Annotated in this window: 44 protein-coding genes (1 of these 44 running past the window's edge); 28 read left to right on the top strand and 16 right to left on the bottom strand. The window is 34.2% G+C overall.

The features are described 5' to 3' along the window. Positions 1 to 279: 279 nt before the first annotated feature. Positions 280 to 1410: a DNA polymerase III subunit beta gene (dnaN, locus tag HHU12_RS19835; RefSeq protein WP_169658480.1), complete on the bottom strand. Its 1131-nt coding sequence runs from the start codon at positions 1408 to 1410 to the stop codon at positions 280 to 282. Positions 1411 to 1427: 17 nt separating this feature from the next. Then, a complete protein-coding gene (trpS, locus tag HHU12_RS19840) occupies positions 1428 to 2396 on the bottom strand; it encodes a tryptophan--tRNA ligase (protein WP_169658481.1) in 969 nt (322 codons plus the stop codon). Positions 2397 to 2717: 321 nt separating this feature from the next. Here trpS and HHU12_RS19845 point away from each other — a divergent pair, with 321 nt between their 5' ends. Beyond that, on the top strand, positions 2718 to 3245 hold the full coding sequence (locus HHU12_RS19845; protein ID WP_169658482.1) for a gamma carbonic anhydrase family protein: 528 nt from the start codon (positions 2718 to 2720) through the stop codon (positions 3243 to 3245). Positions 3246 to 3318: 73 nt separating this feature from the next. Here the strand turns inward: HHU12_RS19845 and HHU12_RS19850 are convergent, their stop codons facing one another. After that, complete coding sequence (locus tag HHU12_RS19850; protein ID WP_169658483.1) at positions 3319 to 3666, bottom strand: 4Fe-4S dicluster domain-containing protein; 348 nt, start codon at positions 3664 to 3666, stop codon at positions 3319 to 3321. Between the two features lie 417 nt (positions 3667 to 4083). Here HHU12_RS19850 and HHU12_RS19855 point away from each other — a divergent pair, with 417 nt between their 5' ends. Then, positions 4084 to 4989 carry a hypothetical protein gene (locus HHU12_RS19855; protein ID WP_169658484.1) on the top strand — a complete coding sequence of 302 codons (906 nt, stop codon included), beginning with the start codon at positions 4084 to 4086 and terminating at the stop codon, positions 4987 to 4989. A gap of 74 nt (positions 4990 to 5063) precedes the next feature. After that, positions 5064 to 5198 (top strand): hypothetical protein, encoded by a 135-nt coding sequence (locus HHU12_RS35675; protein ID WP_262889409.1) that lies wholly within the window; start codon positions 5064 to 5066, stop codon positions 5196 to 5198. A 160-nt stretch (positions 5199 to 5358) separates the two neighbouring features. Here the strand turns inward: HHU12_RS35675 and HHU12_RS19860 are convergent, their stop codons facing one another. Continuing rightward, the gene (locus tag HHU12_RS19860) at positions 5359 to 6285 is read right to left on the bottom strand and encodes a DUF3078 domain-containing protein (protein WP_169658485.1); all 927 of its coding nucleotides are present in this window, start codon (positions 6283 to 6285) and stop codon (positions 5359 to 5361) included. Positions 6286 to 6426: 141 nt separating this feature from the next. On the opposite strand from HHU12_RS19860, the gene HHU12_RS19865 reads away from it, so the two are divergent. From HHU12_RS19865 to HHU12_RS19875, 3 genes are all read left to right on the top strand, one after another. Further along, positions 6427 to 6882 (top strand): thioredoxin family protein, encoded by a 456-nt coding sequence (locus HHU12_RS19865; protein WP_169658486.1) that lies wholly within the window; start codon positions 6427 to 6429, stop codon positions 6880 to 6882. A 60-nt stretch (positions 6883 to 6942) separates the two neighbouring features. Then, positions 6943 to 9069 (top strand): carboxy terminal-processing peptidase, encoded by a 2127-nt coding sequence (locus HHU12_RS19870; protein WP_169658487.1) that lies wholly within the window; start codon positions 6943 to 6945, stop codon positions 9067 to 9069. Between the two features lie 208 nt (positions 9070 to 9277). Further along, complete coding sequence (locus tag HHU12_RS19875; protein ID WP_169658488.1) at positions 9278 to 10399, top strand: GNAT family N-acetyltransferase; 1122 nt, start codon at positions 9278 to 9280, stop codon at positions 10397 to 10399. Positions 10400 to 10447: 48 nt separating this feature from the next. On the opposite strand, the gene HHU12_RS19880 is transcribed toward HHU12_RS19875, so the two are convergent. The 12 genes from HHU12_RS19880 to HHU12_RS19935 form a co-directional block, all read right to left on the bottom strand. Then, a complete protein-coding gene (locus HHU12_RS19880) occupies positions 10448 to 11059 on the bottom strand; it encodes a PH domain-containing protein (protein ID WP_169658489.1) in 612 nt (203 codons plus the stop codon). Between the two features lie 138 nt (positions 11060 to 11197). Continuing rightward, positions 11198 to 11869, bottom strand: coding sequence for a M15 family metallopeptidase (locus HHU12_RS19885; protein WP_169658490.1), 672 nt, complete (start codon positions 11867 to 11869; stop codon positions 11198 to 11200). A 103-nt stretch (positions 11870 to 11972) separates the two neighbouring features. Next, positions 11973 to 12974, bottom strand: coding sequence for a type I glyceraldehyde-3-phosphate dehydrogenase (gene gap, locus HHU12_RS19890; RefSeq protein WP_317170514.1), 1002 nt, complete (start codon positions 12972 to 12974; stop codon positions 11973 to 11975). Between the two features lie 374 nt (positions 12975 to 13348). Then, the gene (locus HHU12_RS19895) at positions 13349 to 13951 is read right to left on the bottom strand and encodes a sigma-70 family RNA polymerase sigma factor (RefSeq protein ID WP_169658492.1); all 603 of its coding nucleotides are present in this window, start codon (positions 13949 to 13951) and stop codon (positions 13349 to 13351) included. A 1592-nt stretch (positions 13952 to 15543) separates the two neighbouring features. Next, the gene (locus HHU12_RS19900) at positions 15544 to 16068 is read right to left on the bottom strand and encodes a DUF7935 family protein (RefSeq protein WP_169658493.1); all 525 of its coding nucleotides are present in this window, start codon (positions 16066 to 16068) and stop codon (positions 15544 to 15546) included. A 146-nt stretch (positions 16069 to 16214) separates the two neighbouring features. Beyond that, positions 16215 to 17339 (bottom strand): ABC transporter permease, encoded by a 1125-nt coding sequence (locus HHU12_RS19905; RefSeq protein WP_169658494.1) that lies wholly within the window; start codon positions 17337 to 17339, stop codon positions 16215 to 16217. Between the two features lie 76 nt (positions 17340 to 17415). After that, on the bottom strand, positions 17416 to 18534 hold the full coding sequence (locus HHU12_RS19910) for an ABC transporter permease (protein WP_169658495.1): 1119 nt from the start codon (positions 18532 to 18534) through the stop codon (positions 17416 to 17418). Between the two features lie 2 nt (positions 18535 to 18536). Then, complete coding sequence (locus tag HHU12_RS19915; RefSeq protein WP_169658496.1) at positions 18537 to 19283, bottom strand: ABC transporter ATP-binding protein; 747 nt, start codon at positions 19281 to 19283, stop codon at positions 18537 to 18539. Positions 19284 to 19285: 2 nt separating this feature from the next. Further along, positions 19286 to 20209, bottom strand: a complete 924-nt coding sequence (locus HHU12_RS19920) for an ABC transporter ATP-binding protein (protein WP_317170513.1) — start codon at positions 20207 to 20209, stop codon at positions 19286 to 19288. Positions 20210 to 20213: 4 nt separating this feature from the next. Further along, entirely contained in the window at positions 20214 to 21131 is a 918-nt protein-coding gene (locus HHU12_RS19925) for an HlyD family secretion protein (protein WP_169658497.1), read from the bottom strand. 28 nt (positions 21132 to 21159) lie between these two features. Next, positions 21160 to 22434: a TolC family protein gene (locus tag HHU12_RS19930; RefSeq protein ID WP_169658498.1), complete on the bottom strand. Its 1275-nt coding sequence runs from the start codon at positions 22432 to 22434 to the stop codon at positions 21160 to 21162. A 3-nt stretch (positions 22435 to 22437) separates the two neighbouring features. Continuing rightward, positions 22438 to 23022 (bottom strand): TetR/AcrR family transcriptional regulator, encoded by a 585-nt coding sequence (locus HHU12_RS19935; protein ID WP_169658499.1) that lies wholly within the window; start codon positions 23020 to 23022, stop codon positions 22438 to 22440. A gap of 1107 nt (positions 23023 to 24129) precedes the next feature. Between HHU12_RS19935 and HHU12_RS19940 the strand changes: the two genes are divergently transcribed. The 22 genes from HHU12_RS19940 to HHU12_RS20045 form a co-directional block, all read left to right on the top strand. Next, on the top strand, positions 24130 to 24648 hold the full coding sequence (locus tag HHU12_RS19940; RefSeq protein ID WP_169658500.1) for a Pvc16 family protein: 519 nt from the start codon (positions 24130 to 24132) through the stop codon (positions 24646 to 24648). A 14-nt stretch (positions 24649 to 24662) separates the two neighbouring features. Further along, positions 24663 to 25520 (top strand): hypothetical protein, encoded by an 858-nt coding sequence (locus HHU12_RS19945; RefSeq protein WP_169658501.1) that lies wholly within the window; start codon positions 24663 to 24665, stop codon positions 25518 to 25520. A 48-nt stretch (positions 25521 to 25568) separates the two neighbouring features. Further along, entirely contained in the window at positions 25569 to 27131 is a 1563-nt protein-coding gene (locus HHU12_RS19950) for a phage tail sheath family protein (RefSeq protein ID WP_240971036.1), read from the top strand. A gap of 20 nt (positions 27132 to 27151) precedes the next feature. Then, entirely contained in the window at positions 27152 to 27616 is a 465-nt protein-coding gene (locus tag HHU12_RS19955) for a phage tail protein (protein WP_169658502.1), read from the top strand. A 228-nt stretch (positions 27617 to 27844) separates the two neighbouring features. Next, positions 27845 to 28024, top strand: coding sequence for a hypothetical protein (locus HHU12_RS19960; protein ID WP_169658503.1), 180 nt, complete (start codon positions 27845 to 27847; stop codon positions 28022 to 28024). Next, positions 28024 to 30687 carry a hypothetical protein gene (locus HHU12_RS19965; RefSeq protein WP_169658504.1) on the top strand — a complete coding sequence of 888 codons (2664 nt, stop codon included), beginning with the start codon at positions 28024 to 28026 and terminating at the stop codon, positions 30685 to 30687. The genes HHU12_RS19960 and HHU12_RS19965 overlap by 1 nt, the downstream gene beginning before the upstream one ends. 12 nt (positions 30688 to 30699) lie before the next feature. Beyond that, entirely contained in the window at positions 30700 to 33717 is a 3018-nt protein-coding gene (locus tag HHU12_RS19970; protein ID WP_169658505.1) for an nSTAND1 domain-containing NTPase, read from the top strand. A gap of 15 nt (positions 33718 to 33732) precedes the next feature. After that, positions 33733 to 34863 carry a hypothetical protein gene (locus tag HHU12_RS19975; RefSeq protein ID WP_169658506.1) on the top strand — a complete coding sequence of 377 codons (1131 nt, stop codon included), beginning with the start codon at positions 33733 to 33735 and terminating at the stop codon, positions 34861 to 34863. A 1-nt stretch (position 34864) separates the two neighbouring features. Beyond that, positions 34865 to 39658 carry a contractile injection system tape measure protein gene (locus HHU12_RS19980; protein ID WP_169658507.1) on the top strand — a complete coding sequence of 1598 codons (4794 nt, stop codon included), beginning with the start codon at positions 34865 to 34867 and terminating at the stop codon, positions 39656 to 39658. 11 nt (positions 39659 to 39669) lie between these two features. Further along, entirely contained in the window at positions 39670 to 43212 is a 3543-nt protein-coding gene (locus HHU12_RS19985; protein WP_169658508.1) for a baseplate J/gp47 family protein, read from the top strand. 14 nt (positions 43213 to 43226) lie between these two features. Beyond that, positions 43227 to 45077 (top strand): glycosyl hydrolase family 18 protein, encoded by a 1851-nt coding sequence (locus HHU12_RS19990; RefSeq protein ID WP_169658509.1) that lies wholly within the window; start codon positions 43227 to 43229, stop codon positions 45075 to 45077. Between the two features lie 2 nt (positions 45078 to 45079). Beyond that, positions 45080 to 45283: a hypothetical protein gene (locus HHU12_RS19995; protein WP_169658510.1), complete on the top strand. Its 204-nt coding sequence runs from the start codon at positions 45080 to 45082 to the stop codon at positions 45281 to 45283. Positions 45284 to 45294: 11 nt separating this feature from the next. Continuing rightward, on the top strand, positions 45295 to 47076 hold the full coding sequence (locus HHU12_RS20000) for a phage baseplate assembly protein V (RefSeq protein WP_169658511.1): 1782 nt from the start codon (positions 45295 to 45297) through the stop codon (positions 47074 to 47076). A gap of 6 nt (positions 47077 to 47082) precedes the next feature. Further along, positions 47083 to 47349: a PAAR domain-containing protein gene (locus HHU12_RS20005; protein WP_169658512.1), complete on the top strand. Its 267-nt coding sequence runs from the start codon at positions 47083 to 47085 to the stop codon at positions 47347 to 47349. A 5-nt stretch (positions 47350 to 47354) separates the two neighbouring features. After that, positions 47355 to 47897, top strand: coding sequence for a CIS tube protein (locus tag HHU12_RS20010; RefSeq protein WP_169658513.1), 543 nt, complete (start codon positions 47355 to 47357; stop codon positions 47895 to 47897). Position 47898: 1 nt separating this feature from the next. Further along, a complete protein-coding gene (locus tag HHU12_RS20015) occupies positions 47899 to 48501 on the top strand; it encodes a hypothetical protein (RefSeq protein ID WP_169658514.1) in 603 nt (200 codons plus the stop codon). A gap of 11 nt (positions 48502 to 48512) precedes the next feature. Further along, the gene (locus HHU12_RS20020; RefSeq protein WP_169658515.1) at positions 48513 to 49598 is read left to right on the top strand and encodes a hypothetical protein; all 1086 of its coding nucleotides are present in this window, start codon (positions 48513 to 48515) and stop codon (positions 49596 to 49598) included. A gap of 2 nt (positions 49599 to 49600) precedes the next feature. Beyond that, entirely contained in the window at positions 49601 to 50335 is a 735-nt protein-coding gene (locus HHU12_RS20025) for an adhesin (protein ID WP_169658516.1), read from the top strand. An 11-nt stretch (positions 50336 to 50346) separates the two neighbouring features. Next, complete coding sequence (locus tag HHU12_RS20030; RefSeq protein WP_169658517.1) at positions 50347 to 50730, top strand: GPW/gp25 family protein; 384 nt, start codon at positions 50347 to 50349, stop codon at positions 50728 to 50730. Between the two features lie 2 nt (positions 50731 to 50732). After that, positions 50733 to 51293: a phage tail protein gene (locus HHU12_RS20035; RefSeq protein ID WP_169658518.1), complete on the top strand. Its 561-nt coding sequence runs from the start codon at positions 50733 to 50735 to the stop codon at positions 51291 to 51293. 55 nt (positions 51294 to 51348) lie between these two features. Then, on the top strand, positions 51349 to 54507 hold the full coding sequence (locus HHU12_RS20040) for an MFS transporter (RefSeq protein ID WP_169658519.1): 3159 nt from the start codon (positions 51349 to 51351) through the stop codon (positions 54505 to 54507). A gap of 12 nt (positions 54508 to 54519) precedes the next feature. Further along, the coding region annotated (locus tag HHU12_RS20045) for a LysM peptidoglycan-binding domain-containing protein (RefSeq protein ID WP_169658520.1) crosses the window boundary (this coding region is incomplete at its 3' end): on the top strand, positions 54520 to 57671 show 3152 of its 3692 nt. 540 nt of the annotated region lie beyond the right edge of the window.

Genomic DNA, 57671 nt, shown 5'->3' on the forward strand with positions numbered 1-57671 from the left:
ATTCATCACCATGTCAGTGATCAATATATCCAACGATATTTAGATGAATTTCATTTTCGATTTAATAGAAGAGTATATCGGAAAACGATTTTCAAAAAATTATTGGCACGGATGGTTTCTTCAATTCATATCACCCAAAAACAGCTTTGTGATTGGGCGACATAAGTTTATATACCTAAAAATATAACCGTAAGGACTTTTAATTATAAAAAAATCCTCTTCCCGTAATGGAAAGAGGATTTTTTGTTTTCAAGCAGTTGCTTAATGCATTCTTACAAATTAGTAAGAGAAATTGTGAAGCATGATTGGCATCACAAGCATTAAAATATTTTCATCTTCACCTTGATCTTCAGGAACAATCAATCCTGCCATACCTGGCTCAGACAATTGTAAAGTGATACGATCAGAAGCGATGTTGTTTAAGATCTCAATTAAGAATTTAGCATTAAAACCAATTTCTAAATCTTCACCATCGTGCTCACAGAATAAACGCTCTTTTGCTTCATTAGAGAAATCTAAGTCTTCAGCAGAAACGAATAATTCATTGTCTTGGATTTTGAAACGTACTTGGTTGGTAGTTTTGTTAGCATAAATAACAATACGCTTTAAACAACCTAATAACGCTTGGCGATCCAAAGTGATATGGTTAGAGTTGTTTAATGGAATCACGTTTTCATAATCTGGGAAACGCTCATCAATTAAACGAGCAATCAACTTCATGCTACCGAAAGTAAACACAGCATATTGCTCATTGAACTCTAAAGTGATATCTAAAGATTCTGAAGGAAGGATATTTTTCAATTGTGTCAATGCCTTTTTACCCATAATAATAGGAGACATCACACCATTTACTTGAATATCGTTTCTTCTGTATCTTACTAATCTATGAGAATCTGTAGCCACAAAATCAGAGTGTTCTTCAGTTAAGTTGAAGAATACACCGTTCATGTTAGGCTTCATGTCATCATTACTTGTCGCGAATAAAGTATACCCAATTGCATCGGCTAATGCTTCACTTGTCATTGACAAAGTATTTGACATTTGAAGATCAGGATTAGTAGGGTAGTCCTCCGCATTTTCACCTGCTAATTTATAACGACCGTTGTCTGAACTGATCTCAATTGTATACGTTTCGAAATCAATTGTAAACGTAACAGGTTGCTCTGGTAAGTTCTTTAATGTATCCGTAAGCATTTTTGCAGGGATAGCAACGTTACCATCAGAGTTAGCCTCAACGTTCACCTCAGAAATAATTGTCGTCTGCATATCTGATGCAGTAATTCTTAATACACCACCTTGAATTTCAAATAAGAAATTTTCAAGAATTGGCATAGATGGGTTATTAGGAATAACACCATTCAACATCTGAATTTGCTTCAGAATTGTAGATGTGGATGCAATAAATTTCATTATCTTTTTTTCTATTTTTAGAAACCAACTTTTTGACGAACTTCCTCCAGCTTCTTCAAAGCAATTGCTTTTGCTTTTTCTTCTCCAATGCTAAGTTCTTTTTCCAACTCATCAAGATTTGACATATAGTAGTCAAACTTCTCTCTTGCTTCAGCGTATTTGTCTAAGATAAGATTCAATAAAGCAGTTTTTGCATGACCGTAGCCATAGTTACCACCTGTATAGTTATTTCTCATCTCTTCAATTTGCTCTTCAGAAGCAATCAATTTATACAAAGCAAATACATTACAAGTATCAGGATCTTTTGGATCTTCTAATGGTAATGAATCTGTTTGGATTTTCATCACTTGCTTTTTCAACTGTCCTTTTGGTAAGAAAATATCAATGACGTTGCCATAAGACTTACTCATTTTACTTCCATCAGTACCAGGGATTGTCATAATCTCTTCATCGATTACAGCTTCTGGCATTACGAAAGTTTCACCATATTGACGGTTGAAAGCAGAACAGATATCTCTTGTAATTTCAATATGTTGTTTCTGATCTTTACCTACAGGTACTTTCTCAGCATCATACAACACAATGTCAGAAGCCATTAATACAGGGTAAGTGAAAAGTCCTGCATTGACATCTGATAACTTGTCAGATTTATCCTTAAATGAATGCGCATTAGCTAACATCGGGAAAGGTGTTAAACAGCTCAAGTACCACGTTAACTCACAAACCTGAGGAATCTTCGATTGTCTATAGAAAACGTTCTTTTTAGTGTCATAACCCAAAGCCAGCCATGCAGCTGCAGTAGCATACACGTTGTTCTTTCTTTCTTCTGCATCTTTGATGGTTGTCATCGAGTGCAAATCAGCAATAAAAAGGAACGCCTCGTTATCGTCTGACTTTGAAAGTTCAATTGCAGGTTGGATTGCACCTAAAACATTTCCTAAATGTTGTCTTCCAGAGCTTTGTACTCCTGTTAGAATTCTTGCCATGTTTAATCTCTGACTAGTCTAAATTTTTGTCTTTAATTTAATGTGCGAAATTAACAAAAAAATACTCCAACAAAAACTAAATACTTCACAACATTTCGGTTTCTTTTTGAAAATCCTGAGAGTGAATCATTATTCTTGCTATCTCTGCTGAAATCAAGAACACTTTATTGAATAAAAAGTATTTTAATAAGGGAGTTAGAGGTGAAATAGTAATTATTATTAAATAATGCTAAGAATATATGTCTGTTTCTATGAATGACTTTAAACATTGTTCTACTAAAACTTGTGGTATTACCTTTAAGTACTTAAAAAAGAAATAATATGGCGTTAATAAAAAAAGTAAAAGGAGTAGCTCCTGTAATACCGGAGAGCTGTTTTTTAGCAGAAAATTCAACAGTTGTTGGTGAAGTGATCATGGGTGAGGAGTGCAGCGTTTGGTTTAGTGCTGTTGTGAGAGGTGATGTAAATAAGATCACTATCGGCGATAAATGTAATATTCAAGACGGTGCTGTAATTCATGCTACCTATCAAACTTCAGCAACTACTATAGGTAATAATGTATCGATTGGCCACAATGCTTTAGTACATGGCTGTACTATTCATGACAATGTTTTAGTTGGAATGGGCGCTATTGTGATGGATAATGCCGTAGTAGAAGAAAATGTTCTAATTGCAGCAGGTGCAGTAGTATTGCAAAATGCCCGTTTAGAATCTGGCTATCTTTATGCAGGTATTCCAGCTAAGAAAGTTAAGCCATTAGATGATAAATTGAAAGCTGTGTTTGGTAGAACTGCCAACAATTATGTGATGTATAGCAGTTGGTTTGACGAAGAAGAAGTTGAAGGATAAGAAATCAAAAAAAAGGGTTTCATAGTTTAAATTATGAAACCCTTAATTTATAGAGATAAATTAGAACGAATTCTTATTCATCATGAAGCCATTCTTTTTTAGCTAATAACTCATCCTCAGATTCTCTGTAGTCTGGGTCATCAACACAACAGTCTACAGGACAAACAGCGGCACATTGAGGCTCCTCATGGAAACCAATACATTCTGTACACTTGTCAGGAACGATGTAGTAAAACTCATCCGATACAGGTTCTTGTTCTTCTTCTCCGTCAATTGCTGATCCGTCTTCCATCTCAACAGAAGTAAGAGCAGTACCTTCTCCCCAAGACCAATTCACACCGCCTTCATAAATTGCTGTATTTGGACATTCTGGTTCACACGCCCCACAGTTGATACACTCGTCTGTGATAATAATCGCCATATTGTTTTTCTATTTTAAAAAAGAGTCAATCGGTTAGTGGTTCGCTAACATCAAAGCTGATTTGACATCTTCGTTTGTTTACTATTTCAAACATATCAACTTTCTAAGCCGTGATATGTTTTACAAATTTGCATCTTGTATTTACAAAAAACAATAGTAATGCGATTTCAAACATGAAAATCTCTATAAAAATGGGTGTGTTATTATCAAAAATTATAATTAAATAACAAAAAGTTATAACGAATAGGATTTAACGGATCTTAGTCAAGTACAAATGTAAATAGTACTTTTTTAAGGGTCTTTTGTGAAAAAAATCGGTTTTGGAACTTTTTCCGTAACATTTATTTACAATTTAATTTTAAAATCGTTAATATTAGTTAGCATAAATTTTACTGATTAATTAAACTTAGTACTACTATGATTAAATTAAGAACCTTATTCCTATTAGTCCCATTTCTAGCTATGCTGTCATGTTCAAGTGACGACGGCGAAATTCCATACTTTTCTAAGCCCGTTGAGGCAGAGTGTTCACTTTCATCATTAGTGACAACACTGCAATACACAGAAAATGGATCACAAAGAAAGCAAATCATTACAAGTAAAGAGGAATATACTTATACTGATACACAAATGAACTCTTACGTTTACACGAATAGAGATGTTTTTACAGATTCTGCTGGTGTTGATACGGTACTTACAGATATCAGTTATGAGTTTGAATTTGCTTATAGCAATGATGGTTTATTACAAAGTGTATCTAATGTTGGTAATGAACTTCTTAGAGTCAAACCTGTTGATGGCAGAGTTTATTCTATGAGTGTTGTATTCTCAAACAGTGAAGAAATTGAATATTTCTTTACATATGATGGAGCTGGGAAGATTGCATCGATTTCAAATGAGGAAAGTAATCTAGATTCAGCATTAACTGTGACATTTGCTTATCAGGATGGTCTTATGACCAAAATGGAGTTTTATTTTGGTGATGAAAATGAAGCTTATCAGGAGTATACTTATTTTGATGGTGTAAAAAATCCAAATTCAGGTATTAACTTCTTTGCAATTACATTAATAGAAGCAAATGGTTTCTTTTACAGCACAAATGTTGATTATGAAGTATTCTCAACTCACCTAGTAAAAGATATTGTTTTAGGATTGTCAAACGGTGACGGAGGCTTTCAAAAGGACTTTATCTACGATGATACTTTCACATATACCACGAATTCAAAAGGATATCCAACAGCAGGAGCAGTACCTGACGAAGTTGATGGGGATATTAAGCTGTCTGCAAACCAACAGTTTAGTTATGTGAATTGCGATAATTAATATTCTGTCAATTTGTAATACTATTGATTAAGTGTTATAATTACGATATACACTTGAACTTTCGTATTACTACTATGGAATTATTCATCGGCATTATTCTCATCTCGATGCCAATTTTATTTGCAATGGGATTATTGGCTTTTATGATGACTGGACCAAAAGAAAAGCAGGAAATTGTCTCAGAATATACTGAAGCAAGCAACGAATAGCTTTTTTGCTGAACATATCAATAATCCAAAAAGGGATGCCACTACAAATGGTATCCCTTTTTTAGTATTATTCAATGTCAAATTCAATTCTACTAATATTTTATGTTGAACTGCTGTATTAAACTGCATTGAATGTGTGGTACTGATTTATGATTAAGAACTACTCCTTAAATGCTCCAAGCCTGTAGACCAAACCAACATTTAATGCATGCTTGAACTGTACTGCTTGCCCTTCCGTACCATCATTTCTTGCAACAATTACATCAGGATCATAAATCAATTGACTAGTGAAGTTCACATTTAAGAATTTATTCACTTTCATATCTAGCGTTAAATCCCAGTTGACGACCCATTCTGTCAATCTGCTGTATTCAGCAAACATATTATAAACGGTCTTCAGAGTGACATTTTTTACAACCTCCTTATCAAAACCGGCTTTGAAGTTCATGCCTAATTGATCTCTGAACTGTTGACCAGCATCCAATCCGTATCTTTCTGAGAAAATAGTATCTCTCACAAAAGTCATACGATTTGCAAGCGGTGAAAAAGTGAAATAGGCATATTTTGCAGGGTTGTAAGTCAAACCAATATTGAGGTTTAAATAGCCTGGCGCTAGAAAGTCAGAAATTTGAACTTCTTGTTCAACACCTAGATCATCATTGACATATTCATAACCTTTTGCAAATTGTGTTCTGAAGTCCGCTGCAGCAGTAAACAACACTTTCTTATGCCATTTATAACTGTAATCTGCACCAAGGTTTAATTGATCATCCGTTTTCTTAAACGGGAATCTACTGTTAGCTTGATTAATAAGGCCGAATGCTAAATCAGTATACAATCTTGTAATAGCTCGATCTGTCTCTCTTACTGCTTTGTAGTTTAGGATACCACCAAATGAATAAGAACTTTCACCACCGCCAGACCAATTGACAAGACCTACATTAGAGAAGTTGATTCCAACTTGACCAGTATGTTTCCATTTCTTAGGTGGTTGGTTGACCGAAGTGGAATCTTGTGCAAAAAGAGTAGATGAAGTGAAAATGAACAGAAAACAAACTAGAAATTGCGTATAATTTTTGGTTTTCATTACAAAAAAAATGATTGAATTTTTAAAATAGACTTGAAGATGAAATGTTCTTTTAAAGAAAAACAATATAAAGAAATAAATAAAAAATAACGTTGATTATAATTTTCTTCATATATTTAATCATCATCTCCGTTAATTAATATGAACAAGATATCAATTTATTTTATAATAGTCTTTACTGCAACTCTATGTTTTTCATTCAATGCTTTGAAAGTCAATGATGAAATCAAATGGAAAACAGCAGACGAAGCTATTTCTTCTTCAATCAAGGATGGAAAACCAATTTTTATTGATGTTTACACTGATTGGTGTGGTTGGTGTAAAATTCTGGATAAAAAAACATTTCAGAACAGTGACGTTGTAGATTATGTATCTGAAAACTACCATGCTGTAAAACTCAACCCTGAAAAGGATGGTTCATTTGAATTTAAAGGAGAAAAATACACCAATGAGTCCTTTGCCTTATCACATGATGTAAACAGTTACCCTGCTATAATAGTTATACATCCTGAAGGGAAAGATAAAGTTTTTGTTGGATACAGAGATTCTGAAAGTTTTTTAGAAATTTTAAAGAAATATAAACGCCAAGTTGATTAGATTTATAGTTTGAAAATTATACCCATTTTAAAGAAATAATATAACGAGAATAATTTTAGGATGATAAACAGAAAAAAAGCACTCATATTACCTGTACTTTTAGTAGGGTTGGGATTATTTGGGTTTTCATTATTAGCACGGATAGATGCTCCAGAGGATAGCAATAAAAACGCAATAAAAAGAAGTCTATTATTTACAGCTTTAAAACAAATGCACTACAATAGTGTAGAAATTGATGACGATTTTAGTGATAAGGCTTACGATCAATATTTGAAAAATTTGGACCCGAACAAAAGATATTTCCTGAAAAGCGATATCAATAAGTTCAACAAATCGAAGGATAAACTAGACGACGAAATAAAAAATAATTACAATACTGAATTGTATGAGCTTTCTGTTTCTATCTTCAACCAAAGAAGAGAAGAAGTAGAAAAAATCACTGCTGAAATTTTATCGAAACCGTTTGATTTCAACAAAAAAGAAGAAATTCTTTTTGATAGAGATGAAATGAACTTTCCTAAGAACGAAAAGGAAAGATATGACCGCTGGAGAAAATCTTTAAAATATGCAGCGCTTTTGAGAATGAACTCTAAACTGAAAACAGAGGAGTCGAAAAAGAAAAATGCTGAGGAAAAAGGAGAGGATTATACTCCAATTACTTATGAAGAAATAGAGGCTGATATAAGAGAAAAAGTCTTAACGAATTACAAAGATGTTTTTGATTATATGAAAAAGCAGGATGAAGAAGATCATTATGCTTTATATATCAATTCTATGATCTCAATTTACGGCCCTCACACAGAGTATTTCCCGCCAGAAAGAAAAGAGCAATTTGATACAGAAATTTCTGGTCACTTTGAAGGTATTGGTGCTAGACTTCAACAAACAGGTGGTGAAGTGAAAGTGGTTAGCATTATCACAGGTAGTGCGTCTTGGAAACAAGGCGATCTAGAAGCGAATGACTTTATTTTAAAAGTAGCGCAAGGCGAGGATGACCCAGTAGATATTTCTGGTATGTCATTGAAAAACTCGATCAAACTTATCAAAGGACCAAAAGGTACTGAAGTGAGATTGACAGTAAGAAAGCCTGATGGTAGAATTGTTGTAATTCCTATTATTAGAGATGTAGTAGTAATTGAAGAGTCGTATGCTAAATCAGCTGTAATTGAAGATAAACAATCAGGTAAGAAAATTGGTTTGATTCATCTTCCAAGTTTCTATGTTGACTTCCAAGATAGAAATGGTAGATCAAGTGGTAAAGACGTTTATCAGGAAATTAAGAAATTAAAAGCTCAGAATGTTGATGGTATTGTACTTGACTTGAGAAATAACGGTGGAGGTTCTTTAGGTGACGCTGTAGAAATGGTGGGTCACTTTGTAGGAAGAAGCCCAGTTGTACAAGTGAAGAGTAAAATTTCAGGATCTAAAACATTAAAACCTGAAACGAATAACATTGAGTATGATGGTCCACTTGTAGTGATGATCAATAGAATGTCAGCATCTGCATCGGAAATTGTTTCAGCAGCTTTACAGGATCATGGAAGAGCCGTAATTGTTGGTTCTAACTCATTCGGTAAGGGTACTGTACAACGTTTTATTGATTTAGATAGAATGTCTCGTTTGGATGATTATAAACCATTAGGATCATTGAAACTTACAATTCAGAAATTCTATAGAATTAACGGAGGTGCTACTCAAGTAAGAGGCGTTGCGCCAGATATCAAGCTTCCTGATACTTATGCTTATTTGGAAGTAGGTGAAGAAGATCTTCCTTATGTTTTACCTTGGGATGAGGTAGAACCTTCAAAATACTCAATGTGGCCTCAGCAGTTGCCAATTGCTGACTTGAAAGCAAAATCAGAGCAAAGAGTAGCAAACAATGATGTATTTAAAATGGTAGAGGAAAATGCTCTTCGCTTGAAAAAACAAGATGAAAAGAAATACTATACATTGAATCTTGAGCAGTTCAAGGTAGAACAAAAAAGATTGGATGAAGAATCAAAGAAACTAAGAGAGGCAACAACCACTCATGAGGAGTTTGAAGTGACTGTGATGAAAGATCATTACCCAACTTCAAAACCAGATTCAGTGATTGCCAAATCTGCTGAGAAGTGGGAGGAAGCAATCAAGAAAGATGAGTACTTAAAAGAAGTAACATTGATTATTTCTGATATGATGGTGCAGTAGTTGATTTGATTTCCATTAAGGCCATATTTCCATTTGAGAAGTATGGCCTTTTTTATATTGTTACTTCCTCCAGATTTGTAAATTTTAACCTTAAATTTGTTCAAGAAAATGACTTTTCTATCATATTTTTAACCGTTTCAAAAAAATGGTTTTTATATTGCGTCTCTATTATAAAATCAAAAAAGAACGATAGGAATAAATATAGATCATGAGTATTGAGATACGTCCGGTAGTAACTAAAAAAGATCAAAAGCAATTTGTAGATATTCAATTTAAGCTTTACAAAGGAAGTGAATTTTGGGTACCTCCAATCAAAAAAGATGAACTTTCAATTTTCGACGCAAATAACCCATTTGAAAAATTTTGTGACACTCAATATTGGTTAGCCTATAAAAACGGAGAATGTGTTGGTAGAATAGGAGCAATTATCAATTCAAAATATAACGAAAAGGCAAATGAGTCTAACGTTCGTTTTACAAGATTAGAGTTTGCCAACGATAGAGAAGTTGTTCAAAAGCTATTAGAAACAGCTGAACAATGGGGTAAAGCAAAAGGAATGACAGGAATTGTTGGTCCTCTTGGCTTTACAAACTTAGATCATCAGGGGATGATGATTGAAGGGCATGATCATTTACCTTCTGTAGCTTCAGAATATCACCTTCCTTATTATAAAGAGCATTTAGAGGCTTTAGGTTATGATAAATTAGTGGATTGGATTGAGTTTAGATTAACAATGGATGATGCAGTGGTTGAGAAAGGAATCAAAGCATCAACTTTATTGATGAAAAGAACTAAAACAGTCGTCAAGTCATTTAAAACATCTGATGAATTAGTGGCTTATGCTGATCAAATCTTTAATTTACTCGGAGAGGCTTTTAAAGAACTTTACAGTGTGATCTCTTTTGATGAAGAAATGGTAGAGTACTATAAAAATAAGTTCTTGAAGTTTCTTGATCCTAAATATGTAAAAATATTGGTAACTGAGGAAGATGGAGAGCTAATGGGGTTTGTAATAGGTATGCCATCTCTTTCTAAAGCATTACAGAAAGCAAAAGGTAGTATTTTACCATTCGGTTTGTATCATATTTATAAAGCAAGGAAAAAAAATGATACTTGCGATATGTTATTGACTGCAGTTCATCCAAAATTGCAACGTCTTGGCGGTGGTGCAATGTTAGTTGGACAGTTACAAAAGACAATGAGTGAAAATGGTATTAAGTACCTTGAAACAACAGGTATGTTTGAGACCAATCAGAAAGCTATCCAAAACTGGAAAAATTACGATCATATTCAACATAAGAGAAAAAGATGCTTTACAAAAGCACTTTAATATAAAAAGAAAACGGCTAATGATTGATCATTGGCCGTTTTTGTATGTTTAGTTATTGATATATAAATCAAAAACTTCAGCATAATCTTCCCTGTGGAACTCTTTGTATTTACTTGTTTTCCAAGAGAAAATATAATCATTCAATTTTTCAAACTCTTCCGCGCTAGTATTACTGCCCAAAGTCCCCTTCAATGTTTCCATTGTAAGCGAAACACTTTCTTGTGATTGTGCAAATTGATTAAAAGCACTGTCTTGCAGAGAAGCGATCTTGATCAAACTTTTATACAGATCTTTCAATTTCTCAATCTGTTTTCGATCTACGTCAATGCTAAAGTTACTTTCCCCAAGGTTGAATTTTATTTCAACATCCAAATCAATATTACCAGCAGTTTCTAGTTTTACATCTGAGAAAAAATACTTTTTGTAGGGGTATCTGTAAAGTGTTCTTCTAGTGTTGATAGCAGAAGTGCCATCAAGGTGAATCAGTGCAGTGTTTGTAAAACAATACTCATCTGTTTTTGATTTGATCAAGAAGAAGATCTGTTCTCCATCTTCATGCATGATATAGTCATCAGAGTCTACTTTATCATAATCGACAGGGTCGATGATTTTACCGATGTCACTAAGGCCCATGACATCAGAAGCTAGTTTTTTAAACATAGAATTCGTTATTGAATTGTTATTGAGTACTAAGTCAAAGATAAATCATAGTTAATTTTGAATTAGTACTTAAGTGTATTTAAGTAGATTGAAAGTAATACAATAAACCTTTTGGAGAAAGAATATTCACATTGTTAACTAAATTTTACCGAAAGTATGGCTTAATCTATTAATCTCATTGTTGATCTCATTTCTCCATGCACATCTAAACCATTGAGCGGCTTCTTCTCCTACATACCTCCAATGCCAAGATTCCTGTCTGATGTTTTTTTCAATTCTAAAATAGTAAGTGGGTACAAATCCATAATCAAAGGCATGATTAAGGAGCCAAAGAAAAAGCTTTGTATTCTCACCCGCATATCTTATGTCTATTGTAGTGAGAAGGTGATGCTCTGAATAGCCAGGTTTTTCCGCTCTGCTTGCTCCATGTTTATTGAAAACAATTTGCTGTGTCCTTAAATTTCTGTAAGAAGATCTGATATTGATATGGATATTTTTCCGAAAAGCATCCTGTTTCATTTTAGCATATGCTTCATAGGCAGGGTAGAGGAGCTGATTATTTTCAATCTCTTTGTATTTATACTCTTTGATTTGGATAAAGTCAATGTAGTTGAAAGGAACACCAATAGGCATTCTCATAAAATCGTAGTAAATTTTATTGGGGTTGATATCAATACCTTCCTTTTGGCTGATGAAGGTGCTAAGATTTACTCGGTATTTCCAGTTTTTCTGTGTGATTTCAGTATCGCATTCCTGAGCTGTAAGAGAATGAGTCAGAAGGGTTAGAAAAATAAAAAAATATTTATGCATTAGTGTGAAATATTGAATCAAAAAATCACTACAAATTTGACAATAAAAAAGGGCAAATCCGAAGATTTGCCCTTTAATATTAAGACTTGTGTCTATCTACAAACTATGCGTTGTAGATGTGAGCTACAAGGTCAAGAACTTTGTTAGAGTATCCGATTTCGTTGTCATACCAAGAAACCACTTTTACGAAAGTATCAGTTAAAGCGATACCAGCGTTAGCGTCGAATACTGAAGTTTGTACTTCACCGATGAAGTCGTTAGAAACAACCATATCCTCAGTGTAACCAAGAACACCTGCTAAGTCACCTTCTGAAGCTTCTTTCATAGCTGCACAGATTTCTTCGTAAGTAGCTGGCTTCTCTAAGTTAACTGTTAAGTCAACTACAGAAACGTCTGGAGTTGGAACACGGAATGCCATACCAGTAAGTTTTCCGTTTAATTCAGGAATAACTTTACCTACTGCTTTCGCTGCACCTGTAGAAGAAGGGATGATGTTTTGACCAGCACCACGGCCACCTCTCCAGTCTTTCATTGAAGGACCGTCAACAGTTTTTTGAGTAGCAGTTGTAGCGTGAACTGTAGTCATTAAACCGTCTTTGATACCCCACTTGTCGTTAAGAACTTTAGCGATAGGAGCTAAACAGTTAGTAGTACAAGAAGCGTTAGATACGATATCTTGACCAGCATATTCTTTGTTGTTCACACCCATAACGAACATTGGAGTTGCGTCTTTAGATGGAGCTGACATAACAACTTTCTTAGCACCAGCAGTGATGTGCTTACGTGCAGTTTCGTCAGTTAAGAATAAACCAGTTGATTCAACAACAACCTCAGCACCTACTGCGTCCCACTTCAAATCTTCAGGGTTTCTTTCAGCAGTTACACGTACAGTTTTACCGTTAACAACTAAGTTACCGTCAACGATTTCTACAGTACCGTTAAAACGTCCGTGAGTTGAATCATACTTTAACATGTAAGCCATGTACTCAACGTCGATAAGGTCATTAATTCCTACTACTTCGATATCTTCTCTTTCTACTGAAGCACGAAATACGAAACGTCCGATACGGCCAAAACCGTTGATACCTACTTTAATTGCCATAATTTTATTTAAATATTAAATTGAATAAATAATTCTTCAAAAATTGGAGAGTTATGACGGCAATTCAACTTGTTTGCCCTTGTCAATAACTACATTGCAAACGTACTTACATAGTTTGTCTTGTGGAATGATAAATATCATTATTTGTTGGCAATTTTACCCAAATTGACGCAAAATTTAAGTGTACTAAAAACCTTTATTTCAGTAGTTTATCTAAAAAAATAAGGAGACTACAGTTGTAAAATTCTGTAATCTCCTTATTATGAATGTGATGCTTTTGTTGAGCTGCTAAAAATACTTTTAATGTTTGGGTTTTAACAACCAAATTCTGAATTGGACCTGCTAAAACTTATTAACTATATTTTTTTCAACTTTTCTTACTTTTTCTTATTTCCGAAAATAAAATCAACAAGATTTCTCACTTCGCCATCTTTATTGGCTTGTTGAAACTTTTTGTAAATCTGAAAATGTCTTTCAGGATCTACACTGAATTTATCTTTTCCTTCCTCTAATTTTTGTTTTGACCTATGGAAAAGCTGTCTGCAGTGATCGGCTTTTTTTCTAGCGATCTCAGTGATTTCATTATAGTTTAAATTAAATGCTTCTTTCATAAGGTAAACCCCCAATTCAGCATCATTTAATTTTTTCATCATATTTTTCAAACCTTCAGAAATTTCTGTGGCTTTGTCTGATGACCAACTTTCGATAGGATCAAAATGGAAATTATGGGTAATGTTAGCCCAGTTATCTACTAAGTGCTCTTTTTTTCTCTTTAATGCTTCAAGATGATTTAGGCACGTATTAGTGATAGTCTTAATTAAGTAATTCTTAATGTCCGCAATCTTTGACAGATCGACTTTAAGAATCTTGATGAATGTGTCTTGCACCATATCCTCAGCATCGCTGGCTACTCCAAGTATCCTATAGGCTACGGCATACAATAATGGACGATATTCTGTTATTGCTTGTTCAGCTGACATAGTGGTGGTTACAAATGATAGTTTAAAATTGATTTCATAATCAAGAAATCTTCATTATATCTTATTTTCCGCAAATTAATAAAATAAATCTACCTAGTAGCTATAAAATTCAATATAAATACTATTTCTAAGATTTATTAAAAAATGAATATTTGTTCATTATATTTTTATAATGTTCTAACATTAAACAGTAGGAGGGAGTTAAAGGCTGGATATTTCAAAATAAGCCTCAAATACAAAAATGGAGTATTATTTACTTCTATTTACATAAGTACTTTGACAGAAGAAAAGGGATGATTTTAGTTTAATATTTTTTATTCTAATCAAGGCAGATTTGCATAGCATAGCCTTAGTTACGCGATAAAAATCTAACGAAGAGTAGGATAAAAAAGGTAAGATAAAATGTCCGTTTTTATTTGTCCTAGAGTACTTAATTAATTTATAACTAAAAAAAAGAGTCTGAAGATACTTCAAACTCTTTTATCATAACCCAAAAACTAACTATTACTCTTTTTTCTTTTATATCTTTTAAATCACTTTGTTGTGATTGTTTTTTCTTTACTTACAATTAAATTAACGGGGAGTAATAGTTTGAGGTTGAGTGTTTTCAGTGAACAAAATTTAATAAGAAGTATTTTTTTGATATATGATATTTGAATTGTAGAATCAGTTGGATGAGTTTGATTTTTTGCTAAAGAATAAAAACTTTTAAGCAAAAAAAAGAGCTCGGAGAATCTCCGAACTCTTTCATAACCCAAAAACTAACTATTACTCTTTTTCTTAAATATCTTAATGCTCAATAAATGAGCTATCTTTTAATCAACTTACAATTAATATAACGGTGAATATCTATTCATTGTTTAGATATTTGTGTGAACAAATTTTAATGGTGAAACTTTTTTTATTACTCATATTATTGACTATTAAACCATTGAATTCAGAAAAGTTTAAACACAAAAAAAGAGTTCGGAGAATCTCCAAACTCTTTCTAACCCAAAAACTAACTATTACTCTTAACTTTTATATTTTTAGATGTCCTGTAGACATTCTTTGTATCAAATTTTATAGTAGTATTAACGGTGAATAGTCACTCATGTTTCACGTTATTTGTGAATAAGATTTAAAGGTTTTGTCTACTTCTGTAAATACAAAAAAAGAGTTCGGAGAATCTCCAAACTCTTTTTCATAACCCAAAAACTAACTATTACTCTTGTCTTATATATCTTTGATTTCAAGTATTTTACTTGAACTTTAATGTCTATTTATAGTAATTAAAACGGAAGTTTAACGGGGAGGTTGTGCTCTTTTTGTGAATGAATTTTAAATCTTTTTTACACTAATATTTAAATTTTCACACCTCAAAATTAGACATAAAAAAAGAGTCCGAAGAAACTTCAAACTCTTTCTCATAACCCAAAAACTAACTATTACTCTTAATCTTATATATCTTGAAACTTATACGATGATAAGTTGTTTTTCTCTTTGTTTAATTAACTTAACGCAAAGTAACTTCATCCGTTTCAATATTCTATTTAACAAAAGGTAATGCTAATTAATGAGTGTGAATTTCATTAATAGACACCTGTTTAGCTCTAAAACAAAGTGCCTACTTCTTCTTTTAATTTCATCAACGATACATCTAAAGTAGAAGCATCCTCACTGATGCTATTTTCAAGCAATGCTTTTGCCAGGTCAAAACCTGTAGCATCTTCAGGAAGTTCTTTTGCAACGCTGTTGATGAAAGAAATACTTTCTTCTTTTGTACCTCTGATCATTTCCCAAAGTTCTGGACTCACATAGATCTGCTGAGATAAATTATGGTTGAATTCATCTCTGATAGTGATTAATAAACTTTGTTGGAAAAGTACGGCAGAAATATCGTCATAGTTGATTCTATCCAATAATTCTCTGTAAGTGATTCTTTCTAAAAATAGGGCTAATCTCTCATAGGCTTGTAATCTTAAAGGTAAAGTCTGTTCTATTTGACTGCTCTTCACTTTTATTGAAAGTGTATCGTATTCTTTCTGTAAAAACATTTTTACAATAGCGAAGGCGCCGTATAAAACAATCCCTGCAGGAATTGTCATTTTTAATAAATCTGCTATGTCTGTTGTCATATCCTAAAAAAATTTGATGCAATATTAGTAACCACTTTTGTCTATATCAATTTTTAAAGGCATAGAATCGGAAAACCTGCATGATTATTTATCTGAAAAGCTATTTCCATTTCTTTTTTGACGTAAAAATGCAGGTAGAACATTATTTATCCATTCGTTTTTCGATAAGCAAGCACCGACATAGTGTTGATCACAACAGCATAAATACCGATGATAAAGAAATTTATTTTTACATCACTCCAAGTGGCCCCTTTTAATAATACACTTCTCATCACTTCTATAAAATATCTAAAAGGATTCAGTAACGTAATTTTCTGTGCCCATACAGGCATATTTTCAATGGGCGTAAACATACCGCTGAGAAGTACGAAAATTACCATAAAGAACCATGCAATAAACATTGATTGCTGTTGTGTGTCGGCTATTGTAGAGATGAACAGCCCAATACCTAAAACGACAAGTAAATACAGCATTGCAAAAAGGAAGATCAAATAGATGGGTCCTTGCATGGGAACGCTGAAAAATAATTTTGCAATGGTAAGCCCTACGCTCAATACAAACATACCAATACACCAAAAAGGCAGAACTTTTCCAATGATAAATTCCCCTTTTGTAATGGGAGTTACGTTAAGCTGTTCTATTGTACCGATCTCCTTTTCCTTTACAATGTTCATAGAAGTAAGAAACATTCCAATCATACTTACTAATAATACAAGCAATCCAGGAACCATATAAAATTTATAGTTCAAAGTTGAATTGTACCAGTTTTGCATAGAGAAGTTGATCTTAAAAGGAGTATTTCCCTGTGTAAAGAACCCAATGTTTTCTTTTACAAACTCTTCTCTGAATTCCTGAATGATAGATTGTGCATAGGAAGCAGAGATACCTGCCGTCATGCCATCAATGGCATTGACTTTTGCGGAAAGCGTAACAGGAGTATTCTGCATGATGTTTTTCTCAAAATCATTAGGAATCTCCAAACTGATGTTCACAGATCCTTCCTGAAGTGATGTGCCTTTTGGGTCTGTAGCATGTTTAAAATGTACCAAATTGAAATACTCCGAAGCTACATATTTTTCTATTAGAGACTGTGACAACTGGGAATGATCACGGTCTACTACTTCCAGTTGAATATTTTTTACATCAAAAGTGGCAGCAAAGGAAAGTACCATCAGTTGCATTATGGGCATTACAAAAATGATGGGCAACATTCCTTTGTCTCTGAATATTTGTTTGAATTCTTTCTGAAGAATGAATTTTAAAGCACTCATAATTAATCTTTTTTGATTGAAATAATTTCTAAACCATGTAATTGAGTTACTCTACTGAACTCAAACTACTTCGTTTTTATTCCAGCCTGATTTTAAAGCGTTTGATACTCACACCCATGAGGAAAAAGAAGAAACCGATCAATATTAATGTCTCCTTTAATATAAAGTTAAGTGTGGCACCTTTCAACATGATGCTTTTAATGATAATATTGAAATAGGTGGCGGGTACAATTTTAGAAACAACCTGAAGTGGAAGTGGCATATTTTCTATTGGGAAAATAAAGCCAGACAACAACATAGTAGGGAGGAAAAGAGCAAATAAAGAGATCATTAATGCAAGCTGTTGTGTTTCCGCTACCGTTGAAACAAAAATCCCCAAAGCAAGTACTACCAAACAATACAGAATGATTTCACCAATCAGCAAAACATAGCTACCCATTACAGGTACTTCGAAAATAAATTTTCCTAATGCGATAATAAAAGAAGCATTGACGAAGGACAAAAGCAGGTAAGGGATTACTTTTCCGAGTAAAATAATGGAAGCGTGCATTGGCGAGGCTAATAAAACTTCCATGGTTCCTGTTTCTTTCTCTCTTGTGATGGCAATGGATGTCATCATGGTGCATACTAACATTAAGATAATGGTAATAAGACCAGGCACGAACATATATACTGATTTCAATTCAGGATTGTACCTCATTTCAACTTCAGTATTGATCAATGCCGGAGGAAGGGTTGATGTAGCTGTTATCTCATGTTCCATTAAGTATTGCTGTACTTGCATCTGTAGGTAATTGCCAATCTGAGTTCCTGTATTAGGATCAGTGGCATCTGAGATGATCTGCACATCTGCTTTATTCTCTTTTCTAAGCGTTTCGCTGAAATTTGGAGGGAACACCAATGCGGCTTTTATTCTTCCTTTCTGAAAAGCATCATTAATATCCTCCAAAGAATTAACGTAACTATCTAAATCAAAATAGGAGGTAGAGAGCACTTTGTCAATGATTTGAGAACTATGTTCATCTTTTGATTGATCTAATACCGCAATTTTTACATTCTTGATTTCGTTGGAGATTGCAAAACCAAATAATACAATTTGTACAATTGGGATTCCAAATAAGATCAATAAAGTACGCTGATCTCTAAAAATATGATAGAACTCTTTTTTAATGATTCCTTTTAAACGATCAAACATATCTATTGGAGTTTATAATTTTCACCTCTTGCAATTTTCACAAAAACTTCATCCATATTTTCAGATTTGAAATCAGCTTTTAATTCCTTTGGAGAGCCATATCCTGCTATTCTACCATCTACCATCATAGAGATACGGTTGCAGTATTCAGCCTCATCCATATAGTGCGTTGTCACAAATACAGTAGTGTCATTGTCAGCCGCTTCATAGATCATTTCCCAGAACTGTCTTCTTGTAATGGGATCTACTCCACCGGTAGGTTCATCTAGAAATACAATTTTAGGTTGATGAAGTGTTGCCACTGAAAAAGCTATTTTCTGTTTCCAGCCCAACGGAACTTCTTTTAAAAGTTTATGACTAACGTCTGAGAGTCCCAACCGTTCAATCATTGCTGTTCCTCTTTCATTCAGTTGCTCTTTAGAAAGGCCATAAATACCGCCAAAGAATTTGATATTTTCCAGAAGACTTAAATCATCATAAAGAGAAAATTTTTGACTCATATAGCCGATATTTTTCTTGATTTTCTCCTGTTGAGTAAATACATCAAATCCAGCCACAGTTGCTTCACCCGAAGTAGGAGAAAGGAGACCTGTCAGCATTTTCATAGCTGTAGATTTTCCAGCACCATTAGCACCAAGAAAGCCGAAAATTTCTCCTTTTTTTACGTCAAATGTAATTTCATTGACGGCCTTGAACGAACCAAAAGCTTTAGTCAGTTTTGTGGTTTCAATTATTTTTTCTGAATTCATAACTATTGCTTTTGATTATTCATTAACCGTATAAAAACATCCTCTGTATTGGAAGCTATTTTTTCAATGGAAATATCACTAAAACCTTCCGATGTCAAATGCTTTTTCAGCTCTACTGTAATATCATCATCTCTTTGGTCAGTGTAATGTAATTTTTCTCCAAATGGAAAAACACTATCAAGAAAAGAGTAAGCTCTCAGTGCTTTGATTAATTTGTAATTTCCTTCTTTGGCTTCCAATGCGTACAAAGGTTTATCAAAAGAGTTGGCAACATTCTGAGGTGTGTCTATTCTTAGTATTTCTCCATCATTCATTAAAGCTACTCGGTCACACAAATCAGCTTCATCCATATAAGGGGTGGATACTATAATAGTGATGTTGTGTTGATGTAGGCCTTTTATGATCTGCCAGAATTCTTTTCTTGAAACAGGATCAACACCAGTAGTGGGTTCGTCCAAAAACAAAACTTTTGGGTAATGAATCAAAGCCGCACACAAAGCTAACTTCTGTTTCATACCACCCGACAAAGCTCCAGCTTTTCTATCATTAAAAGGTTCTATCTGCTGATAAATATCTTTGATCAGATTATAGCTTTTCTTGATTGTAGTGCCGAAGATTGTAGCAAAAAACTCTAAGTTCTCTTTTACCGATAAATCTTCATAAAGCGAAAATCGCCCAGGCATATAGCCAATATGATTTCGGATATATTGATACTGTTTATTGGGATCTTTACCCATCACGCTTACATTTCCCTCGTCAGCTAATATCAAGGAATTTAGTATTCTAATCAGTGTAGACTTGCCCGCACCATCAGGACCAATCAAACCGAATATTTCATTCTGTTGTACTTCAAAAGAAATACTTTTCAGTGCTTCTACCTCTCCATAATTTTTGGTGAGGTTTTTTACTTCAATGACAGCCATCATGCTATTATTTAAAGTTGATTTCAGCCGGCATTCCAATTCTAAAGTAACCGTCCTTATTCTCTACTTTCACTTTAAAAGCATAAATAAGGCTTACTCTTTCTTCTTTTGTCTGAATTGTCTTTGGAGTAAATTCAGCCTTGTCTGAAATCCATCCCACAGTGCCTTCTGTTTGATTCATTTCTCCTTCTTTACCATCTGTTAGAACAATTACTTTTTGTCCAACTTTAATGGAAGATAATTGTGAAGCAGAAGCGTAGGCTTTCACTTTTAAAGTAGATAAATCGGCTACTTTGTAAAGCGGTTTTCCCGTTGAAGTCATTTCTCCTTTTTCCGCGAATTTCTGTAGAACAGTACCTTTCACCGGTGAAACGATAGCACAACGACTGATTTGTTCATTGATAAGGTCTACTTTTCTGCTAAGCGGTTCATACTGACTCATCGTTGCTTTATTAGAGTCTTTGATTTTTCTTCTTGTAGCCTCCAGTTGTTTGTCATTAATAGCTAAAGAAGAGTTGACATTGTCCAACTGTTGTTGGGTTGCCGCTTCATTAGAAAATAGTTTTTCAAGTCGGTCTTTATCAATCATAAGTTTCTTTTTTTGAGCCTCATAAACTGCTATTTGTTCATGAATACTCATCACTTTGGCACCTAAAGATGCAATATTTGCTTCCACCTCTTCCTTTTGAAGCTGAAGCAAAACAGTGTCGATCTGACCAATTTTTTCACCGCTTTTAATTTTATCTCCTTCTTCAATTTTAAGGTCAATGATTCTCCCTTGTCCTTCAGAGGAAACGATAACTTCAACGGCTTCAAAATTACCGTAAGCATCTGATTTATCACTGTCTGTATTACAACTTAAAAATGAAGCTGAGAGGAATAAACTGATAAATATTGATGTTGGATTAAATGATCTATTTTTCATTGGAATTGATTTTATATTGAGTTGGAGATTACAGAAGACCTTTTGTCATTGCCAAGTGATATTGAGTTTGCAATAACTCTAATTCATGGTTCGATAAATTTAATTTGGCATCGACCATGGCATTTAACGAAGACACATATTCAGAAGAGGTAGCGGCGCCATTGTCCAAAGCACCCTTAGAGCGTTTTGTTTTTCTCTCATGAATTTTAATGATTTCATGGTCTTCCGAAATAAGGCTGTGAAGTTGATCAATACGAGACTGTATTTGAGAAATTTGAATATTCAAACTCTTGTTGAAAGCTTCCATTTCAGTATTGATTATCTCTTTTTGAATTTGTGTTACCTGTCTTTCTTTTTTGTTTTTTCCATAATCAAAAGGAGACCACTTTACTCTGACACCAAACTGATAAAATGTGTCGCCATTGATTTCAAAGAAGTTATAAGGGTTAGGATTACCATAACCACCCAACGCATATAACGAAATTTTAGGCATCCTTTCAGTTTGTAATAAGTCTTTACTTCTATCCATTTTTGAAGATTGAAGCTGATACATCATTAATTCAGGTCTATTGATTTCAGAAGAATTGTCATTGAGGATAGTAGGCCTGACAAGTACAAATTGATTCCACTCACTTTCTCTTTCTAACCAAATCCCTAACACTTTTAACGCACCATTTTTCTGTGCTTCAATAGAGTGTAATTTCTGTTTTGTTTTATGATATTCAACTCTCAAAGCATCTGTAGTATTAGGCAGAACAACACCGCCTTTTTCAAGAGCTTCTATCTCTTTGAGTTGGTTTTCGATTTCTTTAATTACTCCTTCTTTAATCAGCAGTTCTTGTTCTTGATAACTCAAAGCGGCAAAGTAAACCTGTGATACAGATTCTTTTATCTTAAATTGACTCACTTCATTTTGCTGCAATTTGATATTGAAATCAGCATCCTTGTCAGCAAGACGTTTCTTTTTTATAGCTCCGTCATAAAGTAGATAATCCATTGAAGCATAGGTTTGCCATTGTGTCTTTGGAATATCTGGAAATAACCCAATTTGAGCCACTTCTGGGTCAGTAGGGGAAACTACATCAGAAAAGTAACCTACCTGACCTTGTAAGTTAAATTTTGGAAGCTTATTCTTTTGAATAGCTTCTACCTCATTGTCGTGCATTCTTTCAAACATTTCTTTCTGCTGTGCGATAGGATGCTTCTCAAGTGCTTCCTGTTCCGCCTGCTCAAACGTAAGCGTGGTTTGCCCGAATGCCTGATAACTGAGGGTTGCAAATAATAAAATTAGTATTCGATTCATGCCTTATTTGATCTTTATTCCTGAAAGGATGATTTGAGGAAGTGTTTTCTTTCTTTCTTCAAGAAATTCTTCAAAAGTGGTGCTTTTTTCAAGTCCTAAACCAATAAGCATAGGCCTGGCAATAAACGGAAAAACACAACTTCCAATAATTGTTGTAGCAAGCTGAAAAGGATCAATTCCTTTAAACTCTTCATCCTCTTGTAGTTCTACACCTAATTGTACTATTCCTTCAGAAATTTCTGGTGGCGGAACAAAGGGCATATTATTCATACTTAGTTCTCCAAGTATAAATGTTAGAAGGAGAGGGTTCTCTTTTAACGAATTGATATATCCTTCAACAAAGTTTTGAATACGATCTTCTAAAGGGATGCCTTTTTGAAACATTTGCTGTTTTAAAGGAAGCAGCATTTTACGAATCAAGTCAACGAACACTTCTTTAAATAGTCCTTCCTTATTTTTGAAATAATAATGAAGGAGAGCTTTGTTGACTCCTGCAGTATCTGCAATTTCTTGCATTCTTGTACCGCTCTTGCCTTTTTTTTGAAATATATCTCTTGCTACTTCAAGTATCTTTTCTCTTGAATCCATTTAACTATTTGGTTAATTATTACACAATAGTAACTAACCATTTGGTTAAAGTCAAGATATTTTTAACTAAATGGTTAAATATGATGTTAATTTTTTTACTCTTCAATTATGCTTGTGATTTTTCATTGCTTTTTTGAGCTTTCAATATTTCATTTTTCAAACTTCGAGAAAGATTTGGTTTACTGACTAATGATAATTGTACGTGTTTATGAAAATTGAATTAATCGAAGTTGGAATTGATTTTATTTGAGTAAGGTTTTGCCGTATGAGATATAATTGTTATGCCTTTTTATTAATCCAATACTCTTTAAATTGTAATAACTTTGTTCAATTCTGACATGTCTTTGAAAATCTTGAGAATTGAAACGATTTAATTAAAGTTTGAGAAGTTATAATGCCATAGTACTTATGTGTAAATAACACTACTTAAAATGTAATTATTTGTAGAATCTATTGTGAGGAGCGAATATATTTTCATAATGATCAAAATATATCACTGTGTTTATTTTTATTTTTTTGATTAAACATTACATTCGAATTGCGAAAGTAAAGTGAATGTATTTTACTTCGTAATACAGCAGGTAAACTATTTTTTTAGCAGTGTACGTTTCTCAACAATAACGCTAAAATTAAAATTATTTAAAATATGAAAGACAAACTTAAGGAGCTAGGTATATTCAGTATATATGATCTCAATGAATGAAATCTGGTAAACTAGAATCTAAAAATGATAATTACTCCTAATAGAATTAAATGCTATTCTATAAAAATCAAGTGTATTCAATATTTGATAATAATTCAATAATTAAAAGTGTTTGAACCTTACTCTAATAGTTTTTGAAAATCTATTTGTGATATGATTCAAATAACAACAAACTGTTTCAATAAAATTTAAATAAAGATCGTTTATGAGTTTGTCTTGAAAAAAGATGAATAGGTATTAAAACAAAATCAATTTATATCAAGAAATGCTTTTTGGAAGAGTGGTACAAGAAGAGAAAACTTTAAGCTATGGAGTTTTAAGAGGTGCCCTTTAATGGAGTGTGTAAATAATATAAACCTTTGTGGAAATACTAGGCTAAGTAAACGTAATAAACCAAACAGCTGATGATTTCTATACTGACAGAGTTTCTACAAAATGAGCTAATTGATCTGATTTCAACGTCTGGCAAGAATGTGAAAGTACATGTTGGACCAATTATAGGTGCAGAAGGTGAAGTGCAGATTGTAAATGCTGCTGGTGAGTCTTTATTGCTCATCAACCTGATCAATTTATCGGAAGAGATTTATGGTACTGTAAAGATGCAACCCAACGCTACTACCTTAAACTTGAAATACATGTTTTCGGTGTCCAATAGTGAAAACCATCTTGAAGCATTAAGCATTCTTTCTGATGTGATTTCTTATTTTACCAACCATCATACTTTTACTCCTGACAATGGCCCAGGTATAGAAGGGTTAAGACAGATGAACTTCAAAATGTACAATATGGAAGATAAGGATCTTTCAGGTGTATTTATAAGTATGGGTATGAAGAAGATACCAAGCGTTTTCTACGAATGTAGAATGGTAACAATCAAAAATGCCACAACTTCACCAATGAGTGGAAGCTTAGCAGGCTGGTAAATTTAAGGTAAATCATGGCATCATTACAGAAAATAACTTCAATAAGGTTTCTTCCTGTACTGCGTATAACAGCAAACTTTTCAGAATTTGAATCAGAAAATGCATTTTTTGATATCAGATCTCTTAACAGTACAGAAGATCTATTGAGAAAAATAGGGGTGGTACACCGTCCAGTTGACAATCAATGGCAAAGCAGTATTGCACAAACTGATATTGAAAGAAGCCTATTGATATTGGATCAGATGGATGATGAATATCTTTATTTTTCTATCTCTTCAAGATCAATAGAAAGCTATTATCTGGCTGACTTTCCAATAGAAAATATAGAAGATACTATTTTTACAGGAGAGGTGACCTTTAATAAAAAAGCAGGTGAAATGCAGTTTGATGAAGCTTTAAAACTTTCAAGCAAATCTGAATATTTTACACAGCTTGGTGCACATGAACTGCCAATACAGTATGCTCAACTCCAATCAATTTTTGCTATCGTTAAACTGAGTAAAAAATCTTTTACAGAAGGCTTGACGCATCTTTATAAGTCGATGCAGCCTTGGAAAGTGGATTTTTTGATCAATAGCAGAAAGCTGAAGTTTAGATATATCATTCAGAAACCAGTTTTTGAAAAGTATAAAATCATCACACCGAAAGGTGAAAAAGAATATAAGCAAATTATAAATGAGGGAAAATTAGAGTTTACTTCTTCTGTAACTACGAGTGCATCTCCTTTATTTTTAAAAGGAAAACAACTTCAATTGAGTGCATTAGTGGACGGGGAATGGAAAATAATCAAACAGAAACTTTCTTCTCCAACTACAGGAAGCTTAAACTTTGATCCGAAAACAAAAGAACCTCTATGGATAATGAATATGTAGTATTTCAATGGGCTAATCAAACTAACTGTCATTTCTTCAATCTAAGTGATGGCAATTCAACCCGATGCAAATGCTAACTATTATAAAGCAGTTAATTTTTTAACGAAAACAAAAACAATTGTCATCATGGCTATTAGAATTGCAACGCCGGGTGTTTACATTCAAGAGAAGAATGCTTTTGGCAACTCTATTGTAGCTTCGCCAACAGCTATTCCTGCTTTTGTTGGATACACTGAAAAAGCAGACAAAAATGGGAAACCATTACAAAACGTTCCAACTGTAATCGATTCTTTAGATGCTTTTGAAAAGTTATATGGTAGAGCTTGGGTGCCTACATATGCTATTCAAGAAACATCAAATTCTGAATCAGATATTAAAGTTGGTGATAAGAAATATGAGCTGTCAACTGGCGAAGACAGATATTTCTTATACGACAGCTTACGCCTTTTCTTCACAAACGGAGGTGGTAAAGCTTATATCGTTTCAGTTGGGGTTTACGGAGAAGAAATTGATAGTGACAAAATTATCAGAGGCATCCGTACTTTAAAAACTTCTACTGAACCAACACTTCTTGCTATTCCTGATGCTGTAGCTTTAGCTGCTCAAGCATGTGCAGGAGTACAACAAGAAATGTTACAACACTGTGAGGGAGACGACAACAGATTTGCAGTTCTTGATGTTCAAGATGGTATCTCTGCTCGTACTTACGATGAAGAAGATGCGATTGACAACTTCAGAAATAACGTAGGTAAAGTAGGTCTTAAGCACGGTGCAGCGTATTATCCTTGGGTAAATGCGACTGTAGTTTCAGATAAGGAATTTTCTTACGTTCACTTTGATTCTATTGAGCAGTTAGTTCAGATCTTAACAGATGAGGCTGAATTAATGTATGATAACGATAGAAAGAAGCAAGAAGCAGTAACTGAGATTCAAGCATTATTAGAAGCTGACGGTTATAGTGCTGATTTACACCAAACACTAAAATCAATCTCTCCAACTTACAAAGCTTTAATGATCGCTTTAGCAAATAAGTTAAATGTATTGCCTCCGTCAGGAGCAATCGTTGGTGCTTATGCTAGAGTTGATGCAGTACAAGGTGTATGGAAAGCTCCAGCAAACGAAGGTTTGGCAGGTGTAGCTTCTCCATATGTTTCTTTAACAAACGAAGACCAAGAAGATCTTAACCTTACCGTTGGAGGTAAGTCAGTGAATGCAATCCGTTCTTTTGCTGGTGAAGGTACAGTGATTTGGGGTGCAAGAACTCTAGATGGCAACTCACAAGATTGGCGTTACATAAACGTTCGTAGAACGATGTCGTTTATTGAAGATTCAGTAAAAGGAAGTGTGAAGAGCTATGTATTTGAGCCAAACACACCTATGACTTGGATAGCCGTTAAAGGCTCAATTGATGCTTTCTTGACTACCCTTTGGAATCAAGGTGCATTAGTAGGTACTAGTCAGTCAGACGCGTTTGTTGTTGATGTTGGATTAGGTTCAACTATGACACAAACAGACATTTTAGACGGTATGATGAAAGTAAGCGTTAAGGTTGCGATTTCAAGACCTGCCGAATTTATCGTATTGACATTCCAACAACAATTACAATCATAATTTTTAAACTAGAATAAGAAATGGCACAAGAACTAGAATATCCAATTCCAAAGTTTCGCTTCACTGTAGATTTAGGCGGAGAAGAAGTGAGTGCACAAGAGGTTACTGGATTAGAATCAGAAGTGGAATTTATCGAATACAGAACGGGTGATCACCCAACTGATGTAAAGATGAAGGTTCCTGGTTTACAAAAAGTAAGCAACATCACAATCAAAAGAGGTCTTTACAATGGCAATAACTATTTATTTGACTGGTTCCAGCAAGTAAAAGATGCTCGTAATGAAAACGGATCTTTTGAAGAGCATAAGCGTCAGGTAACAATCACGCTAATGGATACAATGGGTAACCCTGTATTTGTATGGACGTTAACAAATGCCTTCCCTGTTAAACTTTCAGCTCCAGATTTAAATGCCGAAGATAACGGTATTGCAATCGAGACAATTGAGTTAGCACACGAAGGTTTAATGCAAGAAATTGCATCATAATTATTCAAAACATCAATAACAGTGAAAACAGTGGATCATATATCTGATAGAGTAGATTGACTCTTCATTTTTTGAGACCTGCGTTTCACTGGGATGGAAGTTTTAAATAACCTCATAAGTACTAGAACATTTGTTATAGCACTTACCTATTTCTCAGAGAAAAAGTATGAAGCGATGAAAGTTGCTTCTGCTTTTTCATTTATTCAGTTATCACAATGATTTTAATCTATGGAAGAGAATAACAAAAAGGTGAGTTTATCATTCACATTAGAAGAATTACAGTTGATCATTGGAGGATTAGGGAAACTTCCATTTGAAAAAGTATACCAGCTTATAGGTAGAATCAATGCAGAAACCAACCTTCAGCTTATGGAGGAAGAACAAAAGGAGGAGATTGATAATAAGTAATGAGTGCAAAAGAGGATTTAATACCATTTGATATAGTAAAAGAGGGTAACCCCTATGTTTTACTAAATGAAGCGAAAAAGTTTTTAGGATCACTTCAAAATGAGAAGTGGACGGATTTTGACACCCATGATCCTGGTGTGACTTTATTGGAATATTTATCTACAGGGATGACTGAGATGAATATCCGAGCGGCTTCTGGTATTGAAAACTATCTTACTTATGCACCTTACAAAGCGGCCATCTTAACGCAGGAAGAAGCCTTTTCTGTACTTCCTGTAACGATGAATGATCTGAGAAAAGTTTTGATTGATAAGTTTGTTGAAATTGAAAATATATGGATCGAACCGGTTTCTTCAGACGTGACATCTTTTGAAGGTCAATATCAGCTTATTGTTAAATTTAAAACCCAATATCAAGGAAGAATTGATGGAGAGGTGTTACTAGATAACATCCTTGAACATGCACAGCAGTATAGAAATTATTGCGAAAAAGTAATGAGTATTACTACTGCTAAAGAAACAAAAGTAATAGTGCATGCTGATATAGAAATTGTTACTGATGTTGCCGTGGAAGTCGTTTTTGCAAGAACACTTTACGGCCTTAACCGTTTCTTCTCTCCTCAAGTGATGATGTCTTCTTATGAGGAACTCATCGAGCAAAATACAACAACATCAAAGATTTTTGAAGGACCTCTTTTAGATAGAGGATTTATTCCAGAAGAACAATTACACGATAGACAATCATCTATCCTTACTTCAGCTGTCATCAGAACATTAATGGAAATTGATGACGTAGTAGGGGTAAAAAACTTAAGTTTGTTATCAGGTGGAGTAAAAGAAAACTCCTTATTAAAACTGGAAGATGCGATACCAATTTTTGATGAGGATAATATTCAAAGTATACACTTTTTGAAAAATGGAATCATTATTACACAGATTGATTTCGAAAAGGTATATGCATTATTAGATCAGCTTAAAGCATCAAAAGAGGGGTTGTCAAAAGGAAACAAAAGAAGAAGAACATCTTCATTTACTGCAAAGAAACAACCTGTACCACAAAAATACCTAACATCATTAAACCTTAAAGAAATGTTTCCTACTGTATATGGAGTAGGAAAATTTGGTCTTACAAGAGATGCTACTTCAGAAAGGAAGAAAGCAGTAGATCAGTTCAAGACCTTTATCAATTTTTTTGAAAATCAGAGCAATGAATTTTTTGCTCAGCTGTATGACTTACCAAAGTTATTTTCAGCAAAAGGCTTAGTTTCTAACGCCGATCTCGCACCTAATGAACGAGGATTTTTAAAATCAAATCACTTCAATAACGATAAAAAGAAAAATCAGATTCTTGATTATTTAATTGGAGTGCATGGAGAAAAATTTGACAATGAATTAATCAGTTCATTTACACCATACCTCACTCAACAAGAGGTGATGCAGCGTCTTATTTTCTTCAAAGCTTATTACTTAAGGTACTTGCCACTTTTATCAAGTGCGAAATCAAGTGTTCAAAAAGTTAATTCAGCTTTAGGTGATTGGGGAGTTACACCACTTCATTTGCGTTTAATGCTTTTTACTGGGGTCGGTAAAAATAATGACCTTTCTATCGCATTAGATCAGCCTCCACTTCTATACGAAACAGATAACACCGTATTTGAATTGGAAGAATGGATGACACAAAGAGCAATCAGAGAGTATGATTCATTGGATCATCTTACTTTTGATTGTATTGATACAGATATTGTGATCAATCCACGTAAAGCAGAGCAGTTGGTTAAAGATCACCTTACGTTGGATTTAATGCATCAATGCATCTATTCTAAAAACCTTTATGTAGTAGAAACAGAAGATAAGCAATACGCTATTGTTTATTTCAGTACTGAAAAGGATAAATACTTACAGTTAGAAACCTATTCTACATGGGATGAAGCGGAAAGTATGTCAGTAGCCCTGCATAATCTATTATTAAGACTTCATGATGATTATGAAACTTTCCAACTGGTAGAGCATCCAAACCTTCAGCCTTCTACAGAAGAAGACTGTTTTGGTATTTATATTCTAAACGAAGAACAAGAACATATATTAATGAGTGATGTCTCTCTGAATTTTGAGAAGAGAGAACAGCTTATGAAACTTTTGCCAACTTATTTTACGGAGTTTGACAGGTACGATGTAGAACGTCTGAATGATGGTAATTTCAGAATGTTATTCAAAGTTCCTGAGTTTGGTTTAAACTGTATTGGTATGTACGATGATGAATCTGTACAGAAAATTCATAAAGACAAAGAGCGTTTATTCAATTACCTCTCTGATAAATATGATGTAGTAGATTTAGACCGAAAAGTCATCAGACACATCACCCTTGATAATGCTACTGAGTATATCAATGAAGGGGTAGAACGTATTGTTGAGCAATTTTTCAATTTTACCATTTCAATGGTTTTTCCTTGTATCTCTCACCGATTCAGAAATAGTGAATTTAAGGTGATGATGCAGAACCTTTGCCGTGAGGAAACAGCGGCACACATTCAAGTAAATACTAAATGGCTTGATCCTGAAGACTATTATACTTTTGAGTCTTACTTATATCAATTGAAGTCCACCGAAACTTCAAAAGAAGATCATGCTATACTTCGAGATAATATGCTTTCACTTTTACATTAACAGAACCCAGAAATGAAAACGAGTACTATAGAAATATCGCAATTAGAAAACCCTTTCCTGGGTTTACAGCCTTTTTCAAGGGATAAAGCTCATTTATACTTTGGCAGGGAAAAACATGTAGAAGAAGTGGTGAACAAACTGATGGAACACCGTTTTTCTGCAGTTTTGGGTAGATCAGGAATTGGTAAATCCTCATTTATATTTTGTGGTATTTTTCCTTTGCTGGAAAATAGGCTTGATCATGTTACTTATATTTTCACGCCTGGAACACATGGACCGCTGAAAAAATTAATTAATGAAGTTTTCAAGGAGGAAAGCGAAGATGCAAGGCTGACAATATTTCAAAGCCTTTTAGTAGATGTAACTTCATTTTTTGAGTTTTACAATAATCTGAATCAGACGGCTGTTCCCGTAATGTATGTCGATCAATTCGAAGAACTTTTCAGTTATGACCTAAGAACCAATAACATGGACTTGGAGATTGTGAAGTTTGTTGAATTGATTGTTTTGCTTGCAACATCGCCAGTTTCCAACTTCCATATATTACTCACAATGCGTTCTGATTTTATTGGGCATTGTGCAGATTACCCAACACTTACACAGTGTATTAATCAAAGTCAGTTTTTGATTCCACAGATGTCAATGGAAGAGAAAACAGAAGCGATTATCAAGCCATTGGAATGGATAGGGGTAGGTATTACTGATGAGTTGATTCATCTTATTTTGGAAGATTTAGGTAATAAGCAAGACCAATTACCTTCCATGCAACATGCTATGATGAGGACTTTTGAGCATTGGAGAAATGAGCAAATTTACTCAGAACCTATTAAACCCAATAATTATCTGGCAGTGGGTGGGATTAAGGAAAGTTTATCCATTCACGCTAATGAAGTATATAATACTTTAAATGATGAGCAGAAAGTAGTTTGTGAGAAGGTTTTCCGCTGTATCACAACAATCAATAAGGAAGGAAAAGGAGTAAGAAACCCTTCTTCTTTGCAGCGTATCATTGAGATTACAGGTATTGATGATATTACAATCTTAAAAGAAGTCATTGATACTTTTAGAAAAAAGGAAAGAGCTTTTCTTCAGCCAAGGGAACATGTGGAGATTTATGAACAATCAGTGATTGATATTACGCATGAGTCTTTGATGCGTTCTTGGGCCTTATTGAAAGAGTGGACTTTAAAGGAAACGGAATCAATCAAAAGGTACTTGAAATTAGCTGAAGATGCTGAAGAGTATCAAAAAGGGAACAGGTCTCGATTAAGACAGCCGGAATTACAGATCACACTCAACTGGAGAGAAGAGCAACAGCCTACTTATGAGTGGGGTGTAAGACATAACGCTTCTTATGAAAGAACGATGGAGTTTCTATCTTTCTCAGAAAAAGAAGAGATCAAAGAGCTAGAGAGAACAAAGCGAATTCAAAAAAGAAGAACTAAAATCTCAAGAATTCTAGTTGTGATTTTCTTATTCCTGGGCTTGGGTGGTATTCTATTAGGTACACACGCTTATCAAAAGAGTAAGCAAGCAGAACAGAAAAAAGAAGAGGCTGAAGCTTCAAAAATCAAAGCCGAAGAGTCACAGAGAATTGCAGAAGGCAACCGTAAAATAGCGGAGGAAGAAAAGGTAAAAGCACAAGTAGAAAAACAAAAAGCAGAGAAAGAAAAAATAAGAGCAGAAAGAGCAACAATTCTGGCAAGAATGCAAAAGAAGAAAGCTTTGGATGCCATGGTACAAGCAGAAGCCTCTTTCAAAGAAGCGAACCTTCAAAAAGAAAAGGCAACAGTAGCAATGTTCCAAGCAACGAAAGCTCAAAAACGTGCCGAAACTGCCAACTTAAGAGCCAACCGATTACAAAACTTGTCAACAGCTAGAGCAATGGCACTGAATTCTTATCAGGTAGATGATGATGAAATTCGTTACTTATTGGCTAAGCAAGCAATGATAGGTTATATCAACAATGACGGTGATGGTTTTGAAGCAGAATTTTACGCGGCTTTCCATAATGCAGTAAGACATTATGAAGGTGATGAGTACAATCAGATGGGACAATCCAAAGGAATGGTGAGAGAATTTATTCATCATAATCAGAAAATTTGGGTCGCAATGTCCACCAACAGTTTGATCGAATTATCAGAAAATGGAAGTGTAGCAAATAAAGTGGAAGGTGTGGTAAGAGGTATGGTCAGACCTGCTCATAATAACCGTATAGACTTCTTTAACTATAGTAATGCACTAGTTCATTTTGATATTGCAAGTGCTACTTCAAATACAAAAATCAAATCATTGGCAGATGAGTCGGTTCTAGGAGTTTACAGATTAGGGAAAGAAGAGTATATCGTATTGGATGCGAATGGTAGCATTTTAAAATGGTATCAGAAGAATGGAAGGTATGTAAATACTGAGGTTGAAAATGAAAAAGTGGGTCAATTAGGAGAATTGACAGCTTCACTTTTCGATGAAGAAACACAGCATATTTTTATTTCCACAAGAAAAGGAGAAGTGATGGAGCTTTCGAATGATGCGGAAAGTGTAATTACTTCATTCTCTGTAGGAAATCATCATATATGGTCTATGAGTAAGAAAGGAAATAAATTGTGGGTAGGAACCGAAACGGGAGAGATCATGTGCTGGGTGAAAAACGGAGATAGTTGGACCAATACCTTTAAAACAGATAATCATAAAGCAAGGGTGAATCATATTGCAGTACACCCGACGCAAGATAATTTGGTGGCGACGGCAGGATTTGATGGCTATATCAGATTATGGGACATCAATCAGCCTCAAAAAGAAAAACTATTAATAACAGAAGATGTTTGGTTGACTGCATTGACTTTCTCTAATGATGGTCAAAGCTTGATTACAGGTGATAAACTAGGCCGTATTAAAAAATGGTCGCTGACAATTGAAGATCAGCTAGCGAAACTATCACAGGTAAATCATGATATTTTGTCAACCGAAGACTGGGATAAATATGTAAGTGATGAAATTGAATATGATTCCACTTTCTATCACTTTAAATAAAATATTATCAAGGAAATGCAAAAGCTCTATTGTTTAGTCTTAGTACTTTTATTCAGCAGTTGTTTAAACCAAAAAACTGGTGAACGTGATGAATCACTTCTGATTTTCAGTAGTGAAGGAAACTATTTATCTAAAAACTTGGAAAACTATGGTAATAATTACCTGATTACTGGGGTGATGAATGAGGCATCAGCAGTAAGTTCTATAGATTTCCTTGATGTAAATACATGGAAAGTAGGCCAAGGCTATATAGCAATTTTAAATGATCTTGGAGAACCGATAGCTCAGTATCTAGATGAAAGAACAGGCTCTATTTACGCTTCTTTGGATTATATAGAAGATGATTTTTACATAGGAGGAACTTTCGAAAAAGAATTTTTACTGATCAAATTTTTAAAAGAAGGCAACACATTCAAAAAAGTAATTGAGAAAAAATGGACCAATGATTTTTTTAAGGAAGGTGTGATTAACCTTGTGAAAAAGGTAGGTGATCAGATTATTGTAGTAGGAAGAGGAAAAGTAAACGACGGGTCAGAGCGATTTTATTTCGCCGCGTTAACAGACGAAGGAGAAATAGTATGGGAAAACGTTCATAATAGAGCTTCTCAATATCATTTGCCAAAAGATATTAAAGAAGAAAACGGTCAGGTTAAAGTATTGACTTGGGAAATTAATGAGTTTGAAGGCCGTCAGGAAATATCTGAGTATACGATTGATCTCAATATTGGTCTTGTAGATGGTATTAATTTCTTATCTGTTGATGGATATCGCTTTTCAGATGCAGCTTGGTTAAATGGAGGCATTATAGGACTCGCTAAAGTGGAAGAAGGAAAGGATAAGCTTTTTTGGTTGACTGATAGCGAAGAGAAGGAAGTGGTGTTTGATTATCAAGGGGAAGAATTAAAAGACTTAATCGGAAAGGATAACTATTTTATTGTTTCTTCTCCATTGGAAGGGAGTGAAGAAATAAAATACCATAATATCACGATTAACAGATCGGGTGATGTAATATCACATGTTGAGTTCATCAACTCGATAGAGAGTAGATTGATTGGTGTGGAATACCTAGCCGATGATGATCAGTATTTTACAATGACATCTTCTTTGTTAAAGTTCAAGTATGTTTTAGAATTTAGAAAAAACTAAGATGAACGAATTGGTCAAAGTAAATATAGATTTCATAGCAGATGATAACCTACATGAAGGGATCATAAAGTTGGAGCTTACCAATTTTATAGAGTCCCAATTGTTGCCTATGGTCGAAAAGGAAGTAGAGAAATATGAAGAGAATACTATTTATATTGATCAATTAGATGTTCAACTTTCTTCGTCATTATTGAATTATCAAAAAGATACATATTCGGCGGTTCAGAGGGTATTGAGTGATAAATTGCATGAGCATTTATACCGTATTTCTTCAAAAGCCACAAGAGAAGCAGAAATAAATGATATTATAAAGGGTACTGATTTAGAACAGCAATCGACTTTAGAGCTTTCGGAAGAGGAAAGTTTATTTCTGTTTTTGACGACTGGAGTAATGCCTTGGTACGAGCAAGAGCGTTTGAAAGAACGAGTGAAAAAAATTCAGAATAAGGAGGATTTATCCCTTTTGGTTGAGGCATGGCGATTGATGTGCGTGAAGAAAAACCATAATATTTACTCTTTTATTACTTTCCTGAATGCTCACCAATTATTATCTGCATTTGTAGCACAACTTTTTCGTCACTATCCACATTTAAAAGGGGTTTTCGATACCTTGACTGATGATGAGAAAAAGGCCTTTTTGTTACAGGTTTATCATGGTGGAGAGAAAACAAGTCAAGAAGGAATCGTACTTCATGAAAGCTTGTTAAGAGTGGTATTAAAGAGGAATTTTAAACCTTCAATTGTCGATTCTATACTAAAGATTGTAAATAGTGAATCGAGGCTAACGGAGTTATGTAAAGTAGAATTGATGCTTTACATCAAAAAGCAAAGAAAAAAGCTGAAAAAGGGTCTTTTTGTAAAGAATAAAAAGACTGCTCAAAAGTTACTTCAATTAGAAGAAAGCTTGTGTATAGATGAGGAAAAGATAGAAGAAGATAAGCTTGCTTTGATGAATGTACAGCAATGGAAAGCCTCATTTATAGAACAACAGGTATTACATTTTTTATTAAAAAAAGAATTAGATCCAGCGTTTGAAGCTCAACTGACTGAACATCCAATATTATTATTTCAGTTCTTATTAGTAATTGCTCAAAGAACTAAAGAGAGAAAGATGAAGGTATTGAAAAAATACCCTCAGTTGTATCTTATTGGAGAAAATGCGATTATTCATCAGTTGTTGTTTGCAATTATCAAAGAGCAACCTGAAGGATTTTTGAATAGTAAATTGATTCAGCAAGTTAATGAGTCAACGGATATTGAACATGTAAGATCTTTCTTGATTTCTTCACTAGGAAATAAATTAGACCTAGAAGTAACCAAAGTTTTGACTTATGAGCTATTGTTGCTCAAACTATTACTAACGCCAGAACAACTTCTTAAAAAGTCAATCAAGTTTGATATAAAGTGGGGAGAGGTATTGGAGTATTTCAAATTATTTTCCCATTTAAATAAGGAAGAAAAAACAAAACTCCTATTATCGTCTACAACTTCAGAGACCATTTTTGTATTGGCTTTACAGAGTGATCATAAGTTATTTAATGATTTATTTGAGCAAAAAACAATAACATCATTATTATTTTCAACTGCTCAGAAACTGCTTTCGGCTTATCAGTTTTATAATACACATTCTAATAAGGCAGCTATTTCAGCGGAAGAGTTTCTAGAGGTAATTCAATCGATTTTCTCTACTTTTAAGGTGGATGATCAAATCAGAACTTCATTTTTAAGTTCTGTTAATGATCATCAGATAGTGACTTCTCATTCTCAAGAAAGTGTAGCGTTAAATGAGGAATTCACGGAAGCTTCAAATGTACTTGATGTAAAATTATCTAAAGTATTTGAGCATTTTAGAGCTAATCCACAATTAACGAAAATAGAGAAGACAGACTTTTTATTAACCTCAGTTTCGATAGAAACTATTTTTGAGGTAATACTGACAAGTGATAGTGATGTATTTTTTGAGATTTTTGATGAAATGCAAATTGGTTTGACTTTGTTCTCCAATAGACAAAGAATCACAACATTATATCTGTTTTATCAAACATTCCAACAAGGGAGACAAGTGACGGCGGAAGATTTTGTAAAGGTGGTCATTACTCATTTTCCTTCGTTTAGAAATAAAGCAAAAGTAATTTTTGAATCATTAGATTTGGAGAACTTAGGATCTTCAAGTGCAACGAAAGAAGTGATTGCTTTACAGTTGAAACAGCTTCTTCAGAAAAACAATTCGATAGCTGAAAAAAGAATTGAAATTGTTGACTATTTTGCTCAACATTCACAACTTTCAAAGCAAGAGAAAACAGGACTTTTATTATCTTCTAGTACTACATTAATCATTTTTAAACTGATCATTTTCAGTGATCGTACAGCAGTATCTTCTCCAGAAAGCAAACCTAAATTGTTGGAGGTGTTAGATCAAAAAATGATTGGAGAGTTTCTGTTTTCTAGAAAGAATGATGTGATTACGCTCTATCAGTATTGCATGCATCAAACTCAAAATTCTTCATTCACTTCAGAGGATTTTGTAGAATTGATATCAGATTATTTTCCAACTTATGAGGACACAATAAGTGCTATTTTAGAATACAATGAGTTGGTTGGTGGAATTCATTACAAAGGGAAGGATAGTGACGCTGAGGTATCTATTGAACACCTGTTTCAACAATCAGTTCGAATTGATAGACAACTTTCAGAGTTATTGGAATTCTTGAAAAGGAATCTATCGATTAGTAAAAAGAAAAGAACGAAGCTTTTACTTTCCTCAAGTCGCTTGCTAAAAGTGGCTGAATTATTTATCCAAAGTGAAACTTCTCATTTTCTGAATATTTTCAGTAGAAAATTAATTGGAGCGAAATTTTTTACAGATAGAAATAATGTAAAAACGTTCTTCCAGCTATTTAAGGAAAATTCTTTGGATAAAGCATCAGCACTAAATCAATTCGTTGATCTTGTTGTATCAGAATTTCCATTTTACGAGACACATGTAAGGTCTGTTTTAGATATTGAAATTGTTGATGAGAGACATCAAAAAGCTGAATCACAAAAAGAGTTGCAATTACAACTTGATCAAATTTTAAAACAGTCGATAGAGATAATAAAAAAGAGAGAAGCGACAGAGGCTTATTTCAAACGATATAAAAATCTTTCTAGAGGGGAAAAAACACAGCTTTTATTAGCTTCAGCTTCGATAGAAATGATTTTAGAGCTGATTCTTAGTGATGAATCAGCTCAGTTCCTGGCATTATTTGATACGATAAAATTAGGAACAGTATTATTTGAAAATAATGCATCTGTAGTCAAACTGTATCAGTTTTTATATCAGCAGGATCAGTATGTAGTAAATAATATTGAGGAGTTTGTAGCAACAATAGCTACCTTTTTTCCTACTTTTGAAGCTCAAGCCAGAGTATTGTTAGAAAAGACTTTCTTGAAAGAGGAAGATCGTCTTGCTAACATTAAAGATTTTGTCTTTAATGGGAATGAAAACCTTAAGTTGTCTTTTACTTTCACTAATGTTCAAACTCAAAAGCTTTTGACAATTTCTCATCTTTTCAATGCTGATAAAGTTCAGATTCAAGTAGATGGAAATACTCTGGGGATTGTGTATTTGGAAGAAGTATTCTCTTTATATAATTCTAAAAACAATACCTTATTAATGTTGGCAAATGCCATTAATGCTATTCTACCAAACTTTAAAAGCGAAGATAGAAAGTCACTTGAAAAGGTAATTTCTTGGATAAAAGAAGAAGATACATCATTATCTAAATTAACTCAAAAAGAGATTTCTATATTAGAAATTCAATTATGGTTGCAGTTGATCATCAACAGAAAAGAAGGGCTGTTTGATTTAGAGCAAAAGGAGATGTTGATGCATTATTTCAAGCAACTCTCATTAAGCGAATTAAAAGGGCAGAATTCATACTCTGTGAGACAAAAAAATAGAATCTTCTGTTACTTAAGTCTGAGCTATAAAACGAATTACTCTTTGTCTCTCCAAAGGCTTGAAAGAAAATTGAATCAGGAGTTTTCAAAATTATTTACGGCATTACAGATTGCTGATTATATAAAACTACTTCAGAATGACCTTTTTCATGTTTCTTTGCATCAAACAACTTATCAGGCAGGAAATGTGATGAAGAGAGTGGAAGAAGTATTCCCTCAGATTAATTTCAGTCGAACAAAAATATATAAAATTACTTGTGAACTATTAAAACTTAATACTGAAGAAAAACATATCCAAGAACTCAATGATAAGCTAGAACAATCTTTTGGTCAGAGGAAGAACATGACAATGGAAGTGAAAAATGCAGGTCTTGTTATTCTTGTTCCTTACCTGCCTTTGTTCTTAAAACACCGAGGTTTGCTGACCGAAGACAATAAAGCTTTCAAGGATGAAGAAAGCTTATTGAAAGCTATTGGTTTAATGCTTTATTTGTCTCAGAAAAACCTATTAGTGGAGGATGACAGACAGTTGATTATTCCTAAGATTCTTTGCGGGATTGATATAGAAACACCTGTAGTTTTAGATTTTGAGCTGACAGAGGAAGAGAAAGAAGGTGCGGATCATTTATTGAAAACGGTCATTTCACACTGGTCAGCATTGAAGAAAATGGAGCCGGATAGTTTGAGGATAATGTTTTTTGTGAGAGATGGGCAACTTACCTTAAAAGACGATTGGTACTTGGAGGTAGAGCCTAATACTTATGACATCTTTATGAAGATGCTGCCATGGTCAATTAAGATTAATATGTTGCCTTGGATGGAGTGTAAGATTTTTTGTGAGTGGGGTAAATAAACTTTTTAAGAATGATTTACAATGGTACAAGTCAGGACAGTAGGGAGTTATCACAATTAGTGGACAAAGGCTTTCAACTTAATGACATCGATTTAAGAGATATACTAACGAATAACTTTCAGTACTTAGAAGAGGTAGGACAGGAAGCTAGGGATTTCTGGTACACGATACTTTTTTCAGATTTCTCTGTGCTTGCGGAATTAAAAGAACTTGACATCTCCATTTTTCAGAAAAGAAATAATATCATTTTTCAAAAAGTAAGACAGTTTAACCGTCCTCAGAAGAAGATCAAATTTTTGAAGGAGGGGATTGTTCTAGTCTATGAACTGCTTAATTATTATCATAAATGGATAAAAAACTATAGTAAAAAACAGCTTTTTGACTCCGAAATCTTCCTCAATATAAATACTACGCTTAATGCAATTTCAACTCAATTAGACCTTGAGTTTTTGTGCTTATTTGAAGACGAGGAATTAAAGGACGTTTTACAGAAAGTAAAGAAGCTGATTCGAGAGATATTCCAGTTTATAGATTACACTTTTGAAGAGTATACATTAGAGAAAAAAGATCATTCTGTAGTTGCTCAAATCTGTCAAAGATTGAATGTAAGATTGATTGATAATCTGTTTTTAATGAGTGGAAATACAGAACGATATTTCTATGAATTAATTCATCAGTCTACTAATCAGCCTCAAATTGATTTGATCATGGCTTATCAGCATATCTACAAGTACCCTCAGAAAATGTTGAATAGCTTTCCGAAAAGATATTTGAATCTTTATTTCAATACTTTACTGGATGAAAAAAGGAAAGAAGAAAAAGTAGATTTTACTTATTTGAGCTTTAAGTTGAATGACGGGGTACGCTATGCTAGAATTCCATCGAAGACTAAATTTATAGCAGGAAGCGATGCGTTAAGGAAAAATATATTGTATCAGTTGGACTACCCTGTGGTGGTGAATACTTCTGAGATTTCGCATCTTGATCTGAGTAATGTTTCTTATAAGCATATCGGCAAGAAAATGCCTTTGAAAGTTGTAACAGCAATCAGACAACAAGAAGCGGAGGTAAAGGAAGGAGAGTTTATCAATAAAAACTTATGGGATAACCAGAGTTCAACAGCTTTGCCGGTAAGTTTTTGTATTTGTGATCAGATTTTACAGCTTGAGAATGGAGATAGAGAAATCGTTTTCAATTTCCAATTCAAACAATCTTCTATGATCACACTTACGCAATTGATCTCTAATGTAAAAGAGATAACGGGGTGGAGTGGAAGACAGCTTTTCAATAATATTTTCGGAGATATCTTCAACGTCTATTTTTCATCTGAACAAGGTTGGACGAAAGTACAGAAGGTTATTTTTCTTACATCTAAATATTCTCCAAACTCACTTTCTTTCAAAGTCATCATAAAGGATAATGAGCCAGCTGTATGCAAACCTGAGAAAACAATTTCGCAACATCAGATGTTTGATCATGCGGCGTTCAAGTTTACACTTAACACGGAAACATACCTTTATGGCTATTCTTTCCTTTCTGATTTAGTGTTGGATAGAGTGGTGATTCAGACTCATGTAAAAGGATATACGGGGTTCAAAGCTTATAATCAGCAAGGGCAATTGGGTACTGATATTCCATATAATGCTTGGGGAAATCAACCAAAACAAGGTGACTTTTTAGTTTTAGGAAGTAAAGAGGTTTTCTTTAAGCCAATCGAACATTTCAACTTAAGAATCAAGTGGTTCAATGCTCCTTTACATCCTAATGGTTTTACAGGTTTTTATGAAAATTACGAAACCGAAGACCTGAAGAATTCTAGTTTTAAAATTCAGATTGATCAGCTGAAACAAGGGAAATGGGCTGAACTTGATGAAAGAAATATGTTCTCCAATATTCGTCATAATCCAACTGGAGAAGTAGAAGATATTGGTGGTATTTCTAAGAAAACAGACTTGAACGATATTAATTATCAGCAACCTGTCACGATAGAAGAAGCACAGAAAGAGGATTTGGCAGGTTTTTCAAATTATGCTAAAAATGGTTTCTTAAAACTGACAATTTCAAGCCCGGAAATTGGATTTGGACATTTGCTGTATCCACAATTGCTTACGGCTCAAGTGAAGAATGGCATTAGTTTTAATCCTTTGAAAAAGAAGAAAAAGGATGTAGAGCTGCCCGCACCTTATGTACCTATCATTGAAAAAATTGAGGCTGACTATGTAGCAAAAGCCGCTATTATTTTGGATAGTAAAATGATGAGGGAAGAAAGTTCGAGTAAACTTTTTTATGGAGTGGGTGACATAGTGGTTCCTGTGAAAGATGATAACCCTAAATTATTGCCAGAAATTAATGAGGGAATTATTCTTGATTTGGGGATTGAAAATGCTGTAGAAGGAGATATTGTTTCATTCTTATTTCAAATTAAATCCACAACAGATCAGGAAATTCAGACTAGTCAGTATCAGATAGTATGGGAAGTATTATATGATAATAAATGGGAAAAGATTGCGGGTGCCAATATTTTAAATGATGAGACGGAGTGTTTATCAAAAACGGGTATGATTTCTATCAAAGTACCTGAGCATTCTACAGCTCACCAATTAAAACCATCAGGCAAATTGTGGTTGCGTATGTACATTCCGGATGTGATCGAGAACTATGCAGTGATTGAGAGAGTGTATTCTAAAGTGGTGAAGGTGGGGTTGATTTTACCTAATGATAGAGAACATTATGATTTCGGTCAGGAATTGCCTGCACTTTCTATTTTCAGATCCAATACTAAACTTCCAGGTATTCGAAGTATAGAACAACCTTTACCTTCTGTTGGAGGAAAACGAGCGGAGGAGAGCGGCGCCTTTATCAATAGAGTTTCAGAAACGATAAAGCATAGAAACAGACCAGTGACCAATTGGGATTATGAGCGAATTTTATTGACTGAATTCCATGAGATTAATCAGGTGATTTGTATTCCTGTTTCAGAAGAAAACAGATCTCTGCTTATAGTGATTATTCCTAAATCAGATGATAAATTTCCTATTGCATCCAACAGTTTGTTGCAAAGAGTAGAGCGTTTTCTGAGAGATATTATTTCGCCACATGTGAAGTTCAATATTTGCTCACCAATTTATGAAACAGTGAAGGTCAATGTGGCTATTTCTTTAAAAGAGGGATATACACAAGGTTTCTATTTGGATGAGATCAAACAGCAACTAACACAATACATTGATACCATTTCACTGTCAAATGCGAACCGATTAGTATTAGGAGGTAAATTGCACTTGTCTGATATTTTAAGTTACCTGAAAACAATTTCTTATGTAGATGGGATCAAGCACCTTTCGATGGTACATCTTGTGAAAAATGAAAAGAAATACAAATTAATAGATACAGCACAAGAAGACTATTCAGATAGTTTTATTGAAGCTTCAAAACCATGGAGTGTACTCACTTCAGCGGAGAGTCATGAAGTATATATCAATATTCCAAACAACGATAAAGCGGGTATTAATAACTTGCAGTTGGGAGTAGATCTTATTGTCAATTCATATAGCTAAGCAACATGTTACAAATGAACAAAACATACAAACTATTAATTCTGATGCTCTTTCTTGTTGCTGCATTGCCAACGTATGCTCAAGAAGAAAAAGAGGAGAAGGAAGAAGAGAAAAAGGAGCAGCAAGGTTTGAAAGTAATGCTTCAAAACTATGTAAAGCAAGCCAACGGAGGATCAGCTGAAGAGCAATCAGAAAAAGCATCTGACAAGGAAGAGGCTGCTGAAGAGAAAAAGGAAGAAACTGCTTCTGACTCTACAAGCAATACGCCTGAAGAAATGGCATTGATGGAAGAAGAAGCGGAAGCTGAGGCAAAAGAAGATTCTTTAGAAGCGGAATTATTAGCCCTGGAAGAAAAAGCTTTTATCGATACATTGAAGATGAAGAACCGTCTGCGAGAAGTCAAGAAAAATAAAATTGCAGGAGATTTTTCTGAAGCTGAATGGCAGAAAAAAATGAACTTGGTAAGTAATAAATCTTTAGAGGGAAATTATGAGCTGTTAGAGAATGTGGAAGTATTCGGATGGCACCCTTACTGGATGGGTAAAGGTTATGATTCTTATAACTTCTCTTTACTAAGTACAATCGCTTATTTTTCATATGAATTGAATGCTGTAGATGGAAGTTACCATAGTATTCATGATTGGGAAACAACTGCTTTAATCGACTCTGCTCACATTCATAATTGTAAAGTATTAATGACCGTAACCAATTTTGGATACAACAATAACAGAACTTTTTTAAAGAACAGAAATGATCAACAACAGAAATTAATAGAGAATCTGATCACTTTGCTTTACTTAAGAAATGCTGATGGTGTAAACATCGATTTTGAGAATATTCCGAAAGAGCATCGACAAGACTTTACCAATTTTATCATTGATTTATCAAATTCACTCAGAAAGTCAAACCCAAAATTCAGAGTGACATTAACGATACCGCCCAAAGATTTTAATGGTGTATTTGATATCCAAAGTCTTACCCCATATGTAGATCAATTTATCGTAATGGGGTATGAATTTTATGGTCAGAATAGTCAGGTTGCGGGGCCTGTGGCGCCAATAGAAAGTGGTGATTTTTGGTGGGAATTCAATATTGAACGAAGTGTACTAGAATATAAAGTAGACGGTATTCCTTCTGATAAACTTATTCTAGCTTCACCACTGTATGGTGCAGAATGGGTGACTGAAGATTTGACTTACCCTTCCAAAGTAACTCAATTTGTAGGTTATTTGACGAAAAAGCAGATTGATAGTAAGATTGGAGGTATACCTGTGCAAAGAGAAGCCTTGAGTGGAAGTGCCTTTCATGTTTATAGAGACGATAAAGGAAGGTATCATCAGATTTGGTTTGAAGACAGTGTTACGTTACAAAAGAAAATTGACCTGATCAAGAAACACGAATTGAAGGGAATTGGCTTCTGGGCCTTAGGTTTTGATAATGGAAATCCTGAAATGTGGGTGAAGGTCAAAGATAATTTTACACTCTCGCCAGAAGAAGCCGGGTCCACATTCTCAATGGGAAAAACAAGGAGATATCTTAATTATGCATTAAGAGCCATCTCGAATCCAAGATCGATACTCTCTAACCCAAGTATGCTGATGTATATGTTTGGTGGAGTAATGGGGCTCAATTCCTGTTTTATATTACTATTTCTTTCTTTCAGATACAGACTTACAAAACTGATGAAAGTAGCAAGCTCTACTTTGATTTTAGTCTTTACAATCATCGGATTGGGCATCTTCATGATCACCTATGACTTTGTCAGTGCCAAAGAAGTATTGCTGATGATATGTGGAATTCTGTTGGGAGGATTGGCTTTATTTTTCCTTAGTTACCGATTTTTCATCAAAAAAGAACTGCCTTAATTATGTCTGTCAAAATCAAAGAACTAAACATTAAGATCGAAATCAAAAAGGATTTCCATACACAAGAACAATTGATGGAGAAATTTATACAAAGCTTATCTGTGGATCGACTTCCTATGGAGTTTATTGAAGGATTGGCTGAAAAGTGTAAAGAAGAAATCGATAACGATCAAAGAGTTGTAAGAACCAAGTTTGGAAGGTTTTAATCGTAAAGAAAATGACAAAAAAGAATGAATTATATAACACCCGAACGGAAGTAAGGATAGAAGCTAATGGTTCTGAACTAGAGCTTTATGCTTATCAGTTGAAGGGTCTGAGTATCAACTATTCTGTAAACGATATTCCTTATTGCAGTATTACGTTGATGAATGCAAGGCGAAGCACGGATTTCTCATCTTTGTCTGAATTATATCCTTCTAGTGAGGTAAAGATCTATGCTAAGAATGAATATGTGGATGAAGTACTTCTTTTTGAAGGAGTTGTTTCCAAGTATGGTACTCAGAGTAAAGGCAGGAGATTTATGTCGGTAATTGAGGTACTTCATCCTGTTTTCCGATTGAAGCGTAGGGTCATCAATCGTTTATTTGCCTTGAGTCTGCCAGAGGTAGTCGATAAGATTTTCAGTGATTATGAACTGACGGTCAGTAATCAGATGGACATTGAAGAGGAGGAATCTGAAAGTAGAATAACACAATATCAGCAGAATGATTTTGATTTCGTATTGTCTAAAATAAAGCAGGCAGGGTGTATGTTCTGCCCATCAGCAGAAGAACTATCTGTAAAAGATGTATTGGAAGACGGTACACCAAAGATGGAAATTGATCCGATCAAAACCACACGCTTCAATGTGTTTATGGATATCGAAGACTTGCACGATATTGCCAATATCAATACTTATAATGTAGAAGATATGGCCGTAGAACAAGAATCTTCAGAGTCTGTTTCTTTTGAGGCAGGAGATGCAAGTGTGGATTCTGCTACTGTTTCTGGAGCATTAGATATTGGTCCACAGGAAATCATTTCTTTTGGACAGGAAAATACAGCTATCCGAAAGAAATGGTTAACGAACAAGATCCAGGAAAGTAAGCTGGGGAAAGTAAAAGGAGGGATCACAATTGAAGGTACCAATGATGTAATGCCGGGTGATTTTATCACTATCGTAGAAGCAGGCTCTATTTTAGAAGGAGATGCATTTGTCTACGGAGTGGAGCAACATTTAGAAAGTGACAATTGGAAAACCACATTGCTATTAGGGTTGCCGAAAGAAGAAAACAAACCTCAAGCAACAGCAGGAGATACCAACTTTGCAATTACAGGTTTACAACATGGTATAGTCAAGAAAGTACAAAGTAGTGATGATCAACATGCCACAGATCAATATTTGGTGCAAGTTGAATTGCCATTATTAATGCAGACAGATATGTCCAATGATGTGGAGCCATTGGTTTGGGCACGGTTAGCTAGTTTCTATGCTGGCGAAGCACACGGTACACTTTGGTTGCCAGAATTGGAAGACGAAGTTGTGGTTGGTTTTTTAGGAGGTCACCCTGACAATCCAATTATTTTGGGCTCCATCTTCAAAAACTCAGACGAACACCCTCATGTTGGTACGGAAGGATATAAATCAATTGTTACAAAAAGTAATTTACAATTGGCCTTTGATGATGAAAACGAATTAATCCATCTTCATTCTGAGAGTGCTCATGTAACTTTAGATGAGGCAAATGGTATTCTTCATTTGAAAGTAACAGACGGAGATACTGTATTGACAGAGTGCATACTAGATAAAGAAAATAACATTAATATCAATAGCCCTGATGGTGAGGTGAATATCAATGCAGATAAAATCAGTTTGACTGCAGCTTCTGAAATGAAGTTGGAATCTGCGAGCAGTTTATCCATAGATGGACAAGAAGTCACTGTCGCTGCAGCCGCAAAATTGGGAGCGGAAGCAGGTACAATGTTAGAATTAAAAGGAACACAAGTATTTATTAATTAGAAAAAGATGAAACCTGCAGCAAGATTAGGAGATATGTACGAATGTAAAGCACATCCTCCGGCACCTCCATTGGTATTGCCTATTGTAGCTAATGCCACTGTTTTTATCAATAAAATGCCGGCAATGGGAGTACAGCCCCTTCCATGCGGTTGTCAACCAATTTTGACAAGTAATACCGTGTTTATAGAAGGGAAGCCAGCAGTAAGAATGGGAGATCTATTACCTGCTGGAACTATTTTACAAGGAAGTGCAGATGTTTTAATAGGAGATTAGAAAAGATGAATATAGTAATAAAGTCAAAAGTTAAAGACGTATCATTACAGGCTATAACTAATGTAAGTACTAGTGTCTCGGCTTCAGGTCTGAATGATCAAAATCAAAATTCCGATGATGATAAGGATAGTAAAGACAAAAAAGTTGGACAAAATAAGAATGATGTATCAAGAATAAGTAAAAACTTCTCTTTTACTGCATATCTCGATGATACTGGAATGCTTTATCAAGAAGGAGCTAAAATTCAATCGATACTTGATGATTTACAAAAAAGTTTGATGGATTTAGAACATCGAATTCCTAGAATTGTAACATTTGATGGAGATGCTCTTGGTATTGGAAAAGATGACAAATTTTTGGTGACTTCTTTGAATACCACTTTTGAGTTGATGAGTAATGAAGGAATACCATTAAGAGCGAAAGTCGATTTATCTTTTGCACAGGAATTTGATAATACATCTTCTTCTAATAATGACTCCAAGAATGAGGAAGGTAGTTCACAAACTTCAACAGAACAAAGTCAATCTAATTTTGAAAAACAATCATAAAATGAAACTAAAATTATATACTCTTGGTCTTTTGTTTTGTCTGATTGGATGTTTTCAAAATCATGCAGTAGCACAAGAGGAAGCAAAAGTAGAAGAAGGTGGACTTTTAGAAAAAGTAAGGGCTTTTGTACCTAGTTATGTAGGTGAAAATGGTCAGGATGCTTATCAATTACAAGCCATTAATCATAATAACCTGTGGTTTTTTATACTGGATGATAAAAAATCATTACACGTACTAACATTCGAAAATGATTCCCTTCAGCGTACTTCAGACTTTTTTGAAATGGGACTTTTTAAAATTGTGGAGAAATACGGCATGAGTTGTGAAAATAAAATAGCTCCCGTTAATGATTTAACACTTAAGCCTTACTACACTTTTAAAAAGAAAGCACGTAAGGATTTTAAGCGATTGTTGTACTTGGAGTATGGTTACGTTAAGCATTCATTTTTCAGGAAGTTAGGCAATTTCCTTATTCTTCCTTTTACCTTTTTCTTAGGGGAAAATACATCTTATGACAAAGCAATCAAAAAGATGAACAAGGTAGACAGGGATATTCAGAAAAAGCAGAACAATTATAAATCTATTGCTTCACCACTGCTCTAAACACTAACATTATGTTGAAGTATTCTAAAACTATACTATTACTACTCTTCAGCTTATTACTACAGCAAACTGTAATGGCACAGATGGATTGTGCCGAAAAAATGGTAAAAGCTCAAAACGCTTTTGATCAAGGAAATATTGAAGAAGTAGAAGGCCTATTGAGGGATTGTCTGAAAGGAGGTTTTAATGACAGTCAGAAAGAAAAGGCTTACAAACTATTGGCGCTCTGTAACATCTATCAATTAAGAAAATCAGAGGCGGAAGCAGATATCAAAAAGTTATTGAAAACCAACCCGTTTTCTGTGGTGGATGAGGAAAATGATCCACAGGAATATATAGAGTTGCTTAATAATTTTAATAGACAACCTTCCTTTTACTATGGTGTGGAAGCTGGAGGTAACTTGGGATTGGTACAAGTTGATAGATCATATGTTATTACTCAAGATGTTCAATCAAGTAATTACAATGAACAAGTGGGTTTTGAAGGAAACCTAAATTTTGGTATGTATTTATATCATTGGTTGGATTGGGGGCTTTTTGCAGGCTATAGAATGTCAACTATTGAGTTGAGAAATAAAGATGTACTGGGTATTCTGACAACCACTTATCAAGAACAGCAACAGTTTTTTACATCAGGAGTGATGTTGAATATTAACTTCAGGAGGCATCCCAAAAATATTTACCTTTCTTCTGAAAACGAAAAATCCATTACAACTTCTCCTTTGTACCCTTTCATCAGACTGACAGGTAATTATAATCAGTTATTAAGTGCTGATGCTAGTATAAAAGGAACCTTTGCTTTGGAGGGAAGTACAGAAACCTCACAAGATCAGAAGTCAGTTTTAACCAAAAGGTATACTCAGGAGATAAGATTAGGTGGCGGTATTGGTTTGAAAAAGCAATACAAAAGAGGTGCTTTTTACTTTTTGGTTCAATACCAATATGCTCTCAATGATTTAGTATTAGAATCTGAACGCTATAAAGGTGATATCTTTTCAACTGCCTATGCTCATATAGATGATGATTATAGAAATCATTTAGTCACTTTTGAAGTAGGTTATCAGCATTACTTCTACAGATTCAAAAAGAAAAAATAAACATGGCATTATTAGATAGAAATACATTAAAAACTTTTTTCAATCAAGGCAAATTACCTTCTCAGGAAAACTTTCACGATTTGATCGAATCAAGTGTAAACAAACTTGATGACGGACTGTCAAAAAGTATGGATGAAGGTCTGATGCTTTCCCCTGTGGGTGATACAAATAAATTGGTCAGTTTTTTCAAGAATATTGAAGACCGTAGTCCAATATGGAGCTTTACAACTGGGCAGGGCAACAGAGAATTACACTTGCAGAATATTCAAGGGGAAAGTATTATGACGTTTGGTCAGGAGGGACAAGTAGGTGTCAATTGCCCTCAGCCTCAGCATTCATTGGAAGTAGGTGCTACTCTTGGAGCGAAAGGAAGAGTGGGAACACTTTACAAAGGAAGTGTGGAGGCTAATGGAAAATGGCAGCCAATAATTGAAAACCTGAATGGTTGTCATGCCTTCGAGATTGTAGCAGGTGTAGGTAAAAAGAAAACAGGTAAATACGCCTTAGTGATAGCACAAGCAATAAGTACTTTTGGTGATGCACATGATAGAATCAGAACTACTCAAGCGTATTATGGTTCAAGGGGAAATAAAATTGAATTTCGTTGGAAAGGAGAGACCTATAACTACAGACTAGAAATGAGAACGATGGGTAATTATGAAGGGAACACTGTAGCAAATTATCATGTCATGTCGCTTTGGGAAGATCAGTTTATGGATGAATCATTTGTCGATTAAATAATATAATTATGAAAAACTATACCGGCTGGAAATTTCCACCTTCCTTTAATGATAAGGGAACAGAAATAGAGATGGTGTCAGACCATATCGATATAAGGGAAAGCCTATATATTCTTTTTTCAACCCATCCTGGAGAACGTCCAGTGAATATCAACTACGGGTGCAACTTAAGGCAGTTTTTATTTAAAAGGCTGAACAGTCAGTTGGTGTTGGATATTAAGTACACTATTAATGAGGCCATACAAAAATTTGAAGATCGTATTAAAGTTTTGGATATAACGATTGATGAAGAGGACGAATTAAATGGTAAATTTTTAAGTATATATATCCTCTATCAAATCAAAGAAACAGGAGAAACAGGAGAATTTAATTATCAAAGTGAAGCACAATAACTATGGAAAAGCCACAAGTACATTATGATAAAGATAAATTAGAAAAATCTTTTGTAGGACCAGAAATGCCTATATTACCGGGATTTCGTTTCAAGGTAATCACAATCGGGGTAGATGAAAAAGGAGATCCAAACAAATGGAATACAGAAACAATAAACAAGAATAATTCCTTTGCTTCTTTCCAAAGTATATCAAGAATAAGTGCCAAAATGAAAACCGAAAAGATAGCATTACTTGGCAGTCATAATAAACAGCATCATGTATATAGTGGAATGGAATATGATGATGTTGTTTTTAAGAAAGGTATCCTATCCTCTGATATGAATTTAAGCACGCCATTTTTAATGAGTGTTCAAAATTTAGCATCGAAAGATCATCTTGTTTATAAATTAGATTTAATAATTGTTGCATTTGATCAAAAAGATAAACCTAAATATGCGTTGAAATTAGACAGATGTTTCCCGACTGCATGGGAAATGGGTGAGTTCAATGCTGAAACTGGAGAGTTACTGATTGAAAGTGTTACTTATTCTGTGGCAAGTGTGACGGAGTTGCCCATATAAATCTTATGACTAAAGCTGGAATAAGCAATCTCTTCCTTTTTTAACAAAACTTCCTATGGCAAACAACATTACCATTGACAATATCAACAGGCATAATAATCTCAAGCTAAGTGTATTATTTTTCGCTATCATTTTTTCTTGCCTCAATAAATCTATCCTTGATCATTTAGACGATATAAGTGTAGCATTATTGTTGGAATGGGGAAGAATAGCATTTCTACTTTTTACGCCTTTTGCTGTCCTTTTATTCCTTTTAAGCAGGCATTATTCAGTGAAAAAAGCCCAAGTCAATACGATGCTGTTGTATGGGATTGGTGTTGCAGCTGCCTATTATTTTGGGATAGAAAAGTATCAATGGTATACGGTTGAAGTATTTCAGATGGGATGCAATATGTCTCTTTATTTGTTGTTGATTATGATGTATGCTCATATCTACAACCGTATAGAGAGAGTCTTGAAATTTTCGTCCATAGATAAAGTTATCACTCAGTACTTTCTAGTTGGATTTACAATTTCAACTGGAGTGATCTATCTCATAACGGTGTATTTTGAAGCATATACCTTATACATCACTCCATTAGCCTCCTTGGTATTGATAGTATTTTGGTGGAGGTTATTGAATAGTTATTCAGCTTTGAAACTAGTCAATCAAAATATACTTGTCATACGTTCCAAACACTCTTTTAAGAAAGTGATAACGAATAGGTTTTATCACCTGATCATTTTAAAATCTATCTTTCTAACTTCAATGAAATGGACATTAGTGCTGTTGATGTTTTTCCAGTCTATGACTCATTTCAAAGAAGATAAAACTGCTATCCTTGCTTTTGAGGCGATTACATTCGGAATTATTACAGTCTTTGTTTTTGGGGTTCGAAAGCTATTTACCAATCAGATTATAGATAAATTTGGCAGGCTTTCTATTTTTCACGTACCTCCGCTTATTCTTATTCTTTTCTCCAGTGCATCCATTGCTATCCATTATTTTGTGGAGAATCAGCACGAGTCATTTATGGGAATACCTTCCCTTCAGATGGTAGTAACATCACTGTTGTTTGTGTTGTTTTTTACCTATTTATATAGTTTGGAAGATGAAACCAAAAACGATGTTTACCAAACTATTTCTGAAGAACTAAGAAGTGATTTCTTATTGATCAGTCAAATTGCAGTTTCTCTTTTTTCTGTTCTCCTTTGCTATGGACTTTACTACGCATTTGGCAACCTGGATGAGTACAAAGAATTACTCTATTTTGCTTTGCTTTCATTGGTGCTGGCTTATATGATTGTGACCTTTTTCTTGAGAAAAGATTACTACCAAGAACTGGAAGACGCCATTGGAGATAAAGCCTTCAAATACTCCGTTTTATTCCCTATCCTTAACTTATTCGCTAAAAAAGATCTGTCTTGGATCAATATTCGAACCTTAAATTTATTACGTAAAGTTGCTCCAATCACTTTGGACAACAATTTGCCTACTTTTATCAATCACAGTAATGATGAAGTACAATCATTTGCCGTGAATGAAATGCATAAAGAAGGGAAAATTGACCTATTAGTTCACTTACAAAAAATCATCAAATATAAGCGTTTCTGGCAAAGTCAAAATGCTACACAAATTCATGATGTCTACCTTGATTTGGCCGAAATAGAAGAGCGTCTGGACAATAAAAGCTATATAGAGCAACTTTCATTATCAAAACTATCAGAGGAAAGAAGTCTAGGTGCAAAATTATCCATTCAACTTCCTGAAGAAAGACGCTCAGCGGTATTGAAAAGATTATTGCAAGATCCTGTAATCAATGTAAGAAGGGCGGCAATTATTTCTTGTGCTGAAGGAGAAGTATCTGATAAAGTATATGGTGAAATGGTCAATAATATTGCTCAGGTAGGCTTGCAGAACGTTGTGATTGATGCTGTTTATAAAATAGGAGATCATGTCACTGATATGTTGCACTCCACTTTTAATGCCGTAGGGCAGACTGTCTTGACACAAGAAAGAATCCTTCAGCTTTACGGTTTGCTGAATACCGAGAAATCATATGCTTACCTGCAAAAAGCATTGAATCATACCAATCAAAAAGTATATCTAGCGGCTTTAGATACTTTGAGTGTAGTAGAAGGAAGTATTGACAAAAATATGTATATCATTGAAAAGCATATTGAATTACTTTCCAAGCAGATTGTATGGAACTATATGGCAATAGTGGAAGTCAATAAAAAGAATATTGAAGATCAGATTCTCGAAAATGCATTAATTGAAGACTGTTTGGATAAACTAGATGCCATTCTTCGATTTTGTGGTATCCTCTATGACTATCAGACTTTTGCGATTGTAAAATCAGTAATCAATAGTAAAACAGAAGATGAAATCAACTTCGGTGTACAACTATTAGAAGTGGCTCTGCCAAATACATTGGAAGTGAAACCCATGATCATTATTATCTTCAAAAAACTCTCTTATGAAGATAAATTAAAAGAACTAGATGCACATTGGCCTGTAGAGTCAGAAGAACTGGATGATATCATCAATAAACTAATTTACAATGATGCTCAGCTGACCAACAGATGGTCAAGAATTGCTACGCTACATCTGATCCCAACTTTAAAAACCGATTTATTTAAAAGTACATTGATCACACAGCTAGAAAATGAAGACCACCTAATACAGCAAACAGCCTTCATTATCCTTTCTGATTTACTTCCTAAAAACGAGCTGACAGAGGTAATGTACCGATTGACTTACGATAATGAATCTTTGAAAGAACTTTGGAATGGGTACACTTTGAAAAATGAAATTACTAACGTGATGGAGATCTTGATGGGTATGAAAAAATCACCTTCCTTCGTTGATCTTGACGGTGATATTGTCTGCGACATTATGGATATCTCCAAAGTAGTAGATCTTAAAAAGAGTCAGAGGCCTTTAGAGTATTATTTCGAAGAAGAAGTACCCTATATCTATGTACATATGGGGAGTTTGGAAATTGAAATTACTGATAAAAAAGGAACTAGAAAAAGAAGTATTTCATCACAGCAATGGTTTAATCCACTGGATGAATTTTTTATAGAATTACAGCAAATAAAATGTATCACCAATACCACCACCCAAATGCTAATTACACCTCAAGATGAATTTGAAAGCCTTGTGGGAAGAAAAGCGAAATTATACCACTTCGTGGAATTGGAGAAAGAACAGAAGGAATTTAAGTTTTAAAAATGAGGAATTATGCTAGAAAGAGAAAACAAAAACCATTCGATGAATAAAATGAATAATCATTATTATGATTATTCAGGGTTAGAAGAAGAAAAAATGATTATACCAGCCCAAGAACGTTGGGAAATCATAAAAAGTCAGTTTACTGATGAAATTTTAATAGCAAAGGAAGTTGCAAGGCAGTGTTTTTTTGATCCGGAAATTATCAAGATCGCTTTAGAAGATGCAGGGAGTGATTCGGATGATATGGCAACTAATATTGTGCAATTTATCCAATCAGAAGATTTAAAAGTTCTTCCTCAGGAGTACAAAACTTTATTGAAAGAAGCAATGAATGATTGGTGGGTGCAGGATGAAAGTAAAAAAATGTTGGATAGGTTAAATAAAAGAGCTTCAGATAATGTTCAAGATGATATAATTTTACCTATTGAAGAATTATATGAAATTGCTCAATTATTACATTATCACCTTGATGGCTATCATGCTACTGAAGATAAAATAGCCCCTTTAATCAATAGGTGTAAGAATGATAAAAAAACATTAAAAGTGCTGGAAACTATTTACAGAGGGGATTTAAAAAATGATCTTAAATATGTAGGGAATACAGCTGAACTTGTAAACTTAGAAGATACCCAAGAAAGTGTTGAACAGTATAACAATGGTAATATCCCTGAGGGGCAATTGATCCTTGAAAGAATAAATAATGAACAAGATTACCGATATATAGTACCTGCGGGAGATACTTTGTGGGCAATAGCAAAGAGATTTGGCACATCGGTTTCTGAAATTGCAAAGAAGAATTTCTGGTCTGTAAATAGAGAAGAGGGGCAAATAACTGATTGGTTTGGTAAAAAAGTGGTGATTCAACCTGGTCAAACCATCGATTTACCCGATAAAGGGTTAAAAATAGCTACTGGAGAAGCCGTTTTTGTGGTAGAGAATGGTGCAGTGGTTCAAAAACTGAAGAAAAAGAATACTGCTAAAACAATAACACCGGAATCTCTTACCGATAATGCAGCACGAATTTATAACGAGATTTCAAACAATGCTGATGTTGGGTTTGAAGAATTAATAAACTATTTAAAAACTTTTGAGAAGGATGCTGTTTATACTGATGATTTTTTAAACTTTTATCGTCAAATAGCAGGAAAAGAATTATTACCTCACTTGCGCGGGAGTATTAAGATGAGGCATGCTAACCTTTCTCATCGAAAATTTAGAGAGTTTTCAGCTGAGCTTGAACCTTATTTAGAAGGAGTAGTAACAAACTACCAAACTGCAATTGATCAAAAAAATGCTGTACATTTGGTCAGGAAAGGTTCTATGAAACGAAAAAAACTTTGGAATAGGTTTACTATTGAACAGATCGTAAAAAAGGTATGGGAAGAATTACAAAAATATAAATCAGAAAAGAAAGCGAATAGCCGAAATATATTAGGTGCTTTGATGGCTTTGCAACGTAATCAACCCCTTATTGATGATTTTTATGAGGCTTATGGACGAGATGATTTCGAGAGGGATATGGAAGAATCTCGCAAACTTATAAAAGAAGATATCCCTTATATTGTAGGAGGTTTCGGGGTTTATAACAACACAACAGCACATTATTTTTATCCCGTTGATGCTGAATTAGCAGATAGTATTTATACCCTATTAAATGCAGATAGAGAAATAAATTATGTTGAAGGTTTGGAAAATCTATCTGAAGATTATAACCTGTCTGTTAGTGATGTAGAACAACGTAAGTTCAATAACTTTGAGCAAGGAAGTTTAATTAAATTTCAAGAGTCATCACAAAGTGATATTGAATACCTATACACTGTAAAAGAAGATGAAGGGCCTCTGATTATCGCTAAGAAATTTGGTATATCACTAGAGCAATTAAAAGAACTCAATGAATGGGAAAGTATAAACGTGTCTAATGGAAGGATTCAAACAAAGGATGGTGGTATGTACCTTCAGCCCACTCAGGGAATTAGAGTTCCTAGTTTTGAAAAGACAAAGGATCATTTATTTGTAAGTGGACCAAATGTTTGGAAAGTTAATACCAAAGATTTTAAAGTGTCTGATGAAGGTACTTGGGAAGTGAAAGCTACGGAGTATAGTCCTGTCTTCTTTGATGATATAATGAATTCGATCCTTAATCAAACGATGGGTGGAAGTAGTATTAGTTTTAAGCTCAACGTTTATATTATTGGAGATGTTTTTCTTGAATTTTACGTGAAAGCAGGTGTAGAGCTTGGGGCAGGGCTTAGTGTGGGAGATGATATGCGTATTGCCACAGATGTATCTGTGACAGCATATGGGGAATTAGTATTACTAGCTGATAGGCTTGGGGATGATGGGAAAGATATAGCCTCTTTTGGTGCATCAAAGACATTGTTCAAAGAGAATGATGTATATCAAAATGCGAAACATTTTTCTACACATTTAAACCATAAAATTTATCAGTATTTTATAAGTATGGATATTGTGAACAGTAACTTTATAGAATATTGGAGTGATGAAGAAAATCAAAAATATGCTTATACTGGTGCTGAAAGATATAAAAATCAATATTCTTATAATCTAAATAATCAAGAAGGAGGTAAAACTGAAAAAGGGAAGGAAAAGAGTAGAACAGACAAAGATTTTATTCATAATAAAATATATAAAATAAGTGAGCTACCATCGATTAAAAGAATAGGAGAAGACGCAGACGAAACTAAAATTAAGGAGAATTCGAAACTAGGTGAAGATCGAAGTGTTTATCTGGTTAATTCTGGCCCCTTTTCTATTGTATATAATTATGTTAATCAAGACTCAAATAGTGATAATAATGGACATTATCTTACATTTATATTAGAACTAAAAGGGAGTCAGTTAAGAGAGTATTATCAGAACCTCACTAAAAAAGTAGATGGGAAAACTCCTAATTACATGGAGAAAATCAAGGAACTTCAGAATAGCGTTGGAGAATTAAAGGGTGATATCAATAAGTTGAGGAAAATGGATTTTTCGGTAATGTCTAAAGCGTTAGGCAATGGGATTTCATTTTTTAAAGATAGTGCAACGAGTTATATAAAAACCTTAAATCCATTGCGAGGTCCAAAAGGTTCATTTTCACCTGGAGGTGGGATGCTTTTTACATCATCATTAAATAATGAAAAAGGAGCAAAAGCATA

Source organism: Flammeovirga aprica JL-4 (assembly GCF_012844305.1).
Taxonomy (GTDB): Bacteria; Bacteroidota; Bacteroidia; order Cytophagales; family Flammeovirgaceae; genus Flammeovirga; species Flammeovirga aprica.

What these genes read in the sequence shown, in the direction of transcription:
- HHU12_RS19910 (WP_169658495.1), bottom strand. Translation starts at nt 18,534, where the DNA reads ATGTTTGATCGTTTAAAAGGAATCATTAAAAAAGAGTTCTATCATATT.
- HHU12_RS19865 (WP_169658486.1), top strand. Translation starts at nt 6,427, where the DNA reads ATGAACAAGATATCAATTTATTTTATAATAGTCTTTACTGCAACTCTA.
- HHU12_RS19950 (WP_240971036.1), top strand. Translation starts at nt 25,569, where the DNA reads ATGGCAATTCAACCCGATGCAAATGCTAACTATTATAAAGCAGTTAAT.
- trpS (WP_169658481.1), bottom strand. Translation starts at nt 2,396, where the DNA reads ATGGCAAGAATTCTAACAGGAGTACAAAGCTCTGGAAGACAACATTTA.
- HHU12_RS20030 (WP_169658517.1), top strand. Translation starts at nt 50,347, where the DNA reads ATGAAAAACTATACCGGCTGGAAATTTCCACCTTCCTTTAATGATAAG.
- HHU12_RS19855 (WP_169658484.1), top strand. Translation starts at nt 4,084, where the DNA reads ATGATTAAATTAAGAACCTTATTCCTATTAGTCCCATTTCTAGCTATG.
- HHU12_RS35675 (WP_262889409.1), top strand. Translation starts at nt 5,064, where the DNA reads ATGGAATTATTCATCGGCATTATTCTCATCTCGATGCCAATTTTATTT.
- HHU12_RS19925 (WP_169658497.1), bottom strand. Translation starts at nt 21,131, where the DNA reads ATGAAAAATAGATCATTTAATCCAACATCAATATTTATCAGTTTATTC.
- HHU12_RS19850 (WP_169658483.1), bottom strand. Translation starts at nt 3,666, where the DNA reads ATGGCGATTATTATCACAGACGAGTGTATCAACTGTGGGGCGTGTGAA.
- dnaN (WP_169658480.1), bottom strand. Translation starts at nt 1,410, where the DNA reads ATGAAATTTATTGCATCCACATCTACAATTCTGAAGCAAATTCAGATG.
- HHU12_RS20020 (WP_169658515.1), top strand. Translation starts at nt 48,513, where the DNA reads ATGTTGAAGTATTCTAAAACTATACTATTACTACTCTTCAGCTTATTA.
- HHU12_RS19845 (WP_169658482.1), top strand. Translation starts at nt 2,718, where the DNA reads ATGGCGTTAATAAAAAAAGTAAAAGGAGTAGCTCCTGTAATACCGGAG.
- HHU12_RS19935 (WP_169658499.1), bottom strand. Translation starts at nt 23,022, where the DNA reads ATGGATTCAAGAGAAAAGATACTTGAAGTAGCAAGAGATATATTTCAA.
- HHU12_RS19920 (WP_317170513.1), bottom strand. Translation starts at nt 20,209, where the DNA reads ATGATGGCTGTCATTGAAGTAAAAAACCTCACCAAAAATTATGGAGAG.
- HHU12_RS19905 (WP_169658494.1), bottom strand. Translation starts at nt 17,339, where the DNA reads ATGAGTGCTTTAAAATTCATTCTTCAGAAAGAATTCAAACAAATATTC.
- HHU12_RS19860 (WP_169658485.1), bottom strand. Translation starts at nt 6,285, where the DNA reads ATGAAAACCAAAAATTATACGCAATTTCTAGTTTGTTTTCTGTTCATT.
- HHU12_RS20040 (WP_169658519.1), top strand. Translation starts at nt 51,349, where the DNA reads ATGGCAAACAACATTACCATTGACAATATCAACAGGCATAATAATCTC.
- HHU12_RS19915 (WP_169658496.1), bottom strand. Translation starts at nt 19,283, where the DNA reads ATGAATTCAGAAAAAATAATTGAAACCACAAAACTGACTAAAGCTTTT.
- HHU12_RS19970 (WP_169658505.1), top strand. Translation starts at nt 30,700, where the DNA reads ATGAAAACGAGTACTATAGAAATATCGCAATTAGAAAACCCTTTCCTG.
- HHU12_RS19960 (WP_169658503.1), top strand. Translation starts at nt 27,845, where the DNA reads ATGGAAGAGAATAACAAAAAGGTGAGTTTATCATTCACATTAGAAGAA.
- HHU12_RS20005 (WP_169658512.1), top strand. Translation starts at nt 47,083, where the DNA reads ATGAAACCTGCAGCAAGATTAGGAGATATGTACGAATGTAAAGCACAT.
- HHU12_RS20010 (WP_169658513.1), top strand. Translation starts at nt 47,355, where the DNA reads ATGAATATAGTAATAAAGTCAAAAGTTAAAGACGTATCATTACAGGCT.
- HHU12_RS19980 (WP_169658507.1), top strand. Translation starts at nt 34,865, where the DNA reads ATGAACGAATTGGTCAAAGTAAATATAGATTTCATAGCAGATGATAAC.
- HHU12_RS20035 (WP_169658518.1), top strand. Translation starts at nt 50,733, where the DNA reads ATGGAAAAGCCACAAGTACATTATGATAAAGATAAATTAGAAAAATCT.
- HHU12_RS19955 (WP_169658502.1), top strand. Translation starts at nt 27,152, where the DNA reads ATGGCACAAGAACTAGAATATCCAATTCCAAAGTTTCGCTTCACTGTA.
- HHU12_RS19875 (WP_169658488.1), top strand. Translation starts at nt 9,278, where the DNA reads ATGAGTATTGAGATACGTCCGGTAGTAACTAAAAAAGATCAAAAGCAA.
- HHU12_RS20015 (WP_169658514.1), top strand. Translation starts at nt 47,899, where the DNA reads ATGAAACTAAAATTATATACTCTTGGTCTTTTGTTTTGTCTGATTGGA.
- HHU12_RS19990 (WP_169658509.1), top strand. Translation starts at nt 43,227, where the DNA reads ATGAACAAAACATACAAACTATTAATTCTGATGCTCTTTCTTGTTGCT.
- HHU12_RS19995 (WP_169658510.1), top strand. Translation starts at nt 45,080, where the DNA reads ATGTCTGTCAAAATCAAAGAACTAAACATTAAGATCGAAATCAAAAAG.
- HHU12_RS19870 (WP_169658487.1), top strand. Translation starts at nt 6,943, where the DNA reads ATGATAAACAGAAAAAAAGCACTCATATTACCTGTACTTTTAGTAGGG.
- HHU12_RS19985 (WP_169658508.1), top strand. Translation starts at nt 39,670, where the DNA reads ATGATTTACAATGGTACAAGTCAGGACAGTAGGGAGTTATCACAATTA.
- HHU12_RS19940 (WP_169658500.1), top strand. Translation starts at nt 24,130, where the DNA reads ATGATTTCTATACTGACAGAGTTTCTACAAAATGAGCTAATTGATCTG.
- HHU12_RS19930 (WP_169658498.1), bottom strand. Translation starts at nt 22,434, where the DNA reads ATGAATCGAATACTAATTTTATTATTTGCAACCCTCAGTTATCAGGCA.
- HHU12_RS19975 (WP_169658506.1), top strand. Translation starts at nt 33,733, where the DNA reads ATGCAAAAGCTCTATTGTTTAGTCTTAGTACTTTTATTCAGCAGTTGT.
- HHU12_RS19880 (WP_169658489.1), bottom strand. Translation starts at nt 11,059, where the DNA reads ATGTTTAAAAAACTAGCTTCTGATGTCATGGGCCTTAGTGACATCGGT.
- HHU12_RS19895 (WP_169658492.1), bottom strand. Translation starts at nt 13,951, where the DNA reads ATGTCAGCTGAACAAGCAATAACAGAATATCGTCCATTATTGTATGCC.
- HHU12_RS19965 (WP_169658504.1), top strand. Translation starts at nt 28,024, where the DNA reads ATGAGTGCAAAAGAGGATTTAATACCATTTGATATAGTAAAAGAGGGT.
- HHU12_RS20000 (WP_169658511.1), top strand. Translation starts at nt 45,295, where the DNA reads ATGACAAAAAAGAATGAATTATATAACACCCGAACGGAAGTAAGGATA.
- HHU12_RS19885 (WP_169658490.1), bottom strand. Translation starts at nt 11,869, where the DNA reads ATGCATAAATATTTTTTTATTTTTCTAACCCTTCTGACTCATTCTCTT.
- HHU12_RS20025 (WP_169658516.1), top strand. Translation starts at nt 49,601, where the DNA reads ATGGCATTATTAGATAGAAATACATTAAAAACTTTTTTCAATCAAGGC.
- HHU12_RS19900 (WP_169658493.1), bottom strand. Translation starts at nt 16,068, where the DNA reads ATGACAACAGACATAGCAGATTTATTAAAAATGACAATTCCTGCAGGG.
- HHU12_RS19945 (WP_169658501.1), top strand. Translation starts at nt 24,663, where the DNA reads ATGGCATCATTACAGAAAATAACTTCAATAAGGTTTCTTCCTGTACTG.